The organism is Pseudohaemophilus parahaemolyticus, assembly GCF_938021905.1.
Lineage (GTDB): Bacteria > Pseudomonadota > Gammaproteobacteria > Enterobacterales > Pasteurellaceae > Haemophilus_A > Haemophilus_A parahaemolyticus_B.
On sequence record NZ_CALIFA010000070.1, the window covers coordinates 1 to 57,671 of the forward strand.

A 57,671-nucleotide genomic window follows, 5' to 3' on the forward strand; every position below is an offset into this window, starting at 1 on the left:
GAGCAGGCGACTCATAATCGCTTGGTCACTGGTTCAAGTCCGGTAGGGGGGACCAATTCAAATTTTTCTTCTCTTTTACACTCTTTCGTATTCCTACCTACCATAATTCCTTGTAGTTCGTTAGTGAATGTTATTCCATAACTATGCGAAAAGAGCATAATAGAAATATACGACTAATAGGCTAAAATATTATTTAAACAGCGAAATTATCAATTAAAGTTAGTCCAAAAAACCAACTCTTCTGCCTACTATTGCTATAAAAAAAATGCTTTTACCATTTAGTAAAAGCATTTTTCTTATCTATTCATACTCTTCAATCCACTTCAGCAAAATCGCCTCAAGGATTGATTCGTTAGAACCTTCAGGATCGTCATCAAACTCTTCTAATTCGCAGATCCATTGATGCATATCGGTAAAACGCACGGTTACTGGGTTTAAATCAGGATCGCGATCGTACAACGCCCACGCAATATCTTGTACATCAGTCCATTTCATTAGTGTGCAGCCTCATTTGCGTGGTTAAGGTTATATTTTGGAATCTCGACCACTAAGTCTTCATCACCAATCACACATTGGCAACTTAGACGGCTTTCCATTTCTAAGCCCCAAGCTTTGTCCAACATATCTTCTTCTTGATCTGAGCTTTCGTTTAAAGAATCAAACCCTTCACGAATTACTACGTGGCAAGTCGTGCAAGCACAAGAACCATCGCACGCATGGTGAATTTCCACGCCAGCATTGTGTGCCACTTCTAATAAATTATCGCCTTCATTGGCTTCAACAACCATACCCTCTGGGCAAAATTCTTCATGGGGAAGAAAAACTACTTTTGGCATATTATCCTCTTTTAAATAATCTCATCAACGGCTTTACCCGCTAATGCTTTTTGAATTGATAAATTCATTCGTTTTGCTGCGAATGCTTGGGTAGCATAGTCAAGCTCTTTAATCCCTTGGGCAATCGCTGCTCTATCTGAACCTTGTTTTAAATCAATCAACTTTTGAATTTCCGCTTCAATGGCTTTAAATTCTTCAATGGAAAGTACTTCCGCCCCATCTTCTTGGAGAGCTGAAATCACAGTATCAATCACACGATCAGCTTCTACACGCTGCTCTGCAAGCTGGCGGGCTTCCATATCTTCTTTGGCATTTGCCATTGAAGACTTGATCATCTGGGTCACTTCTTCATCGGTTAAGCCATAAGATGGTTTTATCTGAATCGAAGCCTGCACTTTGGTCGATTTTTCCATTGCTGTTACGCTCAACAAACCATCAGCATCGACTTGATAAGTCACGCGAATGGTTGCCGCACCTGCCACCATCGGCGGAATGCCGCGTAAGGTAAAGCGACCGAGTGAACGGCAATCTTCCACCAATTCACGCTCACCTTGTAGAACATGAACCGACATCGCTGTTTGCCCATCTTTAGCGGTAGTAAACTCTTGGGCTCGTGCCACAGGAATAGTGGTATTGCGTGGAATGATTTTTTCCACCAAACCGCCCATCGTTTCAATACCAAGCGAAAGCGGCACAACGTCTAACAATAACATATCCGCATCAGGCTTATTGCCGACCAAAATATCCGCCTGAATGGCTGCACCAAGGGCAACCACTTTATCTGGATCAATCGACGTTAATGGCGTTTTACCAAAGAACTCACCGACTTGCTCACGCACAAATGGTACGCGGGTTGAACCGCCAACCATCACGACTTCGCGGATCTCTTCACCTTCCACGCCTGCATCTTTCAACGCTCGGCGGCAGGTCATGAGCGAACGTTTGACAAGCGGTTGAATTAGCTCATTAAATTGTAAACGGCTGACTGTGCCTGCCCAATTTGCAAATTTCACTTCAGTTTCGACCGCTTGTGAAAGGGCAATTTTGGTTTGAGTGGCAAGGGTTAATAGTTCACGTTGTTCATTCGCATTTTGTGGTTGCACACCTGCTTGTTCAGCAATCCAATTTGCTAATAAGAGGTCGAAGTCATCGCCCCCGAGAGCCGTATCACCGCCCGTTGCCAACACTTCAAACACACCACGGCTTAAACGTAAAATCGAAATATCGAATGTGCCGCCACCTAAATCATAAACCGCAATAATGCCTTCTTGACCGCTATCTAAGCCGTAAGCAATCGCAGCGGCAGTTGGTTCATTTAATAAACGCAATACATTCAAACCTGCTAAACGTGCCGCATCTTTGGTGCTTTGACGTTGAGCATCATCAAAATAAGCAGGCACGGTAATGACTACGCCCGATAATTCGCCCGCTAAACGTTGTTCAGCAAAGCGGTTTAAGTGTGCCAAAATATCTGCTGATACTTCCACAGGGCTTTTATTACCTTGTTTAGTTTGGATTAACGGTAAGCCGTTATCGCTCGCCACAAATTGATAAGGTAAATCAGGGTAGCGTTTTTGCACATCGGCAAGCGAACGCCCAATTAAGCGTTTAGCTGAAATCACGGTGTTTTGCGGATCAACGGCTGAAAAGTCAAAGCCTTCTATGCCCACAGTTTTCTCATTTTCAGCATAATGCACCACCGACGGCACTAACGCCCTCTCTTTTTCATCTAACAACACGGTTGCAGTGCCACTTTGTACCGTTGCGACCAATGAATTCGTTGTTCCAAGATCAATCCCCACCGCCAAGCGTGCTTGGTGCGGTGCGGCAGTTTGCCCTGGTTCAGCGATTTGAAGTAATGCCATTATTATCTCTTCTCTATTTCTTGTTTTAATTTATTTTAGGCTACTGAATAACTCATATTTTCAGGAGCAAACACACCTTGATAGTGGCGTTCCACAGGAACAGCGATTTTGCTTTCAAGCTCTAACACTTGATGACCTTGCAGTTCTTTAATATCATTTTGCCAATTATCCCAACGTAAATCTTGGTAGAAATCGTTTAAATCGCCTGATAATGCCCAGCCTAAAAATTCAGAATAGCCTAAGTTCAACAGTTCCCATGTTTTCTTTTTCGGATGATGATAATACACTTGCCCAATTTTATCGCCTAAACTGCCTGCGTTAATAGCAAAGTAACCACCAATTGCATCATCTGCTACTAATAAGTAGCTGGGTTGCTCGCCCGATTGTTTGAAAGTTTTGCCGAAGTTCCAATCAAATAAACCGCGCGGTAATTTTTCGTTGCCTGAACCTAAAATACGTAACCAACCGTAATCAATTAACACACCCCCTGTCTCATACACAATCGCACCAAGCGGTGAACGGGTCGGTAGTTGCATTCCAACTAACGCAGCAGCCGCATCTTCAGGGTAGCTAGCTAAAATTTCGTAGTGATTTTTTGCTTGAGTAAACCAATCACGCAAAATCAACCACGCTGAATTTTTATCTAATAATTCTTCTAGGGTTTTCATCAGTAAAATATCTCTAAAAATCGATCGCTTGATAAGGCTAACCGTAGGGGCGGGATTTATCCCCGCCCTATAAATTCAATATCATACTGGCGGGGATAAACCCCGCCCCTACGCAAGATTACATTTCAAAAAACTGCTCTTCAACCTTCTCAATCTGAATAATCAGCTTTTTAAAATAACGCAAACGATCTGTTAATGCGTTTGCCTGCTGCCAATTTTTTTGATTTAACGTTTCTTCTAATTCAATTAAAACTTTTTTCTGCTCGGCTTTAATCTGTTTTAGAAAATGAGTTAAAGCCTCTTCATCTTTTTTATGTTCAATGCTTTCAAGGGTTTCATGCCATTCCATCTGTTGCATCAGGAATTCAACATCTCGCATACTTTTTTCTTCGAGGTTTTTCTCTACCCCCGTTTCAATCTTAATAATCTCTTCGGCACGCAAAATTGGATCTTTCAGCACATTTAATGCTTGGTTTACATCAGCCGATTTTTCAATTGCAAGACGTTGCTCGGCTGTAGAGCTACTTGCGTAATTATCTGGATGAAGCTCTTTTTGTAGCTCTAAATAACGTGCCGAAAGTGCGGTTTGATCTACCTGAAATTGCACAGGCAAACCGAAAAGGGAAAAGGCATTAATCATCATAGCCTCCTAAACATTAAAACTCTCACCACAACCGCATTCATTTTTTACATTTGGGTTGCTGTATTTAAAGCCTTCATTTAAGCCTTCCTTCACAAAATCTAACTCCGTGCCATCAAGGTAAGTGAGGCTTTTTTCGTCCACAATCACTTTTATGCCGTGTTGCTCGAATATTTGATCATCTTCATTTAATACATCAACGAATTCCAACACATACGCCAATCCTGAACAGCCCGAGGTTTTCACGCCTAAGCGTAAGCCAATGCCTTTACCACGATTTTCAAGGAAAGTGCGCACGCGGTTTGCGGCGGTTTCTGTTAATGTAATTGCCATAATATATTCCTAATATCTTAAATGAAGAAAATCATATTTTACGAAACATTGTAGTGTGTGAAACATCGTTTCACATATGAAAGGCGTGTGTCGACAAGCTGACACACCCTACAAAATACAAGCGGTCTTAATTCGCAAAATTTTTGCAAAATCAACCGCTTGTTAAATTATTTACCTTGTTTTTCTTTGTAATCTGCGATTGCTGCTTTGATTGCATCTTCTGCAAGAATTGAGCAGTGAACTTTCACAGGCGGTAATTCTAACTCCTCTGCGATGTCGCTGTTTTTAATTGCACCCGCTTCTTCTAAAGATTTACCTTTTACCCATTCGGTAATCAGTGAGCTTGAAGCGATTGCAGAACCACAACCGTAGGCTTTAAAGCGTGCATCTTCGATAATGCCAGCATCGTTTACTTTGATTTGTAAGCGTAAGATATCACCACACGCAGGTGCACCAACCATACCTGTACCGATGTCTGATGCTTCTTTGTCGAATGTACCTACGTTACGTGGATTTTCGTAGTGATCGATTACTTTTTCACTGTATGCCATTTTATATTTTCCTCTATTTAGTTCCCCTCTTTAGTAAAGAGGGAGTAGGGGAGATTTGTCCGATGTTGATATTTTTTTCAAATCTCCCTAAATCCCTCTTTAATAAAGAGGGAAATTGATCTTATTAGTGGTGATTCCACTCAATTTTACTTAAATCTACGCCTTCTTTGAACATTTCCCAAAGTGGAGAAAGATCACGTAATTTCACAATCGCTTTTTTCACTAATTCGATAGTGTAGTCAATTTCTTCTTCCGTTGTCCAACGACCTAATGTGAAGCGAATTGAGCTGTGAGCTAATTCATCATCACGACCGATAGCACGTAACACATAAGAAGGCTCTAAACTTGCAGAAGTACAAGCTGAACCAGATGAAACTGCAATATCGCGTAATGCCATCATTAATGACTCGCCTTCTACGAAGTTGAAGCTAATGTTTAAGTTTGAGCCTACACGTTTACCTGGTTCCATTGAGCCGTTTACATACACTTCTTCAATATCTTTGAAGCCGTTATATAGGCGGTCACGTAACTTAGTTAAGCGTGCCATTTCTTCGGTCATCTCTTCTTTTGCGATACGGTATGCTTCACCCATCCCCACGATTTGGTGAACTGGCAATGTACCTGAACGCATACCACGCTCATGACCACCACCGTGAATAATCGCTTCTAAACGCACTCGTGGTTTACGGCAAACGTATAAACCGCCGATACCTTTTGGTCCGTATAATTTGTGGCTTGAAAATGACATTAAATCTACTTTTAATTCATGAACATTTACTGGCACTTTACCCACAGATTGCGTTGCATCAACGTGGAAAATGATTTTGTTAGCACGGCAGATTTCACCGATTGCCGCGATGTCTTGAATCACACCCATTTCGTTATTCACGTGCATAACAGAAACCAAGATAGTATCTGGACGAATAGCTGCTTTGAATTTTTCTAAATCAAGCAAGCCATCTTCTTCTGGGTCTAAGTAAGTCACTTCAAAGCCTTCGCGTTCTAGCTGACGGCAAGTATCTAACACCGCTTTGTGTTCAGTTTTCACGGTGATGATGTGTTTACCTTTAGTTTGGTAGAAGTGTGCCGCACCTTTAATTGCAAGGTTATCTGACTCGGTTGCACCTGAAGTGAACACGATTTCGCGTGCATCAGCACCGATTAAGTCTGCGATTTGGTTACGTGCAACATCAACCGCTTCTTCTGCTTCCCAACCGAATTTGTGCGAACGTGAAGCAGGGTTACCAAAGATGCCATCTTTGGTCATATATTGCATCATTTTTTGGGCAACGCGTTCGTCCATTGGCGTAGTTGCCGCATAATCTAAGTAAATAGGTAATTTTACTGACATTTTTTAAGTTACTCCTAACTCGCTAAAAGCGGTTATTTTTAATGAAATCTTTGCTTATCTTTTAGTGCTGATGCTAGTGCTCGTGGCAATGAGATTTATCACAATCGTGATCCGCATTTTCTTGAACTAAATCGTCAAGCGATACGGTGTTTAAGAACTGCCCGATTTGATCTTCCAAACGCTCCCAAAGCGTATGAGTTAAACAACGAGAATCGTTACGGCAATTACCACTTCCCTTACATTTAGTCACGTCCACATTTTCGTTCACTGCTGCAATAATCATCCCAACGGTAATCTCTTTCGGCTCTTTTTCGAGCTTATAACCGCCACCTGGCCCACGTACGCTATATACAATACCTTCACGACGAAGCTGTGCAAAAAGCTGTTCTAAATAAGAAAGTGAGATAGCTTGACGATCTGCAATATCCGCAAGACTGACAGGCTCTTTTTTACCGTGAATAGCAATATCTAAAATTGCTGTCACCGCATAACGCCCTCTTGACGTTAATCTCATAAATTCGCCCTCATTTAATTAAAAATCCAATCAAAGATTGGAAGTGTCTGAATTTTGATGGAGTTGACTATTTTAGTCAAGTATATTGAACTGATTTAAACTTATCATTTTAAAAGGTTTCACCAAATGATAAGGAATTTCCCTACTATTATAGAGGTTTTGAAGGCAAATTTAAACTTAAAACGAAATAGAAAAGTAGGTAAAAGTTCCCTTACAACTGGTCGGAACACTTGCTTTATTTCCCTTTGGGAGTTGCAATCAATAATTTCACTTCGTAGAATTTCCCCGTTTTTTACTTATTCATCATTTCTTACTTAATTATTAAAGGATAGTTCATGTCTCGATTTTCTAAAACATTGCTTGCATCAGCATTAACATTAGTCGCAGGTGGTGCAAATGCGTCAGCATTCCAATTAGCAGAAGTTTCAACATCAGGCTTAGGTATGGCATATGCGGGTAATGCAGCCGTTGCTGATAATGCTTCTGTTATAGCAACTAACCCTGCATTAATGACGAGATTCCAAGGGGCTGAAATGTCTGTGGGGGGCATTTTAGTTGATACCGATTTACACATTCAAGGCAAAACTAAATTAGGTAATTCTGCAAACCAAAATAATGTTGTGCCAACATCATTAATCCCAAATACTTATTTTGTTGCACCAATTAACGATAAATTTGCTTTAGGTTTAGGCTATAACGTCAATTTTGGTTTAAGTACAGAATATAGTAATAGCTACAACGCAGGCACATTAGGCGGTCAAACCGAACTTCAAGCACACAACTTTAACCTAAGTGGTGCTTATAATATTGGCAACGGCTTCAGCTTTGGTGCGGGTGTAAACGCAATTTATTCTAAAGCAGAAGTTCGCCGTACATTAGGCGATCAAGTAGCTGTCGCTCAAGCAGGTGCTACACGTGCTCAAGCCGCTGCAACAGCATTACAAAGCCTTCCAACTGCATACCAATCATTATCCTTAACTACTTTAGCTGCTGCTCAACCTGCTAACAAGCAATTACAAGCAATTGCTGCACAATTTCCTGCTGGAACAACCGCTTCACAAGCAGCAAACAGCTTAAACGCTCTTGCAACATCGCTATCTTCATACACAAAAGAAACTGAAGTTACCCGTATCACTGGTGATAAATGGTCATTCGGTTGGAATGCTGGTCTTGCTTACGAGCCAAATGAAAACAACCGTTGGGGTTTAGCTTACCATTCTGCGGTAGATGTGAAATTTAACGGTAAATATCGCAATGCACTTTCAACCAACTTAGGTTCTGTGATTGCAACCAACGGCGAAGAGCGTGATGGTAAATTAACCCTTAACCTCCCTGCTTACTGGGAACTTTCAGGTTACCATAAATTAACGGATCGTTTTGCTGTACAATATAGTTGGAAACGCACCGAATGGTCTCGCTTAAAAACTTTAGATGCTTACAGTATGGATAACCAATTCCACTATATGCACAAAGATGAAGCCTTCCGCGATACTAACCGCTATGCAGTGGGTGTTTCATATGAGGCAACCCAAGATTTAACATTACGAGCAGGTCTTGCTTATGACCGCAGTGCAAGTGTAAACCACCCATCGATTTCTATACCAGATACAAACCGTATGTGGTACTCAGCGGGTGCAACCTATAAATTCACGCCGAATTTATCAACAGATGTTGGCTTCGCTTACTTACATGGTACCAAATTTGGCTTTGGTGAAGACGGAGCAACATTTAAAGTACGTGCAAGTGGTTACTTATACGGCTTAAATCTTAACTACAAATTCTAACCAGAATTTAGCATAGTATTTCAAAACAGGGGCGTGTAAACTGATTACACGCCTTTTCTATTGGAATTTTTATGACAATTTTCTACCAATATTACCCCTCTCCAGTGGGCAATTTATTACTTCTTGCTAAAGAACATGGACTGATTGCAATTGAGTTTGACGAAGAACAGCCTACCACTAAGCTTGAAAATTTCATTCCCGTAAGCAATACAAGCGGTACCGTTTTTGAAATTTTTTGCAAAACACGTGAGATTTTAGACCGCTATTTTCAAGGCGAAAAGCTCGATTTTCAGCATTTAGATTTTCTTACCCCACAAGGTACAGCATTCCAGCAATCAGTTTGGAAAATCCTCCGCCAAATTCCCTACGGCGAAATTACTAGCTACGGTGAAATTGCCAACCAGTTAGGTAAACCAAATGCGATGCGTGCTGTCGGTGGCGCTGTGGGACGAAATCCGATTTCAATCCTTATTCCTTGCCATCGAGTGTTAGGTAAAAATCAAAGTCTCACAGGCTTCGGCGGTGGCTTACCTAATAAACGCTATTTACTTCAACTAGAAGGCATTGGCTATAAAGATCAAGGCGTTGAATATGTAAACCCGAAAAACAAACATTGGGAACGTTAAAACAATAGTATAAAGAAATTTATACTATTTTTACTCGCACGCTTGACAAATCCCCTTTGCACTAGTTTAATAGTACAAAAATAAACACAGGAAGATAAAAATGAACGTGCAAATTCAACAAACCGCGTTGCCTTATTTTGCTGATACCACTGCGATGTATCACGCTCTTTGTAGCAACCAGCCTTATACCTTATTATTAGACTCCGCTGAAATTCAAAGCAAAAATAGCCTTAAAAGTTTACTCTTCGCCCAATCGGCGTTGCATATTTTTTGTGATGCTCAGCAAGTGACTTTTGAGCCTTTAACTAAAAATGGCAAAGCAGTCATTCCACATATTCAAGTTGCTTTAGCGAATTTAAATCCTGCACCTTCTTGCGAATTTTGTGCAGAATCACACCGCTTGGTTGCAGAGTTCCCAACTATTCCTACTCAATTAGATGAAGATAGCAAACTCAAAACTAGCACGGTGTTTGATGGCTTGCGTGTTGTAAACCAACTGTTTAAAGCAACAAGCTCACCCGTTTATTTAGGCGGATTGTTTAGCTACGATTTAGTCGCAAATTTTATCCCAATGGATAACATTACATTGCAAGACGATGGCTTGAATTGTCCAGACTACAGCTTCTATTTAGCCGAGCAATTGGTCTTTATCGATCACCAAGCTCAAACTGCAACGCTTAATACTTTCTGTTTCAATCCAGCTGAGCAAACAACATTAAGCCAACAAGCGGTCGAATTTGAAGAAAAACTTGCCAATGCACCAACCAATTTCAGCTTGCCAATTCAAACTGCAAATGCAGAAGCGGTGGCGAATTTAGAAGATGAGCCATTCAAAGAGATTATTTGCAAACTCAAACATCACATTCACGTGGGCGATGTGTTCCAAATCGTGCCTTCTCGCCGTTTTAGCTTGCCTTGTCCGAATACGTTAGCAAGTTATCGCCAGCTTAAAATCAACAATCCAAGCCCGTATATGTTCTTTATGCAAGGCGAAAATTTCACGCTTTTTGGTGCTTCACCTGAAAGTGCGTTGAAATATAGCGAACACGACCGCCAGCTTGAAATTTACCCAATCGCAGGCTCTCGCCCGCGTGGTTTTGATGAGCATGGCAACATTGATTTAGAGCTCGATTCTCGCCTTGAATTAGAATTGCGTTTAGATAAAAAAGAGCTTGCTGAACATTTAATGTTGGTCGATTTAGCCCGAAATGATGTGGCTCGCGTAAGCCAATCGGGCACGCGAAAAGTAGTGGAATTGATGCAAATTGACCGCTATTCGCAAATTATGCATCTTGTTTCTCGCGTGGTGGGTAAACTTCGCACCGATTTAGATGCATTACACGCTTACCAAGCTTGTATGAATATGGGGACGCTCACAGGTGCACCGAAAATCAAGGCAATGCAGTTGATTTACCAATTCGAACAGCAAAAACGCCATAGCTACGGCGGTGCGGTCGGTTATTTAACCTCCGAAGGCAATTTAGATACCTGTATCGTCATTCGTTCTGCTTTTGTGCAAAATGGAGTAGCTTATGTGCAAGCAGGCTGTGGCGAAGTGTTGGATTCTGATCCGCAATTAGAAGCGGATGAAACCCGACACAAAGCCCGTGCGGTATTAAAAGCGATTGGGCAGGTGAATCAAGGGCAGCAGCATTAAGGATTGGAGGAAAGCACGATGGCACATATTCTTTTTGTCGATAATTTCGACTCATTTACCTACAATTTAGTGGATCAATTTCGCGAGCTAGGACACCAGGTTACGATCTTCCGCAACGATTATCCTTTGGAAGATTTTATTCAAAAAGCTTTAACCACCGAAAACGCATTAGTTGCCCTCTCACCTGGACCTGGTAACCCTGCTGAGGCAGGTAACTTACTGCCGATTATTCAGCAACTTAAAGGCAAAGTACCGATGATTGGCATTTGTTTAGGGCATCAAGCCATTATTGAAGCATTAGGCGGAAAAGTAGTACATACAGGCACGGTATTACACGGTAAAGTGTCAAAAATCGAGCACGATAATCAAGCTATGTTCGCGGATATCAACAACCCAATGCCCGTCGCTCGTTACCACTCTTTAATGGGCGATAACTTACCCGAAGAGCTAGAAGTCAATGCACGTTACGGCACGATTGTAATGGCAATTCGCCATAAAACTTTACCGATTTGCGGCTTCCAATTCCACCCAGAATCAATTTTGACCGTAGAAGGAACGAAGTTATTGAAGCAGTCGGTGGAGTGGTTGTTGAGATAATTATGGATTAATTTCTCCGTTTTTTATTCTGCCAAATCTCCCCTCCCCCTCTTTGCTAAAGAGGGGAAATTCTTTAGTGAAAATAGAATAATTGACTCATAATATATTTATTTATATAAACAAATAATATAGAAATTTCCAGAGATCCCCCCTCTTTAGCAAAGAGGGGGAGGGGAGATTTGGCAGTCTTAATTACCGGAGAAAGTATTTATTAGTTTAGAAAGAATAAGGAACACACTATGCAAACAGAACAACTTTTAGAAAAATTATTTAATCATCAACCGCTTGATAAAGCTGAATCCACCTTCTTCTTCACTCAAGTTATGCAAGGCAAGGTGTCAAATGAGCAACTAGCAGGGGCGTTAATTGCGTTAAAAATGCGAAGCGAAACAATTGACGAAATTTCAGGTGCAGTGACGGCTGCACTTGAAAATGCCGCCTCTTTCCCAACACCAGATTACGCTTTTGCAGACATTGTAGGCACGGGCGGTGATGGACATAACACCATCAACATTTCAACAGCAAGTGCTATCGTTGCCGCCACAATGGGCTACAAAGTGGCAAAACACGGCAGCCGTAGTGTTTCCAGTAAAACAGGGGCAAGTGATGTACTCTCTCAACTTGGCATCAATATTCAAGTGCCCACAGAAACTGCTCGCAAAGCGTTAGATGAAATTGGCATCTGCTTTTTATTTGCCCCACTTTATCACTCAGGTTTCAAATACGCCATCCCCGTCCGCCAAGCGTTAAAAACCCGTACGCTGTTTAACATTTTAGGGCCTCTCGTCAATCCTGCTCACGCTAAACGCCAACTTTTAGGTGTTTACTCGCCAGAAATTTTAAAAATCTATGCAGAAACGGTAAAAGCGTTAAACCACGAGCATACTATTGTCGTCTATGGAGCGGGTTTAGATGAAGTCGCTGTTCACGGCGAAACACAGGTGGCAGAAATTGAAAATGGCGACATCCGTTATTACTCTGTGACGCCTGAAGATTTTGGCATTTCACGTCATCCAATCGAAGCCTTAAAAGGCGGAGAACCCGCTGAAAATGCTGAAAAAATCCGTGCTTTATTACAAGGAAAAGGCGAAGCAGCACATATTGATGCGGTCGCAGTGAATGTAGCAATGCTAATGCGAACCTTTGGCGAGCCTGACTTAAAAGCCAATGCAGCAAAAGTAAAAGCGGTGCTAGCCAGTGGAAAGGCGTTTGAGACGTTAAATAAGTTAGCGAGTTATTAGACAAATAAAAGCCAAATGTAAAAGGAGCTCATTTCGAGCTCCTTATTTATGCTGTATTACCCTTTATGTGAATCTTGGTACTCTTTCGCTGCTTTTACAAAACCTGCAAAAAGCGGGTGACCATCACGCGGTGTTGAGGTAAATTCTGGGTGGAATTGAGCTGCTACAAACCAAGGGTGATTTGGCACTTCAATGATTTCCACTAATTTACGGTCTTCTGATAAACCCGTTACTTTCAAGCCAGCGGCTTCAATTTGCGGAAGTAATGTATTGTTTACTTCGTAACGGTGACGGTGGCGTTCTTCGATGGTTTCTGCACCGTATAATGCACGGGCTTTTGAACCTTCAATTAAGTGGCATTTTTGTGCTCCCAAACGCATTGTGCCACCTAAATCTGAATCGTCAGAACGGGTTTCAACATTGCCATCTTTATCTTGCCATTCGGTAATTAAACCGATAACAGGTTGAGGGCAATCTTTGTCGAATTCACTTGAGTTCGCTTCGGTTAAACCTGCTACGTTACGAGCATATTCGATTAAGGCAATTTGCATCCCTAAGCAGATACCTAAATATGGGATTTTGTTTTCGCGAGCATATTGTGCGGTGCGAATTTTGCCTTCCACGCCACGATAGCCGAAACCACCAGGAACAAGGATCGCATCCACTCCTTCTAACACGCTTGTGCCTTTAGTTTCAACATCTTGCGAATCAATGTATTTAATGTTCACGGTTAAACGGTTAGTTAAGCCCGCGTGTTTTAAAGCTTCATTCACCGATTTATAGGCATCTGGCAATTCGACATATTTACCCACCATACCAATGGTCACTTCGCCCGTTGGATTCGCTTGGCGGTAAAGCACTTGTTCCCATTCAGATAAATCTGCTTCTGGGCAATCTAAGCGGAAACGCTCGCACACAAAGCTATCTAAACCTTGTGATTTTAATAATTCTGGAATGCGGTAGATTGAATCTACATCTTTTAATGAAATTACCGCACGCTCTGGCACGTTACAGAATAAGGCGATTTTTTTGCGTTCATTTGAAGGAATCGCACGATCTGAACGGCAGATCAACACATCTGGCTGAATACCAATTGAAAGCAATTCTTTCACAGAATGCTGCGTTGGTTTGGTTTTCACTTCGCCTGCAGTTGGAATATATGGCACTAAAGTTAAGTGCATAAATAAGGTTTTTTCACGACCTACATCTACCGCTAATTGGCGTAATGCTTCTAAGAATGGCAGTGATTCAATATCGCCTACCGTGCCGCCTACTTCCACGATTACTACATCACGACCTTTACCACCTTCGATTACACGTTCTTTGATTTCGTTAGTGATGTGTGGGATAACCTGAATAGTTGCACCTAAATAATCGCCACGACGCTCTTTGCGTAACACTTCAGAGTAAATTTTACCACTGGTGAAGTTGTTCGCTTTGCTCATTTTTGAGCGGATAAAACGCTCGTAGTGACCTAAGTCTAAGTCGGTTTCAGCACCGTCCGCTGTTACGAATACTTCGCCGTGTTGCGTTGGGCTCATTGTGCCTGGGTCTACGTTGATGTATGGATCAAGCTTCATAATGGTTACGTTCAAACCACGAGCTTCAAGAATAGAGGCTAAAGACGCTGCGGCAATGCCTTTCCCTAAAGAAGAAACAACACCGCCCGTCACAAAAATATAATTCGTTGCCATTTTATTTGCCTTTGTGATGAAAAATTGGGTTGGAAATGAATTGAAAAGTTGGCATTTTTACGAAATCCCAACTATCAGGACGGGATAACAGTTTACAGCAAAAAGCCGTTTTTTGCTATTAGAAAATAACAAAGCGGTAGATTTAAATCTGAAATTTACGATTAGTTACTTCGCTTTCAAGGCATCAAGCATTTCTCGCAAAAGTGCTAACTCACGTTTTTGGTTTTCGATGATTTCTTCTTTGTGAGCTAATAATTCATCTTTATGAGCAATGATTAACTTTAATTTTTCGGTCTCTTCATTGCTATTTCCACCTAAAGAAATAATTGAATTAGTGAGATTATTATCAGAATGGTTAATATAAATCTTAGCTTCCTCCCCATAAGATAATAACTCGCAAAGATCCATATTAAACACCTCCGCAATTTGCTCAAATCTTGGTAGGTTTGAAATAGTTTCCCCGAGTTCAATTTTGGCATAACCTTTTGTCGTCATACTCAATTTTTGAGCCATATCTTCCTGTGTCCATTGATGAGCTTCGCGAAGTTGTTTAATTTTTTCATTGATTTTCATATCACACCTACAAATTGTGGGAGTTAAGGATATTAGTCAGGGAATCTAGAGGTAAACTTTGTGGATTGTAGCATAAATCACTATCTATTTATAATATAAACTCATTTAATTCTATTTAGGAGCTTTTTATGTCACTTGAAAATAATTCAAATAACAGCCAATCAATTAAGATTAATAACGTTCTCATTTGGATCTTAGCACTTTCTCCAATTATTGGAGAGTTACTACGCGGTTTCATTATAGGTATGGTATACGGTAGTCGTTGGTCAGCAATGGAAGCCATTGCTGAAGGAAAACTTTGGTTTATTCCGTTAGTATTAAATGTCGCTTTAGGCATAGCAGATGAAAAACTTTTAGCAAAAAATGGAATTGATACCTCAAAATTCAAAATGTGGGCGGTTCTTATCCCAGTGTATTTATTCCAAAGAACTAAAATGCTAAACCATAACTATGCTTATTTTATCACTTGGTGTGTAGCATTCGCTCTTATGTTCTTTTTATAAGGGTATAACATGAGAAAACTAATTTTAACTATCACTTTAGGTTTTATTTCTACATTTTCATTTGCTGACTCTAGTCGTTCAATGTTTATGAATGAGCTACCTTCGCAATGTAAGGCTCAAGACATTATTCAAGAAATCCCTGTAACAATGTCAAATTTTGATGTCCTTGAAATATTAGACGTTACTAATGTAGAAACATTAGAAAAATCTAACTCAAGACTTACTTGCTCTGCTATTCTCGTTACAGAAAAAGGGCAAAAACGATACAGAATAACGTTTACTCAAAACTCTATGGGTGATATTATCGTGAATTATTAGTAAATAGGCTGATAGCAATTCATATTGTTATCAGTCTATTTTTATTTTCTAATAATCATTCAACGTTTCTAAAATCACTTCCAACATAAATTCTACAAATACTGTTGAGCTATTTTCTCGATCTGCCTGTGAAAGCATTTGATAATAATCTGGCTGATGAGCATAAACAATAGTTTCAACAGGAAGCCATGCAAAAATCGGATTCCATTTGCTCAAAATCACGCTTTGCCATAATCTCCCCATTCGCCCATTACCATCTGAGAAAGGATGTACCATCTCAATTTCATAGTGAACTACCGCACTTTTAATCAAGGCTGGTGTGTCATCTTGTTTCGCCCATGCAAACAAATCTGCAATTAAATATTCAACAAATTGTGATCTTGCCCCCATATGTACAAGCTGCCCTTGCGTATTATAAATACCGACATCTTTAGAACGAAATGCACCCGCTTCTTTAACCAAATCTTGCATTAAAAGGTGATGTGCTTTTAAAAAATCGCTCACGGAATAAGGATCGTAAGTCAAAATATCGTCGTAAGCATCATAGGCATTTTGCACTTCTCTGATTTCTTTTGGATGCCCTAAAACTCTTTTCCCATCAATAATATCCGTTACTTGCTCAATAGTTAAGCTATTATTTTCAATTGCAAGAGAGGCTTGAATAGAGCGTAAGCGGTTATTTTTTCTAAGATGTAAATGGCGTTCAAAATCAACTTGTAATGTGCCTAATTTATGTGAAATTTCTACGACTAAGTTGAGCATTTTTGAAGTAATAGAAAAAGGAGGCTTTTGTGGCATGCGTAAAATCCTTAGAAAATCTAATCGCTTAATGAAAGGAAATTTTATAGAAATTTTGTTGTTTAGAAAACGACAAAGCGGTCTATTTTGCAAAAAATTTTACAAAATAGACCGCTTGGAAAGCAAGGCGTTTAAACTAACTCGCTACCGTTAACTGCCCAGCATAGAGGATAAAGAAACGTAAGCAGAATACACCGATTAAGTCGAAGATAGAGACCAAAATGATGAATTTCGGACTATGTTTCACTTCGTGGCTGCCGAATAAGTTTGCCACGAGTGGAATTAAGATACCGATAAAGAATACCCCAATCCAGAACAGCATTCCCCAGAAACCTGTCATTGCATTGTGCAAGGCAAGTTGTTTATCTGCCCCACCAAAATGCAAGCCTACGAAGAATGCCACTAACAAACCTAATTCAGTAACCATAATCGGCACTTCGAATTTGTGGATAAAGTGAATTTCTCGGCTTTCACCTGAAAGTTTACCCGCAATTAAAATCATCAAGAAAGTCGCTGCGATACCTGATGAAGTACCCGATGCTAAGAATAAAGCTGGCAACACTGGGTTATTCAACATTGGGTAGCTGATTAACGCCGAAAGCAAGAAGCCCGTATAAGCACCAAGCACTGCAGCTAAGGTAAATAGCACAAATTCAATCGGTTTTAATAACTTGCGTTCTGCGAAATCAATCCAAGGTAAGACGAATTTAAACACAGGGAAGTAACGATTTACAAGTACTGCGATCCAGTCTTTAAACATAATCGCAATCCAGACTACCAATACAGCCATATAGGCTTGGAACATCATTACGCCCATTGACATCACAGAAGTGCCGTTGTAGTTAAACATCAGCTTCCAGAATGTCCACGGTTTAGTTAAGTGGAACACCAACAAAGTCAAACCAAGAATTGTTGGAATGGTGCCTAAAATTGCCGCACTACGAATAATCCAGTTCTCACTTGGCTTTTCTACTTTTACGCTATTACGGAATGCAATAGCAAGCTGCACCGCACCAGAGGAAATCCCTAATAAGAAAAGATAAACCGCAATGGTGCTGTCCCACACTAAATTGGGGGTATGAAAAGGAATATAGTCGTTCATTATCTATGCTCCCCTTTACCAAATGGAATGTGATATAAGTTTGGTTGCGTACCTAATGACACTTTAGTGCGATAAACTGGGTTTTCACGCACTTTTTTCGCCACGGCACTGTTTGGATCGTTCATATCGCCAAAGGTTAATGCTTTGGTTGGACAAGCTTCCACACAAGCAGGCTGCTTACCTTCTGCAAGATTGGTATCACGACAGAAGTTACATTTATCCGCTGATTTTTTCTCTGGATGGATAAAACGCACACGATACGGGCAAACAGCGATACAGTATTGACAGCCTACGCACAAATCAGAATGCACATCTACAATCCCTGTTTTAGGATCAACAAACGAAGCTCCTGTTGGACACACAGCAACACAAGGTGCGTTTGAGCAGTGTTGGCAAGATTGACGGAAGAACTCATATTCCACATTGGGAAATTCGCCATAAGGTTCGCTACGGATAATTTCTAAACGTGAAACCCCTTCTGGCACTTTGTTTGTGGTTCGACAAGCGTCCATACATGCGGTACAGCCGATACAAGATGTTTCATCGTGTACCATCGCATAGCGAATTTTTTTCGGTTCATTCTCAGTTGCAAGAGTAACCGAAGTAGCAAGCCCTGTGCTTGCTACCACAGCGATAGCACCTGCCCCTGAGACGAAATCTCTACGGGTACAAGTCATTATTGGTTTTCCTTAGCTTCCTGAGCTTTAACTTCTTCTTTATGGGCCTGAATTTTAGTGTGGCAATCTGTACAAAGTTTGATACGTTGTTTTTCAGGAATTGCCTTCATCGGATCTTTTTCTGGGTGAAGTTCGTGGCAGTTTGCACACGCAATTTTGTTTGCGTGAGTATCGTGAGCCCAGAATTTTTCACGTAATTTATCCGCTGTATGGCACGCCACACACACTTGATTTTGCTCGTGAACCGTACGTTCAAGTTCGGGTTTGCTTGCCTTTTGATCCATTTTGCTGAAACGCATTACATCACGCACACCTTTACGGTGGTTTTCAGACATATTGCCATGGCAGCTTACACAGTTCACTTGCTCACCGCTATTTGGGCTTTTCGTTCCATGTTGGAAGTGTTTACCCGCGTGGCTAAATGGTTTACCTGTCGCATTAGCGGTTTCGTGACATTGAGTACAATATTGGTTTGGATCGCGACGAGCTTCCTCAGCAACTTGAACATCCGATTTACCTTGCCACATTTGTTGTGGTAGTGGTGGCATTTCAGCATGAGCGGTTGAAATTGCAGAGAACATTGCAAAACAACTTGCTAAAGCGACCGCTTGGAGGGCGATTGCTCGCCCTGCTTTTGAGATTAAGTTTTTCATATCATCACCTCAAGCTTGATTATTTCGCTTCTGCTTTTGGTGTTGTGACTTCTTTTGGAGCTTCTACCGCTGGTAATAAGCCTTTTTCGCGAGCTGTAGCTTCCCATTGTGGCACCACTGTGCGTAAGAATTCATCTTTGGCAGCTTGGTCTTTAGGAATATCTAAGCCAATTGCTTTTTGCGCTTTTTCACGTGTAGAAATATCTGGAATTGCAACTGGGGTTGTAACACCGTGTTTCGCTAAAACTACACCTAATTGCGCACGCGCATCTGCTGCACGATCGATACCTGTTGCAATAACGTGTAACATCATATCTGGTGCGTGCATATGACCACCGTGGCTTGCTGAGGTGTAATCCCAACGCCATTGTGCGTGGCGAATTGCTTTTAAGATCTCTTTCATCTCTTCAGGTGTTGCACCCGCTTCCCAAGCGGCTTTCGCTTCGAAGTGTGCTTTTACAAGCTGATCTTCAAGTTTGATCATCGCATCTTTCACTTGTTTTTTATGCTCTGCAACACGTTTTTGAAGTGTCTCTTTACTTTGCTCGTGACAAGTCTTACAAGTGTTTTCGAATTGATCAAATGGATTGCCGATTTTGTGGTCGGTGTACACTTTGCCATCTTTGTCTTTCACTTTCGGCATATGGCAGTCGATACAAGTTACGCCATTTTTACCGTGTACACCTTGTGACCAAATTTCAAAGTCTGGGTGCTGTGCTTTTAACATTGGGGCTTTTGATAATGCGTGAGTCCAGTCAGCAAATTCAATATCATCGTAGTATTTTTCAATGCTACTCACATCTACGCCATTTTTCCAAGGGAAAGTTACGTCTTTTTTATCTTTGAAATAGTATTCCACGTGGCAGTTTGCACATATAGCAACACGTTTGCCTTGTTTATCTAAGTTTTCAAAAGTCCAACCTACACTTTCCAATGCACGTAATACGTGTGGACGAGCAACACGTAATGCAGGTTTACCTTCTTTAAAATCTTCTGATTTTGTATCGTGACAGTCGGCACAACCGATTGAGTTCACGATTTCAGAACCATATTTCGCCCATTTTGGATCGAAATAACCACGTTCACCTTTCTCTTCAATTAAACGAGGTACATCAGGGCCTTTACAGGTCCAGCACGCCATTGGTTGCGGGCCATCATTTTCGTCTTTCGGTGCCCCTGTACGCAAAATTTCACGCACATCCGTGATGGCATAATAGTGACCACGAGGCTTGTTATATTCTTTTGAGAAAGAATAACCAGCCCAAAGAATGACACTACGAGGATCAGCTTCTAACGCACTACCACGGTCAGTCGATTCAGAAGTTGCTTTCCAAGAATTGTATTGCAGTGGATATTTATCCGCAAAAAGATGATTTGCAGATTCAACAGTCACACCTAGCTTTTCGTGTTTGAGTGCTTTTTGAGTTAAAGTCTCAGTTTGCGCGTCTGAAGCCTTTTCTTCAGCCTGTGCTGAATGAAAGCAACCGAGCATTGCAATGGTCGCCATTGCTAAAGTTTTGGTTAAACGTTTCACGGTAAAGTCCCCCACAAGGATGGTTTATCAAAATATCTAAATGAGAATTTTTCTTATTAAAAACAATAAGATACTATTATCTTATATGCGTACGAGCATATAGAATTTATTAAATTTTCGCTATTGTAAAAATCGTTTTCTTTGAACTAAATCAATAAAAAGGGGTATAAATACCTCTTTATAGTTACCTATTCTACCTCTTAATAAATAGCTCTTTCTTTCCACAAAAGATTAGAAAAATTAACCACTTGTTTTCCTATTTCAATAAAATCTCATTTTTTTCATAAATTTAATTCAAAAGCTCTTGGTTTTATGTTATCTATTACCGCTACTACTCATTAAACAAAACAAAAGGACACAACATTTTAATGAACGGTGCAAATTTAGTGATTGAGTGTTTGAAAGCACATCAAGTAACGCATCTTTTTGGCTACCCTGGCGGGGCAATTATGCCAACTTATGATGCAATTTATGATTCAGGATTAGATCATCTTCTTTGCCGTAACGAACAAGGGGCAGCCATGGCAGCCATTGGTTATGCACGCTCAACAGGCAAAGTGGGGGTTTGTATCGCTACCTCTGGACCAGGAGCAACCAATTTAGTAACAGGTTTAGGTGATGCGTTTGCTGATTCTATTCCTGTGGTTGCTATTACAGGGCAAGTCGCTAATCCGCTTATCGGGACAGATGCTTTCCAAGAAGCAGATGTGTTAGGACTTTCGCTTGCTTGCACTAAACACAGCTTTATTGTGCAGAACATTGATGAACTGCCTGAAATCATCGCTCAAGCATTTAAAATTGCTCAAAGTGGCAGACCAGGCCCCGTGTTAATTGATATTCCAAAAGATGTACAAGTATCGGAAACTTCGCTTAAACCGATTGTTTACCCAAAAGATCCTGCTCCTCAGCAAGATCCAACTGCATTAACTGAAGCAAAAGCCATGCTCGCTAATGCGAAGAAACCCGTGCTTTATGTTGGCGGTGGGGTAGGGATGGCAACAGCTGTGCAAGCGGTCAGAAATTTCATTGAAATTGCAAATATTCCGTCTGTTTCAACCCTTAAAGGACTTGGCACGATCCCACCTCATCATCCACTTTATATGGGAATGATCGGAATGCACGGCACAAAAGCGGCAAACTATGCGGTACAAGAGTGCGATCTATTGATCGCTTGCGGTGCACGTTTTGACGACCGCGTAACAGGCAAATTAGACACCTTCGCCCCACATGCAAAAGTGATCCATATTGATATTGATGCAGCTGAAATCAACAAGCTTCGCCAAGCTCACGTGGCACTCAAAGGCGATATGGCAGAAGCGGTCAATATTTTAGCTCATCCACTTGATATTGATGAATGGCGTGGGCGAGTAAAAGCACTCAAATCTGCCCACGATTTTGACTACAACGACAACGCTGGCGAAGGCGATATTGATCCTTACGCATTATTGAACACCCTTTCTGAACGCAAATCAGAAAATGCCGTCATTACCACCGATGTAGGACAACACCAAATGTGGTCAGCTCAACATATCCGCCACTTTGCACCTGAAAATTACATCACTTCAGCAGGCTTTGGCACGATGGGCTTTGGTTTGCCTGCAGCAGTTGGTGTAGCAAAAGCTCGCCCGCAGGATCCTGTAATTTTAATCACCGGTGATGGCTCATTTATGATGAACATTCAAGAGCTTGGCTCAATTAAACGCGGTCAATTACCAATTAAAATGTTGTTGCTTGATAACCAACGTTTGGGCATGGTTCGACAATGGCAATCACTCTTCTTCAAAGCACGCCATAGCGAAACAATTTTAGATGACAACCCTGATTTCGTCATGCTTGCTAATGCTTTTGGTATTCCTGCTGAACGCATTGAAAAAGCCAGCGAAGTTTCTGGTGCATTAGACCGCTTGTTAAACGCTGAAGGCGCATATTTACTGCAAGTATGCATTCCAGAAGAAAGCAATGTTTGGCCGTTAGTGCCACCAGGTGCTTGCAACACCGATATGTTGGAGGGAGAATAAAATGCAGCAATATAATTTAACCATTGAAGCGAATGCTCGTCCTGAAACGTTAGAACGTCTGCTTCGTGTAGTACGTCACCGTGGCTTTGAAGTATTGGATTTAAACGCTCAAAAAAGTGAACAGATATTAACACTTAATCTTAAACTTCAAAGTACCCGAGCAATTTCATTGCTGACTACACAATTAGAAAAGTTGTTTGATGTAACAAAGATTACTAGCTAATCGCATTGTCGGGGTGTGTTCAACACGCCCAGACCACTCTTATTTCATAAACGCAAAATGAAACTCTGGCAAAAAACCTCAATTATCACTTGGCTACTCGCCCCATTTTCGTTGCTCTTTTGGTTGATTAGCCAAATCCGCATTGCCCTTTATCGCAAAAAAATCCTTAAATCCTACCGCTCGTCTGTGCCTGTTTTGGTGATTGGCAATATTTCTGTGGGAGGGAACGGCAAAACCCCGCTTGTGATTTGGCTGGTAGAGCAACTGCAGAAAAAAGGCGTGAAAGTGGGCGTGATTTCTCGTGGTTATGGTGGGGAAAATAAGGTTTATCCGCAGCTGGTTACGCCAGAAAGCAATCCAAAATTGATGGGCGATGAACCCGTGCTAATCGCACAACGCACCAACGCACCTGTGGCAATTTCACCAAACCGCCAACAAAGCATTGAACTGCTGTTAAGCCAGTTTGAGCTTGATTTGATCGTCACTGACGACGGTTTGCAACATTACGCTCTTGAGCGAGATATGGAATGGGTGGTAGTTGATGGAGAACGCCGATTTGGTAACGGTTTCGTGCTCCCAGCAGGCGGATTGCGTGAATTGCCAAGTCGATTAAAGCAGGTGCAAGCGGTCATTTGTAACGGGAAAAATGCAAATGCAGGTGAACACGCAATGCACCTCGAACCCGATTTTGCGATTAACCTTAAAACGGGTGAAAAACGCAAACTCAGCGAATTTACCCAACCTGTTTACGCTCTTGCTGGCATTGGCTACCCACCTCGTTTCTTTAATATGCTCAAAGGGCTTGGCATTCCACTTGCGGATACATTCAGTTTTGCCGATCACCAAGCCTTTACCGCTGAAATGATTGTGCCAAAGCTCAGTCAAAATCTCCCGCTTATGATGACCGAAAAAGATGCCGTAAAATGCAAAGCCTTCGCCCAAGAAAATTGGTGGTATGTGCCTGTTTCTGCAAGATTTTCCGAAAAATCGACCGCTTGTTTGGTGGGGATGGTTATGGATTTAATTAAAAATTGATAGCTTTTCCCTTTTAATCCAAAAACAGACGAAAAACCTTCCAAGTAAATTACCCTATAAAGCAGTGAAATTGCTAGATAACCCTCTGAGTCTGTTTTTAGTTCTAATATTTTATTCTGCTAAAAGCCTAAAATCCCTCGTTTTAGGCTTTTTTACTAGCATAAAAATCGTCTATTCTCATTAAATTAGCATTTTACTTTCATTTATCTAACCGTTATAGTTAAAGCGTTTTCAGACAAGCGGTTAAAAAAGCGAAATTTTTGCAATCGCTCTATTCGATTTTATTTTGAGTTGGAATTTATTATGGCAAAAACACTATACGAAAAACTTTTCGATGCACACGTTGTTTATGAAGCCGAAGGCGAAACGCCGATTCTTTATATCAACCGTCATCTTATTCACGAAGTAACCAGTCCACAGGCATTTGATGGCTTACGCGTAGCAGGGCGTCAAGTTCGCCAAGTAGGCAAAACATTTGGAACGATGGATCACAGTATTTCTACCCAAGTGCGTGATGTAAACAAACTTGAAGGTCAGGCGAAGATCCAAGTTCTGGAACTGGCAAAAAATACGAAAACAACAGGCATTCAATTGTTCGATATGAGCACAAAAGAACAAGGTATCGTGCATGTAATGGGACCAGAGCAAGGCTTAACCCTTCCAGGGATGACGATTGTGTGTGGTGACTCTCACACTGCAACTCACGGGGCATTTGGAGCATTGGCGTTCGGTATTGGTACCTCTGAAGTGGAACACGTGTTAGCCACTCAAACCTTAAAACAAGCCCGTGCGAAAAGTATGAAAATTGAAGTACGTGGTAAAGTAAACCCAGGCATTACGGCAAAAGATATTGTGCTTGCGATTATCGGTAAAACCTCGATGGCAGGCGGTACAGGGCACGTTGTAGAATTTTGCGGTGAAGCTATCCGCGATCTATCAATGGAAGGTCGTATGACAGTGTGCAATATGGCGATTGAGTTGGGTGCTAAAGCAGGCTTAATCGCACCAGATGAGACTACTTTTTCCTACTTAAAAAATCGTCCACATGCGCCACAAGGCAAAGATTGGGATGATGCAGTTGAATATTGGAAAACCTTAAAATCAGATGATGATGCACAATTTGACACTGTTGTTGTGTTGGAAGCAAAAGACATCGCTCCACAAGTAACTTGGGGAACAAACCCTGGTCAAGTCATTGGCATCGACCAAGTTGTACCAAATCCTGAAGAGATGGCAGATCCTGTCACAAAAGCCTCTGCAGAAAAAGCACTAGCCTATATCGGTCTTGAGCCAAATACCGATCTTAAAGAAATTCCTGTCGATCAAGTCTTTATCGGTTCTTGCACTAACTCTCGTATTGAAGATTTACGTGCAGCAGCTGCAGTGATGAAAGGGCGTAAAAAGGCGGATAATGTCAAACGTGTGCTTGTTGTGCCAGGTTCAGGCTTAGTAAAAGAGCAAGCGGAAAAAGAGGGATTAGACAAAATCTTTATCGAAGCAGGTGCAGAATGGCGTAACCCAGGTTGCTCGATGTGCTTAGGGATGAACGATGACCGCTTAGGTGAGTGGGAACGTTGTGCTTCAACTTCTAACCGTAACTTCGAGGGTCGCCAAGGTCGTAATGGTCGCACGCACTTAGTAAGCCCAGCAATGGCAGCCGCCGCCGCAATGTTCGGTAAATTTGTAGATATTCGCCAAGTGGCATTAAATTAATAAGGATAAAATAATGGCAGGTTTCAAACAACTTTCAGGCTTAGTCGTGCCTCTTGATGCAGCAAATGTGGATACCGATGCAATCATCCCAAAACAATTCTTACAAGCCATTACCCGAGTGGGCTTTGGGAAACATCTTTTCCATGAATGGCGTTATTTAGATGCAGAAGGCACAAAGCCAAATCCAGATTTTGTGTTGAACTATCCGCAATATCAAGGTGCAAAAATCTTACTTGCCCGTAAAAATTTAGGTTGCGGCTCATCACGTGAGCACGCACCTTGGGCGTTAGCAGATTACGGTTTTAAAGTAATGATTGCACCAAGTTTTGCAGATATTTTCTATAACAATAGCTTGAATAACCATATGCTACCGATTCGCTTAAGCGAAGAAGAAGTAGAAGAGATTTTCCAATGGGTATGGGCAAATGAAGGCAAACAAATTGATGTGGATTTAGAAGCAATGACCGTGACTACTGGCGATAAAGTTTACCACTTTGAGCTCGATGAATTCCGTCGCCACTGCTTGCTCGAAGGCTTAGACAATATCGGTTTAACTCTTCAGCATGAAGATAAAATCGCAGAATATGAGAAAAATATCCCCGCATTTTTGCGTTAATAAATATGCTAAAAAGCCACCAGAGGTGGCTTTGTTTTTAGCTTAAATACTTCCGCTCTCTTTAATATCCATTTCTAATTTATTTACAGCTAAACAGAGATTGTTCTCAAGCAACACATCATCATAACAAAACAAATGTTGCTCACCACAGAAATCTTTTAAGAAAGGTAAAATATTAACTTGATAATCTTTCCTATCATTTCCAGTAGATTTATAAGGCTCAACTAATAAATTAGCTTCATCTTCAATTAATCCCTGTTTCAAAATAAAATAATCAGGGAAAACACCTGGCTTAACTAATTTTTGACATTCAGGATACTCAAATAAAAACATTGGAAGCAGTTTCTGATTACGCTTTCATTCAACCCCAAAATAAGTTAATTATTACCAATACCTTTATCAATACAAATAATTTGGTTATTTCTCGGATTAATCAGCACATAAACATAATAACCATTACTCATCACTTTTCTCCATCAAATATGCCACCACAGCAGCCCAATCAGGAAAACGTTCCGTACCAAAATGAATATGTTCACCGCCAAATTTATCAGCTCCATTCTTCAGACGATCATCAACCAAATAATCTCCCGCATTCAGATTTTTGTGATGAGATAAAATCAACCGCTTATAAAGTGGCGAAGAGGCATCTTTACCAAAATAACGCTGAATCCACTCCAATTTATCTCGCCACGCCGAAGGATTATCCCAAGGCGAAGTGGAAAGCACATAGAGATCGTATTTTTTCGCTAATACATCTACCGCTTCCAACGCCCCTTCCATCGGCTTCATCAAGGCAAAAATCCCCTCCACCTCATCATAACGCCCCACATATTCTTGCAAAGTTTGCTCATCTAATTGAGCGATACCAGACGGAAAATCCACCAATACATTATCCATATCTAAATAAAGGATCTTTTTCATAAATACCTCGTGTTGTTTTCTTGATGTGAATAGAATAAGGGAAGAAGCGACAAATGGTGTCGCTATAAATAGGGGGAAATTTTTGACAGGTAAAAAAGAAGGTTAATCTTTCATCTCAACAAAATGCTCAACCAACTTAATCATCAATTCTTTCTGCTCAGGCAAACTTTCTGCCACTAACAAGGCAAGTGCAACCAATGTATTCTCATTGATTAACCGCTCAACAGGCTTTGCCAATAAATGCTGATTCAAATGCAAATACCATAAAAACAGGAAAGAACCTGTACGCTTATTGCCATCTGCAAGTGAGTGATTTTTGATCACAAAATACAAAAGATGTGCAGCACGGCTCGCTATATTCGGATAAAACAACTCATCACCAAAACCTTGCTCAATCGTCGCAATCGCAGAAGCCAGCCCATCGCTGCGTAATTGCCCAAATAATTCAGTGGCTTCGCCTTTTGCTATCAATTCTTGTTTTAGTTCTGTTATCGCCTTCAAAACATCATCAAAAATCAACGCCTGCATATTCTGTTGCTTCAACGCAATTTCTTTCAGGCTTTGTTCATCATACGCCTGCAATAAACTCCATGTTTTCGCATAATCTTGCACCACAGAAATAACCGCTCTGCCATCTTCTGAAATCAGGGATTGATTCACTAAAGTTTGACTTAACAAACTCAGTGCTTGGTTAAATTCTACGCCTTTTTCCTGCAAGCGGCGGTGATTCAAGGCATAGCCTTGCACTAAAAACTGCTTTAATACATTCGTTGCCCATTGGCGGAATTGTGTCGCACGTTTAGAACTAATGCGATAACCTACAGAAATAATAGCATCTAAATTGTAATGTTTAAGCGTACGCTTAACCTGGCGTTTTCCTTCTTGACGAACTACCGAGAAATCCTCGGTGGTTAGATTTTCATCAAGTTCACCATCTGAATAAATATTTCTTAAGTGTAAACTGATGTTATCCATGCTCGTATCAAATAGCATTGCCATTTGCGATTGATTAAGCCAAACCGTCTCATTTTCCAACGAAACCTGTAAAGAAACTTGCCCATCTTCTGATTGATAAATTTGAATTTGATTATCCATAAACTCACCTGTAAATAAAAACATATCTACCCTACTCAATTTTCAGAAGTTCGGCAAGTACAAGCGGTTAATTTTTCGAGCTAGATCGCAAAATTAACAAAATCTACGCCTAAATATTGTCATAATCAAAATCTAAAATATCTTCGCCCATCTGTCTTATATAATCTTCAAGCGAAAGAAAATAGCACTGAAAACGAGGATCAATAGATTGATCATTACCATCTTCCCAACGTTCAACAAATTTTGCTAAAGATTTATCATCAAACTCAATCCCGATTGCCCCCCGATATTCTCCCCTTAACAAGCCAGGTTAAGCATATTCCGCAACAGGGAAAATTGTTGTATTGGGTAAATTTTCTTTAAACCAATTCCATATCATTTCTCGCTCAGGTAAATTTCTCCAATTTGCTTGATCCGCATTCTTAAACGTAACCATATAGAAATCTTTTCTTTTCATCGCGAAATAATCGCCGATAGTGTAAATGAGTATTGGCATAGTGAGTTCCTTTATGTTTTTGATGTGGTAATTTTAAATGGTCATGCGACATTTTGTGTCATTATAAAAAGCCTTAAATATTTTATCTATTTTAGGCTGAAGATTAATGCTCTTTTCCTAAGAGCTTAAACATTTTTTCTCGATGTTCCCTAATCGTCTCTTTTGCGTTTTCAGACTTCCAACAATCATCATTATACATAAGCATAATGACCTGTTTTAAGCTAGCCGAACGCTTATCATTTTTCTCTAACAATTCAATGAGTTTTGCTCGCTTTAAGTTAATACTATTATCCGATAAAGATGAGTTAAACTCTGGTTCTATCAAACAAAGATTTCCAAATGTATCAATAATCTCTACATTATCAGCCCATTTTCCTAAATAATGCTCTTTATTCAAATTCTGTGGATAGCAATGCTCAATAGAACTTCTATATGAAAATTTGAAATTATCGAAATACTTACCTAATCGATTATCCTCTATGCGTTTGCCATCACAAGGCAAAGAATCATTTAAACCTTCTGTCTTAAATTTTGTATAAATCAAATAATCTAAATAGTTGAAAATAAAATGTTTAACACCTGTGCCTACATCAAGATTATCGTTTTTAGCGTCTGCATACTTTTCCGCTAAATTTTGTAATTCTTTGATATAACTACTTTCACTATCTAACGTCCAATCTTCATCTCTAAACCAACAAAGAATATCATATAACCAATTCTTATTGTTTCTTTGTGTATAAATAGTCTGAAACATAGAAAGTAGCAACACGATTTCATTTTGTTTTTCTTGATCATCAAATGTATTCACGTAATATATATAAGTAGAATTATTTCTTTTACCTATATTAGGCATCATTAAAGACCAGTCATCATAACTAGATTGTGTGTATTTAATGATGTGTTTATCAAAACAAATTCTTACTTTTAGTAAAAATACAATGAAATCTTTAATCTCATATAAACCTTTAATATTATCGTTGAAATACTTAATGATTTTCTTATCATCTAGACTGATTGATGTGTCTTTTTTATACAATCTAAGCGATTGCATTAAGAAATTAGAAAAATCAATAATACTACGAGTATTTACATCTTTATCATCTTTATCTTTTTCACTGTTAAGATAATCTTGTCGCTTAGATAAAATATCCAATAATTGATTTGTTCTTTCACCTGTTGAGGTTGAATCAGCCCCATCATTACCTAAATTCTGAAAATTTGCATCTCTATCTGATTTTTCCTTATAAACATTCTTAAAACTTGTCATTAAGCTAGTAAAATCCATGGAATAATTAAATTCCTCTCGTTTATCATCTGAGCTACTGAAAAATAGCTCTTTTCTAAGTGGCATATCAAAGCCCATTACGACACTGCGATCCATATCAGAACAAGCGTCCCAAATGATAGAAAATAGCTTTCTTTCTTCTTCTATTTGAAATTCACTCATAAATTGAGCCTTTAGAACCTCGTGCTTTTCAAGCTGCTCTCCACGACTATTCATAATCTCAAAATAATGATTAAGATCTGTGTTAGGAAGAACCTCGGTTCTCAAGATTTGTACTTTATTAAATAAAAAGTTCTTAAACTTATTCCAATCTAGTTCTTTAGAAGAACTCAACTTATCATTGATAATATGATAAGCCTCTGAAATTTTATCAACTTTATCAATATCAATTTCATTAGAAAATAACTTATCTAGTTGCTTCCTAGATTGATCACGATGTTCAAAAGAAAGATTTCCACCCAAATTAGGAAATTCCGAAGATAATCCAAGGTTTCTTCTCAAAACTGAATGTAATATAGTTAATGTTGTTAATCTCTGCTGACCATCAATAACCTCATAGTTACCATTTTTTCTTCTATAAACAACTAAACTTCCGATATAGTAATTTTTCTCATATTGTGTGATTGCTGCATTACAAATATCATCAATTAATTGCTCAATTTCTATTTTTCCCCAAGAGTAATTTCTCTGGTAAATTGGAATAATATAATGTCCATTTTTAGCATCCAATACATCTCTAATTGAAAAATACTCAATCTTATCTTCAACATTACTCATTTCTTACTCCTTTGTTATTCCAAATAGTTCACAAATATGACCAACTTCTTGTACTCTTTTTTTGCTCTTTAAATCTTCAACTTTGTAACTAAGCATTTCTTTAGAGTGAAGTATTTGATCAATATAATGCAATAAACCATTTTCATCTTTCGCTGTGTTCTCAATAGTTTCAACTCTTACACTATCTTGCTCAATTCTTATGCGATATGCCCATTTCAAAATTTGCCGTACCGCAATATTGAGATCGCAATCACCAAATTTGTCATAGTAATACAGCACGACAGCTTGAAATAAACGGCGAACATAAACATCTCCTGTTCTTCCGCTTTTAGCATAATTGAGTAGCTCTAAAACATTTTTATTTTCAATAATTATCTGTTTTAACTTTCCTGATGATTTATTAAAAAGTTCATCATAAAGATTGCAATAATGTTGAATATATTGGAAAAATAATCTCCCATTAACGATTGGCTGGCTAATAGAAAAAGGTATTTTGCTATATTCATCTCTATACATAAATGGATTCTGTTTACTTTGTTGATACAGTGCTTGCCCTGCCTTAATTGGTGTAAGATAAGGATAGTATTGACTTTCATCTACACCTTTGAACGTATCAAGTTGATCTGTGGTAAAAACAGATCCATCTTTGTATTTTTGCCAACGTCTTAATTTAAACAGCATTAAGTTAATGATAAAACCAAGATCTTTCTTTTCTTCATCTAATCCAGAAGCTGCCTCTTCCCAATTTTCTACATAAGTGAGCATTTCTGGCTCATCATTTGGTATCGCCCGCAAATGGTATGCCTTTAATAAATCATAAGGTTCTAAGCTCTTTCCTCTTGAATTTTGAGAATCAAAGAATTGAAATGCCTCATCTAAATCTTTCAATTCAATGTATACCATCTGACAAGTATTAAGAATATATTCGCTAAAATGTACATTATCCAAATTACTAACTTGACTTAGAAAACTATCAATAAATGAAAGATTATTAATAATATTATTATGACTAACTCTATGTTCATAAACTAAATTAGATGAAAAGCTATCAATAGATTTATCTAATTGTTTTAAAATAAGTAGCAACGATGTAATTCGCTGCTGACCATCAACTATATCAAAAGAACTTCCTTGATGATGAACAATCACAGTGCCAATACGGTAATCTTGTTTATTTTTATAATGAAATAACAGATCTTCAAGTAACTGTTGGACTTGTTTAGTCTGCCATTTATAAGGGCGTTGATAGTCAGGAATTGATAGTGATTTATCCAAAATACTTTTCACTGAAAGAGCTTCTGCTTTAACGTTTTCCATAAATTTTTCCACCTTGTAATTTCTCGAATATCTTACCCTAAATATGAGCAATAATCATAGACAAATCATCATAAAACAAAGGATTCTTCACTTCAATCTGATACAGTCTCAATTTATCTAACACATCACCTTTCCACTCCCAAATATCCTCTAATTTATAAAGACTTAAATCATCCGTTAAACCATCAGTACACAGTAAAAGCGTTTCCCCTTCTTTTATTTCAATCTCCTTAAAAAATATTTTATCTTTAAATTCGGAATTATCAGCAACCAAGCAAGAACAAACACCACCATAAATCGTAGCGTAATCATCAGGATTTTGATTTTCTTCTAATAGTTCAGAAAGCACTGAATGATCTTCGGTAATTTGTTGCCATTTGCCTTCTTTAGAAATTAAATAAGCACACTGTCTCCTACGCTTAATATTTTAGCTTTACGTTCCTGTTGATTTATTTCTGCGCCCACAAAAGTAGTTGCTGAGCCAAAATAATTATCTGCAAGTGCTTCTGATAATTTATCTTGTAAATAAATAATGGTTTCACGGCTTAATGAATCAATTTCTTTTAACGCTTCCATCACTACTTTACTCGCTTTGGCTGGGCGTGTGCTATTATAAACGCCATCCGCCACGCCAATAATAAAGTGCGGTCGGGTTTCGATACATTTTTCAGGCTTTTTAAACACATATTGAAAAACATCTTCGCCATTAAATAATACATCTTGATTATGTCTTTTATTTTTTCCCGCCTGTTGGCGGGAACTAATTTCGCAAAAATTTTCCATTTTTCGACCGCTATTTTATTGTTAAAGTAATTCATCAATCGCTTTTAATGCCGCAAATGCGGTCATTTCTAGGCTTAAAAAATGCATTTTCGGCACGCCTGCATCTTGAGGATTGATGCGAATAAAGCCGCCTTTTTTCATTTTTGCCGTGCGTTCGGAAAAATATCGCACCGTTGGAATGGCTTTGCCTGCCCCCAGTTCAATCACCACTAAATTTTGAACCTCTTTCAACCAGGCATCGAGTCGCAATTTTTTGAAATCTTGATAATTGCTGGAATACGTCCAATCGTTAAACATCAACACGTTTTGGCGCGCCAAACCGCCACAATAAGGGCAACGTGGTTTTTCACTGGTGAGATACAATTTTTCATTGTCCACTTCAGGGTGGAAATCGACCGCTTGCCAGCTTAATCCACGGCAATTTTCTACACATTGCTGCCGCTCCAATGTGCCGTGAACTTCATACACACGGCTTTCTTCAAACCCTGCTTTTTGGAAATGCCCATCCACATTGCTGGTAAAGACAAAATAGCCGTGTGGTTTTGCCTCCGCCCAACGTTTTAAAATTTGATACCCTTCGTGCGGCACTGCATTGCGATATTGCACCAGCCGATGCCCATAGAACCAATAAGCCAGATCGGGATTTCGCTGATAGGCAAGCGGTGTGGCAATGTCTTCAAAATTGATGTTATGCTCACGAAACATTGGGTAAGCATTCCAAAATCCGCCCACGCTACGGAAATCCGGCAAGCCAGAATCCACGCTCATGCCCGCCCCTGCGGTAATTAAGATGCCGTCGGCTTTTTGAATTAATTCTACGGCGTAATTAAGATCGTTTTTCATCTTTATTCCTCTTTCACAAATTGTGCCCAACCATCGCCAAAGATAATTTTCTTTTCATATTCTCCTTTGGTTAGATCTTGAATAATGGGTTTAAATAATTCATCGTAAATTAATTCTTCTACAGAATTAAAATATTTTTTATCTTCACATAACCGGCAATAATAACCTTTTTCACAATAAGCAACGGAACTATCAATATCAAACATAAAATCAATAATTTCCCCTTCTTTTTCAAAAGGCATATTAATACACCAATCCTCCCTATATTTAGAAAAGCAAAGTGTTAAATGTTTATCCCATAATGGAGAACGCATTTCAATATAATCTTTATGATAGATAATATTTAATTGATATTCTTCATCCAAACTAGAATAAACAAAATATTTCAAGACCATTTGGTGTAAAAGTGATCTTCCCATCATTTATCTCCTAATATTTCTCGTTTTAAATATTTATCCGCTTTAGAAACAAAGCCTTCTTTCTCCAGCTGTTCCATCATTCTTGTGGCACGCATAAAACCGATTCGTAAATGGCGTTGCAAAGCAGAAATTGATGTTTGTTTGGTTTCTAAAATAAATTTTTTTGCGTCAGGTAAAAGTGGATCTTTCACCATAAATATGCCTCTTGTTTATTATTGGTTTTTGAGTGATGTAAGAAGTAATTTCTTCGTTTTTTATTCTGCCAAATCTCCCCCACCCCTCTTTGCTAAAGAGGGGATTCTTTAATAAATTAATAACGGCTGGCTTATTTATTATTTGAGCGATATAACGATATAAAAGTAAATCACTAAAATTCAAAGTTCCCTCGATCCAATCTCCTCTTTAGCAAAAGAAAGGGAGGGAAAATTTATTCGCTTCGCTCATACTTCGTGCCGTTGCTAAAGCAACGTTCAAACTCAAGCGTTTGTGGCAGTCTTAATTTACGAAGAAATTATGGCAATTAAAGCGACAAATCACGTCGCTATAATTTCAAATAAAAAAATAGCGACATCTCTGTCGCTATTTGTAAATTGAATTTATTTTTTGACCGCTCTTATTCGTTTTTAGGCATTGCCTTATCCAACAACACCTTCACTATCTTCGGCACGCCCTCCCCTGCTTTTTCTTTAATAGCCGTCACCCGACGGCGGACGAAACCCGTATTGGGATTTGGATCAACTAGATAAACCAGTGAGTCATAAGGGGCTTCATTTACTAAACCATTGGCAGGGTAAACCTGCAACGATGTGCCAATTACGATCACAATATCTGCCTTTTTCACCAATTTTTCCGCTTTCGGTAACATTGGTACGTTTTCGCCGAAAAAGATAATATGCGGGCGCATTGGATGCCCGTGATTATCTTTGTCGTCCAATTGCTGATCGCCTAAACATGGCACGATGTAATCAGTATTGAAGCTGCTACGAGCTTTGTTCAATTCGCCGTGAAGGTGCAACACATTGGTGCTTCCTGCCCGCTCGTGCAAATCATCCACGTTTTGCGTGATGATATGTACTTCATAAGCTTTTTCTAGCTCCACCAACGCAAAATGTGCAGCATTCGGCTGTGCGGCTTGTGCATTACGGCGGCGTTCGTTATAAAATTCCAACACTTTCGCACGATTTTTCTTCAAGGCTTCAGGCGTGCAAACTTCCTCGATTTTATGCCCTGCCCACAATCCATCTTCGGCACGGAAAGTCGGAATTCCACTTTCGGCACTAATGCCCGCACCCGTGAGAACGACGCAAATTGGTTTTGTCATAGTTTTCTCCGTTTTTATTACTCGTTTTCTGATTGGTTCTAGTTCGTTATAAGCAGTCTAAAACCCAATTCTTCTTGTCTGATTATACTGCGGTTTGATTTCGCACTCTTCTTGTAGTGCGTTGAGCCAGCTTTTTGGCTCTTCAAATGGCACAAATTGATGACGGCGAGCAACCGCCGCAAAATCTCCTGGTGTAAGCAAATTCAACCGTTCGATGAAATGCAAGTCCCCTTCATTGAGCTCACCCAAGCCTAAACATTTTGCCTGATTTTTGGCGAAATCTTGTCGCTGAATTGCACTAAGATAATCAAATTTCAATTTAAGATCAAAACGGCGTAATGCTGCAGGATCAAGAATATCCATTAAGTTTGTAGAAACAATCAATAAACCCTCAAACCGCTCAATTTGGGTAAGCATTTCATTCACCTGCGAACGCTCCCAGCTCCGTTGTGCATTATCACGTGAGAACAGGAAACTATCGACTTCATCTAACACTAACACACCATTTTCCGATTTTGCTTGCTCAAAAGCCGCTGCAATTTTTTGTTCTGTCCCGCCCACATAAGGATCAAGTAAATCTGAGCCTTGTTTAAGCAACAAAGGCATATCCAACTGCTCAGCAAGCCACGAAGCCCAAGCCGTTTTGCCTGTTCCTGGTGGACCATAGCAACAAATCCTCCCTTTTTTGGTGCGTTTTAACCCTTCACTGAGCCGATGAATATCATCCTTGCAAGAAACCCAATCTAAATCATATGCCATTTTGCCCTTAATAAGCGGTTGAATTTTCGCTTTTCCTTGCGATTGTAATGTTTGATTAAACAAACTCAAAAGCACTTCCGCAAAGGTTTTATTTTGCAGATTAACTTGATTTGCCACTTTAATCGCACGATCCAAAATCGCAGGCGTTAATGACTGCTCTTTAGCAAAATGCTGGATATATTCTGCCGATAATTTATCGTTTGCTAAATTTCGAATGAGATCCGCTTTATTCCTACTCGGCAAATCAGGCATTTCTAAAATAAAGTCAAAACGGCGTAGGAATGCCTCATCAATTCCGCTTACTGAATTAGAAATCCAAATCATCGGCACACTATTATTTTCAAGTAATTGATTCATCCATGCTTTATTTCTCTGAGCAATCGAACGTTCGAAGAATGAACTTGCAAATACATCTTCAATTTCATCAAAAATTAATAGACTTTTGCTATTTCTACCTAATAACGTTTGTGCCATACGGCAATGATTTAAACGCTTTTCTGCCCGAATAACATCTCCATCCTCATCCATATAAGCAATATTGTATGCGGTTAAATTTAATGTTTTAGCCAATAATCCTGCTAATTCTGTTTTGCCTGTACCAGGTTTGCCATAAATTAAAAAATTAACACCTTTTTGTTGTTTTTCGACCGCTTGTTGCAGATAATTTTGCATCATTAAATGGGTATCAAAAATATGTTCAAATTGCGTCAAATTTAATCTAGGCGGATTACTTAAAATTACACTGTTTTTAAGTAATTTCTCTTCATCAAAAGGTAATAACGTAAATTCATCTGCATCAAGCGTATCACCCCATTCTACATAATCATCAACATCACTTGGACTATAACTACGTTGTAATAAACCATATTGAAATAATTTACTGCTTTTCTTCAAGACGGGGCGAAGTTCATCACGGCTAACATTCAGAAATTCCACTAAAAATTCGACCGCTTGAGGCAAACTTTTCGGAGAAAAAAAGTTAAATATATAGGAAAAATCACTTTCAATTTTTAAATGTAACGACAAACGTAACACGCTCATTTCAGCCTCATTAAGCGATAACAATGAGGCTAATTGAGCTAAATTTTCCTCTACTTGCTTTCCATTTTCATCAGAAAATGTAGGCATCTTCTGTAATATTTCGTAGCGTGGTTTTAATAACTCCGCCACGATTTCAGGTAATTTTTCTTCTTGCTCCAATTTATTGGGTAATCCCAATGCTTGTGCCACCTCATCACTTTTCCACCGAGCTTCTTCAAAAAGCGTTTCTAATCCTTTATGTTCAAATAACACTTTTAGCATCATTTTTTCGGTGTAATTTGATACTGTTGGCGAATTTAACTTATACTCTTTTTGCATTGTTTCTACGTTTGACATATTATCGCTCCATAAAAAATACCTTTCGTCTTTTGACGAAAGGTATTTTAGGGGAGAAAGCGACATTTTGTGTCGCATCAGAATACTATTAAATATCTTCAATCATAGAAATCAGTTTTTTAATTGCTTCTTTATGCGGTAACTCTTTTTTTCCCTGAGGGTGAACACTATGAATATAATAAACTCCGTTCACTTTATATAAAATAGATGATGTATTTTCCCATTTCTCTTCAGCAATTTTAGATTCTTTAGGTAAATCTAATATATTCCAATCTGATGTAAATAAAATAACAGCTTTAGGTTTTAAGATATCAATTTCTGTTAATAGTATTTCTTTACAAATATCTCGTTGTTTATAAAAATCATCATTACAAGGGTTACCCCCATTCGCTGGTGCAACTTTACATAAATTAGACCACGCAATATTTTTATACCAATTTTCAGAAAAATATAAATAAGTAATTTTTCTTATTACACGCCAAAAAGCAGATTTAGATGTATTATATTTATCTTTGCTACCAATTTGATCTTCAACCCATTTTATAGGTTCTTTATCTTCCACAAAATGAGCAAATAATTTATCTTGATCTTTTTCACTTTTCCAACCATTCGTTGCCTTACCAACAAAGAGAATACCTTTTCTTTGCTTCCATTCGCTACCTACATGAACATAAAAAGCTGATAATTCACTATCAAAGGATTCATTTCCAAACTTTTGGTATAATTTTTCATACAATGGTTTAAGTTTATTTTTGAGAGTTTCCTTCATATTTCCTCCTAAATAAAATCCTAGAAAATCTTAACTAACTATCCGACAAATTCTGTTGCATTAAAGATACTCTCGACTAATTTCCTCAATCTCCTCCCCAAACTTCGCAATCCACCAATTCAGCATCTCACTTTCCACCACTGTTGCACGAACTAAATAAGTATCGCCTTCGTCTGTGATTTCTTGATCTGTAGACAACGGCGTTTCGGTTAAATGGAAACCATAAGGCTTACCAATGCGGAAAGTCAGACGAATTTTCTTGCCGTTACCAAAGCCAAAATGTTGTTCAGCAAGATAATGTTTTAGGTTGAATTTTGGGCGTTCAAAAGTGAACGTGGTTGCAGTAGCATTGAGAAAACGGTGCAAGGCAAGATGGAAAATATTGCCATCTTCATATTGCACCACTAAATAATGGGCTGCGCCTTGTTGCACAAGTGCGAGAGGTTTAACGTCTGCTTTGTGTTCTTTGCCCGTTTGATTGCGATAATGCACATTTAATAGGCGGTTGCTATAAAGTGCGGTGCTAATTTCTGTGAAAATCTTCGGTTCAATTTTAGCAGGCAAAAGGGGTTGGCTGGTTGGTGCAATGGCGACTTTATCCAGCCATTCTGCTCCCGATTTTTTGTGACTGTCGTAAACCAGATTATATTCCGCTTGTTGGAAGAATCCCTCCATTGAGCTCATAATGCTAGCGGGGAGAATACCATTGAGATACTGCTTAGCAAGCATTAAAACAAGAGATTGCTGCTCGTTTAAAATCGGCAAATCAATCCCTTTTGCATTTGGTTTCCAGCGGTATCCATAAGGCTTATCACGTTCATCGCATTCAATGTCAAATTGCTCGCAGAGCTTTTTCATTTGGCGTTGAATGGTTCGAAGTTCACGTTTTATCCCGAGTTCAGAGAGTTTTTGATGAACTTGCTCGGCAGTGATTGCCCCTTTTTTAGGAATGAAACGCAAGATTTCGAGAGGTAACTGAATAGTAGAATGAGGTTGTGGCATAATCTCGCCCTTTTTCGCATAAAATCAATAAACGTATTATAGCGAGATTACGCCATAGATGCCCTAGTCAAATTTTACGAAACAATGTTATTTTTTTACCGCTTTAACAAATAAAAGTGGTGGGCGATGTTGTAAATCTTTAAACTCGTTATGCCATTCTGGTTTATCCGCAAGCATAGGTTCTTCTACTTGAGCGATGTCAAAGCTGGCTTGAATGAGCTGGTTAAAGATGGTTGCCATTGTACGATGATAAGTTTTAAAAGATTGTTGAAACCAGTTTCGGCTACGCTCTCCCTCATCACGATAATAATTTAGGCGATATGCAACCTGTTGTTTTTGTGCATTTTTCTCCCAACGATAACCCTCTCGATAGCAAGTTACAATAGGGTGCTCTTGTGAAAAAAGAAGTGTGCCGTAAGCGGCCATTTTTGCTGAGATTTTTGCAAGTAAATCCGAAAAATCATGGATATAGTGAAATGCAAAAGAGCTCACAACGAGGTCAAACTGATTTTCAGTTATTTGATCGAGAGATTCCATCGGCGAACAATAGAGCTTAAAATTATGCCCCTCTTGCCAATTCTTAGACAGCGTTTCTTTCGCTTTGTGAAGCATTAACTCAGATAAATCTAATCCAACAACCTGACTTGCACCTTGCTCTAAATAATAAGCAAGGTGCTCCCCCATTCCACAACCAAGATCAAGAACCTTTTTGCCTTTCAATTCAGGTAACATTCCAAACATCGTAGGTTTTTCAACAACTTCATTCATACTGATAGGGTTATGGCGTAACTGCTGATAGCGTTCAAAAAAGATGGGGGTATCGTAAATACTTTTTTTCAAATTTGCCTCCGTAAATATGCTCAATACATATTGGAAAATGAGCAACAAAAAACACCGCTTGCATTTGCTTACGGTGTTTAATTGATTAAGAATTACAGCTGATCTGCATGATGAATCAACACAAACTTCTCCCAAAGCTCTTCTTGGGTTTCTTGATGATTGCTATCAGTAATAATGCAGTTGGTGATCGGACAGACTTTCTGGCAAGTAGGCTTTTCATAATGCCCAACGCATTCTGTACAAAGCAACGGATCGATAACATAAATCTCATCGCCCACCGAAATTGCCTCATTCGGGCATTCAGGTAAACACATATCACAGTTGGTACATTTTGCGGTAATCAACAACGCCATTGTCTGCCATCCTTTCGTTCAAAAAAGAGGCGAATATTAGCCTTTTTGTTGAGCTAAGTAAAGCACTGTTGCAGCAACGCGTGAATGTACATTTAATTTCCGAAGTAAATTACGGATATGCACTTTCACCGTTTCTTCAGAAATAAAAAGCTGAGCGGCAATTTGTTTGTTCGACATTCCTGTTGCAATCCATTGTAAAACATCCAATTCACGATCGGTAAGTTGTGCAAGCGGATCGCTTTCTGGTTGACGAAGCAAATGCTGACGCACGGTTTCGCTTAATGCCATTTCACCACGTGCGGCTTTTTGGATATTTTCAATCAGTTCTGCCGTATCACTATCTTTCAACAAATAGCCATCCACGCCCGCATCCATTAACGCTAAAATATCAGATTGCTCGTCCGACACAGTAAGCACTACCACACGGGCATTCACATCATGAGCACGTAATGAACGCAAAGTATCCAAGCCTGAGATACCTTTCATATTCAGGTCTAACATAATTAAATCAGGTTGAAGTTTTAATGCTTGAGCAACGCCCTCTGAGCCATTGCTGGCTTCCCCAACTACTACAAAATCCGTTTCGAGCTCAAGAATTTGACGCATTCCTTTACGCATTAAAGGATGATCATCAATTAAAAGAATTTTATAAGGTTCAGTCATTTCTTGCCTCATACTTATTATACACTAATTAAGATGACTATTTTCTCACTCTGATTACCTAAAACAAGCTACCCATTTTGGGTAGATTGCACTCTTTTTGATCTAAGCTAAAAAAATCGCCATCTTCTTGCCCAATAAAAATTGCAAAACTTTGTAAGTTTTTAACCGCTTGTTCCGCTATAATAGCCTCAATTTTGATAAAAAGAATGAATTTATGACCACTCAAATAACCTATTTTGCCACTGCTGCACGTGGCTTTGAAGAGATGCTCAAAACTGAGCTAGAACAAATTTGTAGAGCAAGCTGTAAAGTCACTCAAGGCGGCGTGCATTTTACTACCACGCAAAAAGGCGTATATCAAGCCTTGCTTCATAGCCGTTTAGCTTCTCGCATTTTACTGCCGTTGGTCACCACCAAAATCTTTAGTGATTTAGATTTATATGCATCCGTCGTTGGCTACAACTGGGCGGAACTCTTCGATCCTCGCGATACATTTTTCATTGATTTCAACGGCACAAACCGTGAAATTCGCAACACTCAATTCGGTGCGATGCGTGTGAAAGATGGCATCGTAGACTACTTCGAACGCAAAGGCTTTGAACGCCCTACTGTGGATAAAATTGCTCCAGATGTGCGTATTCACGTCTATTTAAACCGTGATGATATGGTGATTTCGCTTGATTTAAGTGGCGAAGCCTTGCATATGCGTGGTTATCGTTCAGACACAGGCAAAGCGCCATTGCGTGAAACTTTAGCTGCAGCAATTGTATTACGCTCTGGCTGGCAACAAGATACTCCATTGGTTGATCCGATGTGTGGTTCAGGCACGTTACTGATTGAAGCGGCTCAAATGCAGGCAAATATTGCCCCGCAGATTCAGCGTAAGCATTGGGGTTTCCACGCGTGGAAGGGGCACGATATAGCACTTTGGGGCGAAGTTTGGAAAGAAGCAAAATCAGCTGAAAAAGCACTGACAAGCGGTCAATTTTTTGGTTTTGATCTCGATCATCGTGTACTGCAAAAAGCTAAACAAAATGCGATCAATGCAGGCGTTGGCGAGGCAATTCGCTGGCAACAAGGCGATATTGCAGCACTTAAAAATCCTTGCCCAGAGCAAACAGGTACGGTGATTTGTAACCCGCCTTATGGTGAGCGTTTAGGCACAACACCTACATTAATCGCCCTTTATTCAGTGTTTGGTCAGCGTTTAAAACAGCAATTTACAGGCTGGAATGCTTCGATTTTCAGCGGCGAACCTGAATTGCTTAACTGCTTGCGTTTGCGTTCAGCTCGTCAATTTAAAGCGAAAAATGGACCGCTTGATTGCGTGCAAAAAAACTACTCCATCACGCAACGTCTTGAAAACACAGAGCAAAACGAACTGGCATTTAAACCAGAGCAGCAAGTAGCGACAGATTTCGCAAATCGCCTTGCCAAAAACATCAAGAAAATTGAAAAATGGGCGAAGCAACAAGGCTTAGATGCTTATCGCTTATATGATGCCGACTTACCAGAATATAATTTAGCAGTAGACAGATATGGCGATCACATTGTGGTGCAAGAATATGCTGCCCCCAAAAATATTGATGAACAAAAAGCTCGACAACGCTTGTTGGATGCGGTTTCCGCAACGCTTTATGTAACAGGTGTAGAAACCAATAAATTGGTGCTCAAAGTGCGCCAAAAACAGAAAGGCACGAACCAATACGAAAAATTGGCAAATAAAGGCGACTATTTCTACGTAAATGAATATGGGGCAAAATTGTGGGTGAATCTTACCGATTACCTTGATACAGGCTTGTTCTTAGATCACCGCTTAACGCGTAAAATGGTGGGTGAAATGGCAAAGGGCAAAACCTTCCTTAATCTATTTGCTTACACTGGCTCAGCAACCGTTCACGCCGCATTACAAGGAGCAAAAGCGACCACAACAGTGGATATGTCAAACACTTATCTTAATTGGGCAGAACAGAATTTAGAACTTAACGAAATTCCATTAAGAAATCATCGCTTATTCCAAGCCGATTGCTTGCAATGGTTGACTGAATGTCGTGAACGTTTTGAAGTGATTTTTGTTGATCCGCCAACATTCTCTAACTCAAAACGAATGAATGAAAGCTGGGATGTGCAACGCGACCATATCAAACTAATGAGCCAACTCAAACGCATTCTTACCCAAGACGGCACGATTATTTTCTCAAACAATAAACGTGGCTTTAAAATGGATATGGAAGGCTTAGCCGAGTTAGGCTTAAAAGCAGAAAATATCTCGAAAAAAACGCTTCCGCTAGATTTTGAACGCAACCCACATATTCATAATTGTTGGGTGCTGGAGCATATTTAATGGAAATAGAATATGTTTCTATTAAAATAAGATAATATACAAAGTAATCCTCAATATTTATATATGCATACTAATTACATTATCAGTTTACCTACGGCTATTCAACGTAGAGAACATATAAAACAAGAATTTGGCAAACAGGATATTCCTTTTGAATTTTATGATGCTCTCATGCCTTCTGAGCAACTAAATCAGCTAATCCAGAAATACCTTCCAAATCTATCTCAAGCATCTCTTTCAGAAGGTGAGAAAGCTTGCTTTATGGGCCATTATATATTGTGGCAAAAATGTATTGATGAAAATTTACCTTATATTTTCATTTTTGAAGATGATATTTTTCTGGGTAAAAATGCTAACGACTTTTTATCTTCGGGTAATAATTGGATATCTAATTTATTTTTAGACAATAAAAATTCTATTATTAGACTTGAAACTTACCTTATGCCGATAAAACCTGATGAAACAAGAAAAAGTTATAAAAAAGAGTATAAAAATAGAGAAATTAGGTTGCTTGAAAACGTACATTTTGGTACAGCAGGATATGTAATTACAAATAATGCAGCAAAAGTACTTACCCAGCTATTTTTAACGCTTTCTCCTGAAGATATAAAACCATTAGATGTGCTTATGTTTGATACTTTTTTAAAAGGATCCAACTTAGACATTTACCAATTAACTCCCGCATTGTGTATACAAGACACTACATTAAATAAAAAATCGCCTTCTTTCAATAGTGAAATTGCACATAGTGCATACAATAAAAAGAAGAAAGAAAATATCTTTGATAAGCTAATCAAGCTTATTACAAAACCGAAAAGAATGAAAGAAAAAAGAATTGCAAAACAAACCATCATCCCATTCTTATAATATATAAATAATTTGTACATTCTTTCATTTTCGTTTAAAACCAGTAATAAATACAGTTAGAAAAGGATAACATGAATACTAAAATCAAAATATATATAATAAACCTAGAAAAATCCAAAGAAAGACGAGATTTTATATATAACCAATTTGATAACTTACCTCAAAAGATAGGTTATCAATTCTTTAAAGCGGTGTATGGCAAAGAAGAACCTAACCACCCTTTATTCTCAAAATATAATGAGAAGAAAAGATTTGCAAGAAAAGGACACTATATGAGTTTATCTCAGTTAGGTTGTTTTGCAAGTCATTATCTATTATGGCAGAAATGTATTGAATTAAATCAAGGAATTATAGTTTTAGAGGATGATGCTATTATTTATTCTAATTTTCCTGATGTATTGAATTTTATTGAATCAAATGAAAATACTTTTGAGTTTTTCTGGCTAAGTCCTCCTGCACCTGCGAGACGAAATCAGAAAGGAAAAGTAGTTTACTCTTCAGAAAAACTCCAAGTCGCTCGATATAAAAAAGGATGGGGAAATGCGACAGGATATTTTATTAATCCTAATGCAGCAAGAAAATTACTAGACTACTGTAACGAGTGGATCTTAGATGTCGATATTATGATGGAGAGATACTGGGAAAATAAATTAGACCATCTTGCAATTATTCCTGCATGTGTTGAGCCAGATTTTTCAAAAGAAAGTAATATTCCAGTAGATAAACAACAAGGAAAACGTAGCTTAAAAACAAAGATATTAAGAGAAATATATAAAACAAAAGATAATGTAAACAAATTTATTTATGATTTATTTTCGGTGAATAAATGAAAATTCTTATTATACATAAATGGTTAGTAGCAGGTGGGGTAGAGAGAATACTTACTAACTACGCTAAAATTTTATACACCTTAAATCATAAGGTAGATATTATAATAAAATATAATCTAGAAAATGATTTTTTTAAGCAAGATTTAAAATTTTATAATTTAGATTATATTTTCAAAGAAAGTGATTATGATTCATTTTTATTAGCAAACAACCTAAGAAAGAAAAGTTTGCTTAGAAAATTACACTATGAATTCTTAAAGCTTTTTTATAAAATCAAATTTTCTAGAAAGGTAAAGAGTGTTATTGCTGAATATGATGTTATTATTAACTTTTCTGATTGCTTAGATTTTTTAATAAAAGATGGTAAGATTAATAAAAAAACTATTAGATGGATTCACAGTCAACTAGACCCAAATCCTAAGAATATTATTAAATCAAAGCTAGTCTTTTCTAAACATGATCTTGTTATTGCAATCTGTCACGATATGAAAGAAAAGATTATTAATCTATTATCATATAATGAGAAAAATATAGAGGTATTATTTAATCCAATAAATATAAATGAGTTAGAGGAAAAAAGTAAATTAATAGATGAAAAAGCTATTAATTTATTAGAAAGTCCTTTCTTATTACAAGTTTCTAGACTTTGTCATGATAAAGGACACTTCGAACTCCTTGATATATATAAGAAATTAAAAGATTTAGGCATCACACATAAACTTTATTTTATTGGAGATGGAGAAAACAAAGCTCTTTTAGAAGAAAAAATCAAGAAGCTTGGTCTAGAAAATGATTGCTTATTATTAGGAGAAATTAAAAACCCATATCCTTATTTTAAGCACGCAGATCTTTTTGTTCATACTTCGGAGTCCGAAGGGTTACCAACTGTATTATTAGAAAGTATGGCATTAGGAACGCCTGTTGTTGCAATGGATTGCCCGACTGGCCCTGCAGAAATTCTTGGAAGAAATCATGAATATGGCTATTTAATTGATATGCATGATAAAGAGAACTTTGTAAATACAGTTTATCATTTATTAAATAATAAAGATATTCTAGACTCTTATTCTAAAAAAGCTATTCAACGTAGTTTAGACTTTTCGGAAGAAAAGATAGCTATTCAATTAGAATCTTTATTAAATAAAATGGTAAATAATGGACTTCCAATCCCTAAAACTCTTTCTTGACCTCGCCCAAAGCCGCAGTTTTATCCGCACTGCGGAAAAAAACTATATGAGTGCTTCAACTCTTACACGCCATATTCAGCGAATGGAAGAGGAGATAGAACAACCGCTTTTAGTCAGAGATAACCGCCAAGTGCATCTTACAGAAGCTGGTGAAAAATTCTTGGAATTTGCAAAACAGAGTTGGGCAGATTGGCAAGCGATGAAAAATGCACTTTCTCCCCATCAAGGAGAATTAGAAGGCGAGTTGCAACTTTTCTGTTCAGTAACAGCAGCTTATAGCCATTTGCCTGCAATGTTAGAGAAGTTTCGTCAGCGTTATCCAAAGGTTGAAATCAAATTGATTACGGGCGACCCAGCTCATGCAGTCAGTGCGGTGCATTCCTTACAAGCTGACATTTCCCTTGCGGGTAAGCCAAACAATTTGCCAAATAATATCGAATTTCAGCATATTGACGATATTACGCTTTCATTGATTATTCCTCGCGTGGCTTGCTCTGCAACACAATTGCTTCAGCAAGATCCGATTGATTGGCAAAATATGCCGTTTATCTTACCGCTTGAAGGCTCCGCACGCCAGCGTATTGAAGCGTGGTTTAAATCGCAAAAAATTAAAGAACCTAAAATTTATGCCACCGTTGCAGGACACGAAGCGATAGTCCCGATGGTGGCATTAGGTTGTGGTGTAGCATTATTGCCCGATGTAGTGATTAAGCATAGCCCCGTAGCAAATCAAGTTTCTTACCTTAACTTAAAAAAGCCCATTGAACCTTTCGAATTAGGCATTTGTGTGCAAAAAAAACGCTTACAAGAGCCGATTATTAAGGCATTTTGGGAGCTATTTGCTTGCTAAAGTTATTTAGCGTTCTTTTTTGCCCATTCTAAGAAACGTTGTTGTGTTTCTTTATCTGCTTTAGAGAAGAGTAATTGCAATTGCTCTTCTTTTACATTTTTGGTTTCTACCACAATTTGCCCTTTTGCTTCAAAAGTCGCATTCACAAATGCAGGAACAGCCGCCACGCCTTTACTTGCGTTATACTTGACAAGGTTGTCTTCAATTCGGCTATTCGGTGCAAAGCCTTCGCCTTTTAACATATCTTGTTTAAACGGGATTTCTTTGCCTGATGCGGTTTGAATTTTAAAGGTTGGATTTGCTTGGAATTTATTGACATCGTGAGATGAGCGGAATTGAGGCACAACGAGTGTCATTTCTTCATTTGTTCCCTCAAAAGTTAATACTATTGGATTCATTGAAAAATATTTCCCATCCACAATATCACCCACACTCACCACCACTTGGTGCGTTTTAGTATCGTTAATTTGGACATTTTCCCAGCGTTTTACGGATTGACCATCTAACGCTAACATTTCCACTGAGTTAGGGGTTTTTAATGTGCCCGCAGTCGCAAACGTTGCCACCAAACAAGCGGTCGTTGTCATCATCAATTTTGCTAATTTCATCATATTTCCTTAAATTGTAATGGATTTAAAAAAAGTGATGTCTATGCTATGCTAAATTAAACAAAATAGAAATAATTTTATTATCAAGGCGTTATTTTTGTGGGAAAATCACGCTAATTTTTTAACAGGAATGATTATGAGTGATGAACATCAGAGCCTCGGCTCAACAGAAAAAACAGAGAAAAAGAATTTAATTCAGTCGTTTTTAGGTATCTTCCAAACAGAACCTAAAAACCGTGAAGATTTGGTAGAAGTGATCCGTGATTCGGTCGAAAATGAGTTGATCGATAGCGATACCAAAGAGATGATTGAAGGAGTGATGGAAATTTCCGAACTTCGTGTGCGTGATATTATGATCCCTCGTCCTCAAATTATTTCGATTGATTCAAAACTGCCGCTTGAAGCTTGCGTGGATATTATTATTGAATCTGCCCATTCTCGTTTCCCTGTGATTTTAGATGATAGCAAAGATAGCATTCAAGGCATTTTGCTTGCTAAAGATCTACTCAAATATCTCCGTTCTGATGCAGAAGAATTTAATATGGAAGCCATTCTTCGCCCTGCAGTAATTGTGCCAGAGAGTAAACGCGTGGATCGAATGCTCAAAGAGTTTCGCTCTGAACGCTTCCATATGGCATTGGTGGTCGATGAGTTCGGTGCGATGTCTGGCTTGGTCACCATCGAAGATATTTTAGAGCAAATTGTGGGCGATATTGAAGATGAGTTTGATGAAGAAGAAGTCGAACCAATCCGCCAACTTTCTCGCCATACTTATGCCGTTTCCGCTTTAACGGATATTGAAAAATTCAATGCCTTTTTCACCACCGAATTTACCGATGAAGAAGTAGATACCTTTGGTGGTTTGGTAATGCAAGCTTTCGGACACTTGCCACAACGTGGTGAGCAGATTGAGCTTGAACAAATGAATGTGAAAGTGACTTCTGCAGACAATCGCCGTTTGATTCAATTACGTGTAACCGTTTCAGACGAGCAATTAGAACGAATGGAAAGCCGTCAGGTAGAATCGGAAGAATAGTACTATCAATTAATTTAAACGCAGGGGCGGGGGTTATCCCCGCCTATTTTCATATATGATTTTCGAGTAGCCCTACGTGAAGAGCACGTACAATTACCATACATTTTTCAATTTGCATACCCATTTGAGTTCTTCATTATGTTAAATTCTATAAAAAATCCCCCTCGTTTAATCGCTTGCATCATCAGTTTTCTCTTTGGCGCAATCGGTACACTCGCCTTTTCGCCTTTTAATTACTGGATTATCGCCTTTGTTTCCGCCTTTGGCTTAATCTGGTCAGCCACTTTATCACAACGAAAAACCGCATTGTGGGCAACTTTTGCTTGGTCGATTGGTTATTTTGGCATTGGTGTAAATTGGATTCACGTCAGTATGATTCAATTCGGCGGTGTACCTGTTGTGATTAGCTATCTTGCAGTTCTGCTGCTTGCTTGCTACCTCGCACTCTACAACCTGCTCTTTACTTGGGGTGTGCATAAATTTAAGCTGAAAAATCCGTTTGTGCTTGCAAGCCTTTTCACTGGAACGGAATATCTCCGTGGCGTCGTTCTTACTGGTTTCCCGTGGCTTCAGCTCGGTTATAGTCAAGTTGATAGCCCTTTTGCCCATATCGCCCCGATTTTTGGCGTAGAAGGTGTTACTTTCTTCATTATTGTGATTGCTACTTATCTTGTTCAATTTATTTTGCAAGAAAATCGAAAAATTAAACCGCTTGCGACTTTTGCATTGCTCATAGCGGTCGGCTTTGCCACACGTTTTGCCAATTTCTGGCAAATTGATGCTGAAAAACAACCGCTTACCGTGAGCCTTGTGCAAGGCAATATTGAACAAAAAATGAAATGGGATCCTGCTCATTTCGACTATTCAGTGCAAACCTATGTGGATCTTATTCGTCCATTGCTTGGAAAAAGTGAGGTGATTATTCTGCCTGAATCGGCAATTCCCGCATTGGAAAATCAGATTTCCCCATTGCTTAGCTCAATGCAAAATGCGTCTGCGGAAAGCCAAAGCGATATTATTATCGGCACGCTTTATCAAGATAATCAAAATCAACTCTTTAACAGTGCGTTATTACTGAATGAACAACCTTATGATGCGGAACAAGCACCTCGCTATAAAAAGCATCACCTCGTGCCTTTTGGCGAATACGTGCCTTTTGGCTCAGTGTTAGATTGGATGCGTGAGGTCTTTATTCTGCCAATCAATTTATCGCAAGGGGAATTTGTTCAACCTGCATTACAGACGAAAAATACCCGTTTTAATTTAGCGATTTGCTATGAGATTATCTTTGGCGATCAAGTGCAACAAAACCAAAAAAACCACAATAGCGATTATCTCTTAACTATTACTAATGATGCATGGTTTGGAACTTCTATTGGCCCTTGGCAACATTTCCAAATGGCAAGAATGCGAGCTTTAGAACTTGGCAAGCCACTTCTTCGCTCTGCCAATACAGGAATCACTGCAATAGTGGATGCAAACGGCAAAGTGGTTCATCAATTGCCGCAATTTGAGAAAGGAGTACTTACCGCTCAGGTTTCTCCTGTAATAAGCAAAACACCATTTAGTTTATGGGGCAATACGGTACTTTATAGCTTAAGTGCTTTGATTGTGGCGTTGGCAGTGATGAGACGGAAACCATAAATCTTATCCTTTAGCAGCTGTATTTTTTTCTTTTTTAGATAGATGCAGTTGCTAAATTTTTTCGATCACGCTCGAAAATTTGAAAGAAAATTCTGCACACTTTTCCCTTTCTTGGCATACTGTCTAGCAAAAACAGATTGCTATGACATTAGACCGCTTTTTCATTCTTCTTTGTCTCTCTTTTTTGCCTGTTTTATGGCTGCCACAACAGGCTTTATTGCCTACGATGTTATTCGCTACACTCTTGATGCTTTATTTTGGCTTTAAGCAGCAGCTTTTGCCGTTTATGTTGAGCTTGATAATGTTGCTAAGTTATGGGCAAGTGTTAAAAATTGCAAATCAGGCAGAAAATTTTACCGCTTATAAAAGCACGCAACAGATTGAAATCATTAAAATTTTAAAGCAACAAGAATACCAAACCGCTGTTGGGCAACTGACGAGCGGTCAAAAAATTTATCTAAATTGGCAAGCCAAAACGCCTTTGCAATTAAATGCCACTTATCAAGCAGAGCTCAATCTTCGCCCAATTTCTGGACGTAGCAATATCGGTAATTTCGACCGTCAACGTTGGTATTTCGCTAATGATATTGATGGGCTGGCGACTGTTCGCAAGGCAGAATTTGCTCACGCCAATCACTTGCCCCTGCGAACCAGATGGATAAATCGCACTTATCAACAAACCGAAACGCTTGAAACCCAAGGGCTATTACTAGCTCTTGCCTTTGGGGAACGTGCTTGGTTGAAATCAGATCATTGGCAAATTTTCCAACAAACCACCACCGCGCATTTGATTGCCATTTCAGGGCTGCATATCGTGCTTGCCTTTGGTTTCGGCTTTTGGTTCGCCAAGCTAGGGCAATGGCTTATGCTCCGTGCAAAATGTTGTTATAATTTTGTACAGCGAATGGGATTTTCTTATCTATTTCCTCGCTTAATGGGCTTTGCTTTTGCTTTAAGTTACAGCTATTTGGCTGGTTTTGCTATTCCAACCATTCGAGCGATTTTTGCGATTAGTTTGATTTTGCTTTGCCAATTTGCACGCAAGCATTACACGCCTAGCCAATTTTGGTGGCGTATTGTTGCGATCTTGCTGATTTTAGATCCGATTACGATATTATCTGACAGCTTTTGGCTTTCAATTTTAGCTGTAGCAAGCCTGATTTTGTGGTATCGCTATTTCCCGCTTAAACAGTTTGAATGGCTCATTCCGAATTGGCTAAACCGCCCCTTTTTCAAGCCTGTGTTATCATTATTGCATTTACAAATGGGCATTTTTTTCCTTTTTTCGCCCGTACAATTTTTCTTTTTTGAAGGTTATTCTCCGCTTGGTTTTACAGCCAATTTATTAATCGTCCCTCTTTACAGCCTTGTGCTTGTGCCGGTGATTCTATTTACTCTCTTAACAGATAACCTGACCTACACTTGGCAATTGGCAGACTGGTTAGCACAATTTAGCTTATGGCTAATTAAACCACTTTCTCATTCGTGGATAACCTTATCTCAACAAAATCAATGGCATTTGCTCGCATTTTATACACTGATTCTGATCGGTATTTATACGAAAAATTGGCTGAAATCTTGGCAGTTTTTTGCCAAATTAAGCACCGTTTTAGCTTCAATTTATCTTGCTGGGCTTGGCTATCTGAAAAAAGATCATTACATCGAATGGATTACATTTGATATTGGTCAGGGCTTGGCTCAAGCCTTGGTTTACCAAGACGCAAGCGGTCAAAAACAGGCAATTTTTTACGATACGGGAGCAAGTTGGGGAGAAGGATCGCAACGCAATTCAATGGCAAATTTAGAGGTGCTGCCTTATTTAAAACGCAATAATATTCAGATTAAAGCGATTTTTATCAGCCACGATGATAACGATCACTCAGGGGGCATTGCCGATCTGCTGGTGGCATACCCTCATGCTCAGCTCTTTTCAAGTGGACAAACAGCTTATGCTCAGCGTATTCCAAAACCTTGTGTTGCAGGCAAAGAATGGCAATTTGACAGCATAAAGCTGACTGCAATTTTCCCCGAACAAATCACAAAGCGGGCAGAAAACCAACATTCTTGCACTTTATTAGTCGAAATAGACCGCTTGAAATTGCTTTTTACGGGCGATGCAGGCGTAGAGCAAGAGCGAATTTTTTCTCCGATAATTGGAAAAATCGATTTCTTACAAGTCGGGCATCATGGTAGTAAAACAAGCACAGGCGAGATTTTAGTGGCAACAACCAAACCTAATATTGCGGTGATTTCAGTTGGGCGTTGGAATGCGTGGAAAATGCCGAATAAAAATGTCGTCGAACGACTGGAAAAGCATGGCGTGCAGATTTTAGATACATCCAAGGTGGGTATGGTGAAAGTGATTTTTGAGGAGGGAAAATATCAAATAAAAACAAGCCGAACACGAAGTTCGGCTTGGCATCAAGCTTATTTTAATCACAATCCTAAGAAGGATTAGTTCATTATAAAACGCCTTGCTCTAACATCGCGGTTGCCACTTTTTTGAAGCCTGCGATGTTTGCACCGTTTACATAGTTCACATAGCCGTCTGCTTCTGTGCCGTTTTCCACACAGTTTTCGTGGATTGCGGTCATAATGCCGAATAAGCGTTGGTCAACTTCTTCTCGTGTCCAAGATAAACGGATTGCGTTTTGGCTCATTTCTAAGCCTGAAGTTGCCACACCACCTGCGTTTGCTGCTTTACCTGGTGCGTAAAGGATTTTCGCTGCGATGAACACTTCCACACCTTCTAATGTGGTTGGCATATTCGCGCCTTCAGCCACACAGATACAGCCGTTTTTCACTAATTCTTTTGCCGCTTCGCCATCTAATTCGTTTTGAGTTGCACACGGAAGGGCGATGTCACATTTTACACCCCAAGGTTTTTGACTTTCGAAGTATTGAATGCCTTGCTCTTGCGCATATACAGATAAACGTTCGCGACGTTCATTTTTAAGCACTAATAAATCCGCTAATTGTTGTTCAGTCATACCAGAATCTGGGAATAACACATAGCCGTTTGAATCTGAAACGGTTAACACTTTCGCGCCTTTTTGGATTGCTTTTTCAGCCGCATATTGCGCTACGTTACCTGAACCAGAAATCACCACGCGTTTGCCTTCAAAGCCTTGACCTTTGGTTGCAAGCATTGCATCTGCAAAGTACACCGCACCGTAACCTGTTGCTTCAGGACGAATTAAGCTACCGCCCCAAGTTAAGCCTTTACCTGTTAATACAGAAGCAAATTCGTTGCGTAATTTTTTGTATTGACCATACATATAACCGATTTCACGACCGCCTACACCGATGTCGCCTGCTGGTACGTCTGTATCTGCACCGATGTGGCGAGATAATTCAGTCATAAACGCTTGGCAGAAACGCATAACTTCTGCATCAGATTTGCCTTTCGGATCGAAGTCTGAACCACCTTTACCGCCCCCCATTGGCAATGTCGTTAATGCGTTTTTGAAAACTTGTTCGAACGCTAAGAATTTTAATACGCCTAAATCCACAGTTGGGTGGAAACGGATACCACCTTTATAAGGACCAATCGCAGAGTTCATTTGTACGCGATAACCACGGTTCACTTGTACATTACCCTTGTCATCCACCCACGTTACTCGGAAAGTAATTACACGCTCAGGCTCAACAATACGCTCTAAAATACTATGTTTAGTGTATTGTGGATTTTTTGCAAGGAACGGTGCTAAAGAGCCGAAAACTTCTTCAACAGCTTGATGGAATGGTGCTTGATTAGGATCACGTTGTTTGATTTTTTGGAACAGTGCGTTTAAGTCGCTCATAGTTTTCTCCTGTAAGATTTTAAATTTTTAAGAAATGCTGTGTTTTGGAATGGCTTGCAATGTATCAAAACTTTTTTTATTTGAAAAGATAGATTATAAAAAATAATGCAATAAATTAGAAAAACTATGCTTGAATGATTATTTTTTAAACTTTAAGTATGTTAAAAGAGAACTTTTTCAGTAAAAAAGAAAGAGAAAAGTAATTTTATGAATAGAATTTTTATCATTAGAAATTTTAATTATGGTTCCAACAAAAAATAAGCGGTTATTTTCTTGCAAAATTTTGCAGAAATCTAACCGCTTAGACCTAATCACTATTCATCCCTATTCCAAGGATAAACACCGCCATTAATTTCCATCACTTGACGCATTTTCATTCTAAACATTTCTTTAAATATCTGTGCCATTACTGGTTTTGGCATATTTGGTGCTATAGTTTGTATGGTAGGATAGAAGCCCGGATCGAATTTCTCAGGTTCCATCACATAGTTGACTGTAAAACTTTTAGAGCATTTTCCGATTGCTTTTATTTTTTTCAAGATTGCATAAAAATTGGTATCGTTGTTTTGTCCGCTATACCAAAAGTGAGAAACCTGTAAGGCTAATGCACGTTTAATTAAATAGCAGTTAGTATCAATATGCCCTTCTTTTTTATGTACTTCAGTTTGGCATTTGAAGGTTTGTTCATTGATGTTGAGATAATACGGAAAAGGATTTGGTAAATTATTATCATAATGCCCTATGGATTCTAACAAATCTTGGCAAATAAATTCTTCCTGATCATCATACAAATTACGCAATGAGAAAACATAATCTGCATTTGTTTCATTGAGTACTTTTAAGCTATTTTCAACATGATTTGCTTCATACCAATTATCATCGTCTAAGTAGCAAATTACGTCTTCTTTTACTAAAAAGGGGGCGATAGCATTGATACTGCTGTTTGTCCAACCATTTGCTCCAGTATTCATCGGCAAATAAGTTGCTATAACATGGGGATATTTATCTAAAATTTGTTTTGCATCTTTCGCAAATTGTTCTCCATCAACAAACACGTAATGTTTGCAAGGATAAGTTTGTTGTTGAACACTTAAAATCGCTCTTTCAAGATGAGGGCGCCCAATTGTTGAGGTAATGACTGCAACTGTTTTCATAATTTTTCCTAAAAAATAAATTTGCGTTATTATTTCATATCCGCAATTAAATTCAAAATTCGTTTATCTGAAATCGGATATTTTGTACCAATTTGTTGAGCGAATAAACTTACCCTGAGTTCTTCGATCATATAGCGAATTTCTAGCACTTCTGTTGGAATTGCTTTCGATTTTGGCAGTTTAGCAAGCAGCTGTTTGTAGGCTTCTTGAACCTGCTCAACACGTAGCATTTTAGCACGATCAGTGTTGGTATCTGTACCGAGTTTGTCTAAACGCTTGTCAATAGCGGTCAAATATCGGTAAAGATCGGCAAGCCGTTGATAGCCAGTTTGAGTCACGAAATTCGGATACACCAAGCCTGCCAATTGGGCTTTAATATCCGACAACGCAAACGCCATCGTGAAGTCCATTTTGCCTTTCATTCGTTTGTTGAGTTCAAATGCTAAAGTTAAGCATTTTTCCACTTGCAAGGCGATTTCTGCGGTAGTGTCGTTCAGATTGACACGCACAAACTCTTGAAGTTCACGGAATTTTTCTTCCGTCCAGACAAAACCGCCGAACTCATCAATCAACTTATCCACCGCACAAGCGATGCAGTCGTCAATCAGTTCCAACACCTTGCCAAACGGGGCGAAATATAAGCCGAGTTTCGCTTTGTTTGGTAGTTTTTCGTGTAAATATTTGATGGGCGAAGGCACATTTAGCAATAACAAACGGCGTAAACCTGCTTGCATCGCTTGCGTTTGTTCTGCTTCAGTTTCAAACAATTTCACGCCCACGGCGGTTTGTTCATCAACAATCGCAGGGTACGCCTTCACACTGAAATGCTGTTTTTTCTGCTCGTAGCATTGCGGTAAATCAGCGAAGCTCCAGAGATGCAAACCACTTTGCTCAATGCCATCGTCGGCAATGTTGGAAAGCATACTTTGCACCTGATCTTTGAGCTGGAATTTTAGTGCATCTAAATCACCGCTTTCGGTGATTTTTTTGCCTTTTTCATCTACCACGCGGAAAGTCATTTTTAAGTGTGCGGGCAATTGCGAATAATCCCACAATTCAGTCTCAACCGCTACGCCGGTCATTCTGCGAAGCTCGTAAGTCAGGCTTTCTAGCAACGGTTTAGCTAACGGTTCGGCACGCCCTAAAAAAGCATCGGCATAGTTCGGTGCAGGCACAAAATTACGACGTACCGCTTTCGGCAATGATTTAATCAAACTTACCACTAACTCGTGGCGTAGCCCTGGTATTTGCCAGTCAAAGCCTTCAGGCTCTACTTGGTTGAGCAATGGCAGCGGAATATGCACCGTCACCCCATCAGCCTCTGAACCTATTTCAAATTGATAAGTTAGCTTCAATTTTAGCTTCCCTTGATACCAGAAATTCGGGAAGTCTCGCTCGGAAACCTTGTTCGCTCCCTCGTTCATCAGGAATGACTTTTCAAAATTGAGTAATTCAGGATCGACTTTGCTTGCCTTTTTCCACCAGCTGTCGAAATGGCGGCTAGAGACCACTTCCGTGCCTACACGCTGATCGTAGAAGTCAAACAATACTTGCTCGTCCACCAAAATGTCGCGACGACGAGATTTGTGTTCAAGATCTTCCACTTCCTTGATCAAGCGGTTATTTTCTTTGAAGAATTTGTAATTATTCAGCCATTCACCTTCCACCATTGCCGAGCGAATAAAAATTTCGCGACTCACCGTTGGGTCAATGCTGCCATAATTAACCAAGCGTTTTTGCACAATCGGAATGCCATAGAGGGCGACTTTTTCATACGCCATTACCGCCCCTTTGGATTTCGCCCAATGTGGCTCGCTGTAACTGCTTTTCACCAAATGCTGTGCTAACGGCTCGACCCATTCAGGTTCGATTTTTGCTACCGTTCTTGCCCAGAGTTTGGTGGTTTCAACCAGCTCGGAAGCGATAACCCACTTAGGCTGTTTTTTGAAAAGCACAGAAGTTGGAAAGATGAAAAACTGTGTGTTTCTCGCCCCCTGATAGTGCATTTTCTCACTGTCTTTTAAGCCAATATAAGATAACAAGCCCGCCAATAAAGCGGTGTGAATTTGCTGATAATTTGCTTCAATCGTGTTAATCGGCAAGCCCATTTCACGTACCGACAAACGGAGTTGATGATAAATGTCTTGCCATTCCCGCACGCGTAAATAGTTGAGGTAATCTTTCTGACACTGCTTGCGGAACTGG

The 57,671-nt window shown here is 39.2% G+C and carries 56 protein-coding genes and 2 pseudogenes (1 of these 58 running past the window's edge); 20 read left to right on the forward strand and 38 right to left on the reverse strand.

Annotated elements, in window-relative coordinates:
• Positions 1 to 300 precede the first annotated feature (300 nt).
• From iscX to QMF79_RS07370, 9 genes are all read right to left on the reverse strand, one after another.
• The gene (gene iscX / locus QMF79_RS07330; RefSeq protein ID WP_005706580.1) at positions 301 to 495 is read right to left on the reverse strand and encodes a Fe-S cluster assembly protein IscX; all 195 of its coding nucleotides are present in this window, start codon (positions 493 to 495) and stop codon (positions 301 to 303) included.
• On the reverse strand, positions 495 to 836 hold the full coding sequence (gene fdx, locus QMF79_RS07335) for an ISC system 2Fe-2S type ferredoxin (RefSeq protein ID WP_005706571.1): 342 nt from the start codon (positions 834 to 836) through the stop codon (positions 495 to 497). Before fdx ends, iscX begins: the two co-directional genes overlap by 1 nt.
• Positions 837 to 847: 11 nt before the next feature.
• The gene (gene hscA, locus QMF79_RS07340) at positions 848 to 2,701 is read right to left on the reverse strand and encodes a Fe-S protein assembly chaperone HscA (protein ID WP_281773321.1); all 1,854 of its coding nucleotides are present in this window, start codon (positions 2,699 to 2,701) and stop codon (positions 848 to 850) included.
• Between the two features lie 35 nt (positions 2,702 to 2,736).
• Positions 2,737 to 3,369 (reverse strand): DUF2625 family protein, encoded by a 633-nt coding sequence (locus tag QMF79_RS07345; protein WP_281773322.1) that lies wholly within the window; start codon positions 3,367 to 3,369, stop codon positions 2,737 to 2,739.
• Between the two features lie 118 nt (positions 3,370 to 3,487).
• A complete protein-coding gene (hscB, locus tag QMF79_RS07350; RefSeq protein ID WP_281773400.1) occupies positions 3,488 to 4,009 on the reverse strand; it encodes a Fe-S protein assembly co-chaperone HscB in 522 nt (173 codons plus the stop codon).
• 9 nt (positions 4,010 to 4,018) lie between these two features.
• Positions 4,019 to 4,342 (reverse strand): iron-sulfur cluster assembly protein IscA, encoded by a 324-nt coding sequence (gene iscA / locus QMF79_RS07355; protein WP_040217163.1) that lies wholly within the window; start codon positions 4,340 to 4,342, stop codon positions 4,019 to 4,021.
• Positions 4,343 to 4,509: 167 nt separating this feature from the next.
• Positions 4,510 to 4,893 (reverse strand): Fe-S cluster assembly scaffold IscU, encoded by a 384-nt coding sequence (gene iscU / locus QMF79_RS07360; protein WP_005706518.1) that lies wholly within the window; start codon positions 4,891 to 4,893, stop codon positions 4,510 to 4,512.
• Positions 4,894 to 5,017: 124 nt separating this feature from the next.
• Complete coding sequence (locus tag QMF79_RS07365) at positions 5,018 to 6,244, reverse strand: IscS subfamily cysteine desulfurase (RefSeq protein ID WP_005706550.1); 1,227 nt, start codon at positions 6,242 to 6,244, stop codon at positions 5,018 to 5,020.
• 73 nt (positions 6,245 to 6,317) lie between these two features.
• On the reverse strand, positions 6,318 to 6,758 hold the full coding sequence (locus QMF79_RS07370; RefSeq protein ID WP_040217161.1) for an Rrf2 family transcriptional regulator: 441 nt from the start codon (positions 6,756 to 6,758) through the stop codon (positions 6,318 to 6,320).
• A gap of 335 nt (positions 6,759 to 7,093) precedes the next feature.
• On the opposite strand from QMF79_RS07370, the gene QMF79_RS07375 reads away from it, so the two are divergent.
• The 5 genes from QMF79_RS07375 to trpD all read left to right on the forward strand — a co-directional run bounded on the left by QMF79_RS07375 (position 7,094) and on the right by trpD (position 12,663).
• Entirely contained in the window at positions 7,094 to 8,542 is a 1,449-nt protein-coding gene (locus tag QMF79_RS07375; protein ID WP_281773323.1) for an outer membrane protein transport protein, read from the forward strand.
• A gap of 71 nt (positions 8,543 to 8,613) precedes the next feature.
• Positions 8,614 to 9,168: a methylated-DNA--[protein]-cysteine S-methyltransferase gene (locus QMF79_RS07380; RefSeq protein WP_425591889.1), complete on the forward strand. Its 555-nt coding sequence runs from the start codon at positions 8,614 to 8,616 to the stop codon at positions 9,166 to 9,168.
• Between the two features lie 100 nt (positions 9,169 to 9,268).
• Positions 9,269 to 10,825 (forward strand): anthranilate synthase component I, encoded by a 1,557-nt coding sequence (gene trpE, locus QMF79_RS07385; protein WP_281773324.1) that lies wholly within the window; start codon positions 9,269 to 9,271, stop codon positions 10,823 to 10,825.
• A gap of 18 nt (positions 10,826 to 10,843) precedes the next feature.
• A complete protein-coding gene (locus tag QMF79_RS07390; RefSeq protein WP_281773325.1) occupies positions 10,844 to 11,422 on the forward strand; it encodes an aminodeoxychorismate/anthranilate synthase component II in 579 nt (192 codons plus the stop codon).
• Between the two features lie 239 nt (positions 11,423 to 11,661).
• A complete protein-coding gene (gene trpD, locus QMF79_RS07395) occupies positions 11,662 to 12,663 on the forward strand; it encodes an anthranilate phosphoribosyltransferase (RefSeq protein WP_281773326.1) in 1,002 nt (333 codons plus the stop codon).
• 56 nt (positions 12,664 to 12,719) lie between these two features.
• Here the strand turns inward: trpD and pyrG are convergent, their stop codons facing one another.
• Complete coding sequence (pyrG, locus tag QMF79_RS07400; protein ID WP_281773327.1) at positions 12,720 to 14,357, reverse strand: glutamine hydrolyzing CTP synthase; 1,638 nt, start codon at positions 14,355 to 14,357, stop codon at positions 12,720 to 12,722.
• Positions 14,358 to 14,522: 165 nt separating this feature from the next.
• The gene (locus tag QMF79_RS07405; protein ID WP_281773328.1) at positions 14,523 to 14,930 is read right to left on the reverse strand and encodes a helix-turn-helix transcriptional regulator; all 408 of its coding nucleotides are present in this window, start codon (positions 14,928 to 14,930) and stop codon (positions 14,523 to 14,525) included.
• A gap of 128 nt (positions 14,931 to 15,058) precedes the next feature.
• Here QMF79_RS07405 and QMF79_RS07410 point away from each other — a divergent pair, with 128 nt between their 5' ends.
• Together QMF79_RS07410 and QMF79_RS07415 are read left to right on the forward strand one after the other, a co-directional pair.
• Positions 15,059 to 15,433 (forward strand): hypothetical protein, encoded by a 375-nt coding sequence (locus QMF79_RS07410; protein ID WP_281773329.1) that lies wholly within the window; start codon positions 15,059 to 15,061, stop codon positions 15,431 to 15,433.
• 9 nt (positions 15,434 to 15,442) lie between these two features.
• A complete protein-coding gene (locus QMF79_RS07415) occupies positions 15,443 to 15,751 on the forward strand; it encodes a hypothetical protein (protein ID WP_281773330.1) in 309 nt (102 codons plus the stop codon).
• Positions 15,752 to 15,799: 48 nt separating this feature from the next.
• Here QMF79_RS07415 and QMF79_RS07420 read toward each other — a convergent pair whose 3' ends face one another.
• The 5 genes from QMF79_RS07420 to nrfA all read right to left on the reverse strand — a co-directional run bounded on the left by QMF79_RS07420 (position 15,800) and on the right by nrfA (position 20,515).
• On the reverse strand, positions 15,800 to 16,549 hold the full coding sequence (locus QMF79_RS07420; protein ID WP_281773331.1) for a Fic family protein: 750 nt from the start codon (positions 16,547 to 16,549) through the stop codon (positions 15,800 to 15,802).
• A 136-nt stretch (positions 16,550 to 16,685) separates the two neighbouring features.
• Entirely contained in the window at positions 16,686 to 17,651 is a 966-nt protein-coding gene (gene nrfD / locus QMF79_RS07425) for a cytochrome c nitrite reductase subunit NrfD (protein WP_281773332.1), read from the reverse strand.
• Positions 17,651 to 18,328 carry a cytochrome c nitrite reductase Fe-S protein gene (nrfC, locus tag QMF79_RS07430; protein WP_005706551.1) on the reverse strand — a complete coding sequence of 226 codons (678 nt, stop codon included), beginning with the start codon at positions 18,326 to 18,328 and terminating at the stop codon, positions 17,651 to 17,653. The genes nrfD and nrfC overlap by 1 nt, the downstream gene beginning before the upstream one ends.
• Positions 18,328 to 18,981: a cytochrome c nitrite reductase pentaheme subunit gene (gene nrfB, locus QMF79_RS07435; protein ID WP_281773333.1), complete on the reverse strand. Its 654-nt coding sequence runs from the start codon at positions 18,979 to 18,981 to the stop codon at positions 18,328 to 18,330. Before nrfB ends, nrfC begins: the two co-directional genes overlap by 1 nt.
• Before the next feature lie 19 nt (positions 18,982 to 19,000).
• On the reverse strand, positions 19,001 to 20,515 hold the full coding sequence (gene nrfA, locus QMF79_RS07440; protein ID WP_281773334.1) for an ammonia-forming nitrite reductase cytochrome c552 subunit: 1,515 nt from the start codon (positions 20,513 to 20,515) through the stop codon (positions 19,001 to 19,003).
• 368 nt (positions 20,516 to 20,883) lie between these two features.
• On the opposite strand from nrfA, the gene ilvG reads away from it, so the two are divergent.
• The 5 genes from ilvG (at position 20,884) to leuD (ending at position 26,120) form a co-directional block, all read left to right on the forward strand.
• A complete protein-coding gene (gene ilvG, locus QMF79_RS07445) occupies positions 20,884 to 22,533 on the forward strand; it encodes an acetolactate synthase 2 catalytic subunit (RefSeq protein ID WP_281773335.1) in 1,650 nt (549 codons plus the stop codon).
• 1 nt (position 22,534) lies between these two features.
• Positions 22,535 to 22,756, forward strand: a complete 222-nt coding sequence (gene ilvM / locus QMF79_RS07450) for an acetolactate synthase 2 small subunit (RefSeq protein WP_119223272.1) — start codon at positions 22,535 to 22,537, stop codon at positions 22,754 to 22,756.
• Positions 22,757 to 22,813: 57 nt separating this feature from the next.
• Complete coding sequence (lpxK, locus tag QMF79_RS07455; RefSeq protein ID WP_281773336.1) at positions 22,814 to 23,791, forward strand: tetraacyldisaccharide 4'-kinase; 978 nt, start codon at positions 22,814 to 22,816, stop codon at positions 23,789 to 23,791.
• A gap of 303 nt (positions 23,792 to 24,094) precedes the next feature.
• Entirely contained in the window at positions 24,095 to 25,504 is a 1,410-nt protein-coding gene (gene leuC / locus QMF79_RS07460) for a 3-isopropylmalate dehydratase large subunit (RefSeq protein WP_281773337.1), read from the forward strand.
• Positions 25,505 to 25,517: 13 nt separating this feature from the next.
• Entirely contained in the window at positions 25,518 to 26,120 is a 603-nt protein-coding gene (leuD, locus tag QMF79_RS07465; RefSeq protein WP_005706526.1) for a 3-isopropylmalate dehydratase small subunit, read from the forward strand.
• Positions 26,121 to 26,162: 42 nt separating this feature from the next.
• On the opposite strand, the gene QMF79_RS07470 is transcribed toward leuD, so the two are convergent.
• The 18 genes and pseudogenes from QMF79_RS07470 to QMF79_RS07555 all read right to left on the reverse strand — a co-directional run bounded on the left by QMF79_RS07470 (position 26,163) and on the right by QMF79_RS07555 (position 41,143).
• Positions 26,163 to 26,453 carry a hypothetical protein gene (locus QMF79_RS07470; protein ID WP_111312416.1) on the reverse strand — a complete coding sequence of 97 codons (291 nt, stop codon included), beginning with the start codon at positions 26,451 to 26,453 and terminating at the stop codon, positions 26,163 to 26,165.
• Between the two features lie 144 nt (positions 26,454 to 26,597).
• Positions 26,598 to 27,044 (reverse strand): annotated as a pseudogene (locus tag QMF79_RS07475) (5' nucleotidase, NT5C type); the annotation flags it as partial.
• Positions 27,045 to 27,146: 102 nt separating this feature from the next.
• Positions 27,147 to 28,139, reverse strand: coding sequence for a virulence protein RhuM/Fic/DOC family protein (gene rhuM / locus QMF79_RS07480; protein WP_281773402.1), 993 nt, complete (start codon positions 28,137 to 28,139; stop codon positions 27,147 to 27,149).
• A gap of 109 nt (positions 28,140 to 28,248) precedes the next feature.
• Entirely contained in the window at positions 28,249 to 28,443 is a 195-nt protein-coding gene (locus QMF79_RS07485; RefSeq protein WP_281773339.1) for a hypothetical protein, read from the reverse strand.
• Between the two features lie 6 nt (positions 28,444 to 28,449).
• Positions 28,450 to 28,635, reverse strand: a complete 186-nt coding sequence (locus tag QMF79_RS07490; RefSeq protein WP_281773340.1) for a hypothetical protein — start codon at positions 28,633 to 28,635, stop codon at positions 28,450 to 28,452.
• A 103-nt stretch (positions 28,636 to 28,738) separates the two neighbouring features.
• Positions 28,739 to 30,697 (reverse strand): DUF262 domain-containing protein, encoded by a 1,959-nt coding sequence (locus QMF79_RS07495; protein ID WP_281773341.1) that lies wholly within the window; start codon positions 30,695 to 30,697, stop codon positions 28,739 to 28,741.
• Positions 30,698 to 30,700: 3 nt separating this feature from the next.
• Complete coding sequence (locus QMF79_RS07500; protein ID WP_281773342.1) at positions 30,701 to 32,014, reverse strand: DUF262 domain-containing protein; 1,314 nt, start codon at positions 32,012 to 32,014, stop codon at positions 30,701 to 30,703.
• Between the two features lie 37 nt (positions 32,015 to 32,051).
• A pseudogene (locus tag QMF79_RS07505) lies at positions 32,052 to 32,797 on the reverse strand (PP2C family protein-serine/threonine phosphatase).
• A 21-nt stretch (positions 32,798 to 32,818) separates the two neighbouring features.
• Positions 32,819 to 33,640, reverse strand: coding sequence for an SIR2 family NAD-dependent protein deacylase (locus tag QMF79_RS07510; protein WP_281773343.1), 822 nt, complete (start codon positions 33,638 to 33,640; stop codon positions 32,819 to 32,821).
• A gap of 2 nt (positions 33,641 to 33,642) precedes the next feature.
• On the reverse strand, positions 33,643 to 34,062 hold the full coding sequence (locus tag QMF79_RS07515; protein WP_281773344.1) for a hypothetical protein: 420 nt from the start codon (positions 34,060 to 34,062) through the stop codon (positions 33,643 to 33,645).
• Positions 34,059 to 34,253: a DNA translocase FtsK gene (locus tag QMF79_RS07520; RefSeq protein WP_281773345.1), complete on the reverse strand. Its 195-nt coding sequence runs from the start codon at positions 34,251 to 34,253 to the stop codon at positions 34,059 to 34,061. Before QMF79_RS07520 ends, QMF79_RS07515 begins: the two co-directional genes overlap by 4 nt.
• 419 nt (positions 34,254 to 34,672) lie before the next feature.
• Positions 34,673 to 35,380: a Sir2 family NAD-dependent protein deacetylase gene (locus tag QMF79_RS07525; protein WP_281773346.1), complete on the reverse strand. Its 708-nt coding sequence runs from the start codon at positions 35,378 to 35,380 to the stop codon at positions 34,673 to 34,675.
• Positions 35,381 to 35,437: 57 nt separating this feature from the next.
• Complete coding sequence (locus QMF79_RS07530; RefSeq protein WP_281773347.1) at positions 35,438 to 37,516, reverse strand: AAA family ATPase; 2,079 nt, start codon at positions 37,514 to 37,516, stop codon at positions 35,438 to 35,440.
• Positions 37,517 to 37,604: 88 nt separating this feature from the next.
• A complete protein-coding gene (locus QMF79_RS07535) occupies positions 37,605 to 38,285 on the reverse strand; it encodes a hypothetical protein (protein ID WP_281773348.1) in 681 nt (226 codons plus the stop codon).
• A gap of 60 nt (positions 38,286 to 38,345) precedes the next feature.
• Positions 38,346 to 39,287 carry a helix-turn-helix transcriptional regulator gene (locus tag QMF79_RS07540; protein WP_281773349.1) on the reverse strand — a complete coding sequence of 314 codons (942 nt, stop codon included), beginning with the start codon at positions 39,285 to 39,287 and terminating at the stop codon, positions 38,346 to 38,348.
• Positions 39,288 to 39,374: 87 nt separating this feature from the next.
• Positions 39,375 to 40,127 (reverse strand): class I SAM-dependent methyltransferase, encoded by a 753-nt coding sequence (locus QMF79_RS07545; RefSeq protein ID WP_281773350.1) that lies wholly within the window; start codon positions 40,125 to 40,127, stop codon positions 39,375 to 39,377.
• Between the two features lie 92 nt (positions 40,128 to 40,219).
• Entirely contained in the window at positions 40,220 to 40,480 is a 261-nt protein-coding gene (locus tag QMF79_RS07550) for a YfhL family 4Fe-4S dicluster ferredoxin (protein ID WP_005707554.1), read from the reverse strand.
• A gap of 36 nt (positions 40,481 to 40,516) precedes the next feature.
• Positions 40,517 to 41,143, reverse strand: coding sequence for a response regulator (locus QMF79_RS07555; RefSeq protein WP_281773351.1), 627 nt, complete (start codon positions 41,141 to 41,143; stop codon positions 40,517 to 40,519).
• A 214-nt stretch (positions 41,144 to 41,357) separates the two neighbouring features.
• Between QMF79_RS07555 and rlmKL the strand changes: the two genes are divergently transcribed.
• The 5 genes from rlmKL to ilvY all read left to right on the forward strand — a co-directional run bounded on the left by rlmKL (position 41,358) and on the right by ilvY (position 47,221).
• On the forward strand, positions 41,358 to 43,487 hold the full coding sequence (gene rlmKL, locus QMF79_RS07560) for a bifunctional 23S rRNA (guanine(2069)-N(7))-methyltransferase RlmK/23S rRNA (guanine(2445)-N(2))-methyltransferase RlmL (RefSeq protein ID WP_281773352.1): 2,130 nt from the start codon (positions 41,358 to 41,360) through the stop codon (positions 43,485 to 43,487).
• 63 nt (positions 43,488 to 43,550) lie between these two features.
• On the forward strand, positions 43,551 to 44,354 hold the full coding sequence (locus QMF79_RS07565; RefSeq protein ID WP_281773353.1) for a glycosyltransferase family 25 protein: 804 nt from the start codon (positions 43,551 to 43,553) through the stop codon (positions 44,352 to 44,354).
• A gap of 71 nt (positions 44,355 to 44,425) precedes the next feature.
• A complete protein-coding gene (locus tag QMF79_RS07570; protein ID WP_281773354.1) occupies positions 44,426 to 45,184 on the forward strand; it encodes a glycosyltransferase family 25 protein in 759 nt (252 codons plus the stop codon).
• Complete coding sequence (locus tag QMF79_RS07575) at positions 45,181 to 46,371, forward strand: glycosyltransferase (RefSeq protein ID WP_281773355.1); 1,191 nt, start codon at positions 45,181 to 45,183, stop codon at positions 46,369 to 46,371. The genes QMF79_RS07570 and QMF79_RS07575 overlap by 4 nt, the downstream gene beginning before the upstream one ends.
• Complete coding sequence (gene ilvY / locus QMF79_RS07580; protein ID WP_281773356.1) at positions 46,340 to 47,221, forward strand: HTH-type transcriptional activator IlvY; 882 nt, start codon at positions 46,340 to 46,342, stop codon at positions 47,219 to 47,221. Before QMF79_RS07575 ends, ilvY begins: the two co-directional genes overlap by 32 nt.
• A gap of 2 nt (positions 47,222 to 47,223) precedes the next feature.
• On the opposite strand, the gene QMF79_RS07585 is transcribed toward ilvY, so the two are convergent.
• Entirely contained in the window at positions 47,224 to 47,829 is a 606-nt protein-coding gene (locus QMF79_RS07585; RefSeq protein ID WP_005707585.1) for a DUF2057 family protein, read from the reverse strand.
• A gap of 136 nt (positions 47,830 to 47,965) precedes the next feature.
• On the opposite strand from QMF79_RS07585, the gene corC reads away from it, so the two are divergent.
• The 3 genes from corC (at position 47,966) to QMF79_RS07600 (ending at position 52,967) form a co-directional block, all read left to right on the forward strand.
• Positions 47,966 to 48,865 carry a CNNM family magnesium/cobalt transport protein CorC gene (gene corC, locus QMF79_RS07590; RefSeq protein ID WP_281773357.1) on the forward strand — a complete coding sequence of 300 codons (900 nt, stop codon included), beginning with the start codon at positions 47,966 to 47,968 and terminating at the stop codon, positions 48,863 to 48,865.
• A 138-nt stretch (positions 48,866 to 49,003) separates the two neighbouring features.
• Positions 49,004 to 50,509: an apolipoprotein N-acyltransferase gene (lnt, locus tag QMF79_RS07595; RefSeq protein ID WP_281773358.1), complete on the forward strand. Its 1,506-nt coding sequence runs from the start codon at positions 49,004 to 49,006 to the stop codon at positions 50,507 to 50,509.
• A gap of 142 nt (positions 50,510 to 50,651) precedes the next feature.
• On the forward strand, positions 50,652 to 52,967 hold the full coding sequence (locus tag QMF79_RS07600; RefSeq protein ID WP_281773359.1) for a DNA internalization-related competence protein ComEC/Rec2: 2,316 nt from the start codon (positions 50,652 to 50,654) through the stop codon (positions 52,965 to 52,967).
• 4 nt (positions 52,968 to 52,971) lie between these two features.
• Here QMF79_RS07600 and gdhA read toward each other — a convergent pair whose 3' ends face one another.
• From gdhA to hrpA, 3 genes are all read right to left on the reverse strand, one after another.
• Positions 52,972 to 54,312 (reverse strand): NADP-specific glutamate dehydrogenase, encoded by a 1,341-nt coding sequence (gdhA, locus tag QMF79_RS07605; protein WP_281773360.1) that lies wholly within the window; start codon positions 54,310 to 54,312, stop codon positions 52,972 to 52,974.
• A 314-nt stretch (positions 54,313 to 54,626) separates the two neighbouring features.
• The gene (locus QMF79_RS07610; RefSeq protein WP_281773361.1) at positions 54,627 to 55,466 is read right to left on the reverse strand and encodes a glycosyltransferase family A protein; all 840 of its coding nucleotides are present in this window, start codon (positions 55,464 to 55,466) and stop codon (positions 54,627 to 54,629) included.
• 29 nt (positions 55,467 to 55,495) lie between these two features.
• Positions 55,496 to 57,671, reverse strand: partial view of an ATP-dependent RNA helicase HrpA gene (gene hrpA, locus QMF79_RS07615; RefSeq protein ID WP_281773362.1) — the 3' portion only. Its footprint extends 1,763 nt past the window's final position; 2,176 of the gene's 3,939 nt are visible here — the last part of the coding sequence; its start codon lies off the right edge, out of view — the gene reads right to left on this strand; its stop codon occupies positions 55,496 to 55,498.

Excerpts from the sequence above, each read along its gene's own strand:
- iscX (WP_005706580.1), bottom strand. The coding sequence starts at position 495 with ATGAAATGGACTGATGTACAAGATATTGCGTGGGCGTTGTACGATCGC.
- fdx (WP_005706571.1), bottom strand. The coding sequence starts at position 836 with ATGCCAAAAGTAGTTTTTCTTCCCCATGAAGAATTTTGCCCAGAGGGT.
- hscA (WP_281773321.1), bottom strand. The coding sequence starts at position 2,701 with ATGGCATTACTTCAAATCGCTGAACCAGGGCAAACTGCCGCACCGCAC.
- QMF79_RS07345 (WP_281773322.1), bottom strand. The coding sequence starts at position 3,369 with ATGAAAACCCTAGAAGAATTATTAGATAAAAATTCAGCGTGGTTGATT.
- hscB (WP_281773400.1), bottom strand. The coding sequence starts at position 4,009 with ATGATTAATGCCTTTTCCCTTTTCGGTTTGCCTGTGCAATTTCAGGTA.
- iscA (WP_040217163.1), bottom strand. The coding sequence starts at position 4,342 with ATGGCAATTACATTAACAGAAACCGCCGCAAACCGCGTGCGCACTTTC.
- iscU (WP_005706518.1), bottom strand. The coding sequence starts at position 4,893 with ATGGCATACAGTGAAAAAGTAATCGATCACTACGAAAATCCACGTAAC.
- QMF79_RS07365 (WP_005706550.1), bottom strand. The coding sequence starts at position 6,244 with ATGTCAGTAAAATTACCTATTTACTTAGATTATGCGGCAACTACGCCA.
- QMF79_RS07370 (WP_040217161.1), bottom strand. The coding sequence starts at position 6,758 with ATGAGATTAACGTCAAGAGGGCGTTATGCGGTGACAGCAATTTTAGAT.
- QMF79_RS07375 (WP_281773323.1), top strand. The coding sequence starts at position 7,094 with ATGTCTCGATTTTCTAAAACATTGCTTGCATCAGCATTAACATTAGTC.
- QMF79_RS07380 (WP_425591889.1), top strand. The coding sequence starts at position 8,614 with ATGACAATTTTCTACCAATATTACCCCTCTCCAGTGGGCAATTTATTA.
- trpE (WP_281773324.1), top strand. The coding sequence starts at position 9,269 with ATGAACGTGCAAATTCAACAAACCGCGTTGCCTTATTTTGCTGATACC.
- QMF79_RS07390 (WP_281773325.1), top strand. The coding sequence starts at position 10,844 with ATGGCACATATTCTTTTTGTCGATAATTTCGACTCATTTACCTACAAT.
- trpD (WP_281773326.1), top strand. The coding sequence starts at position 11,662 with ATGCAAACAGAACAACTTTTAGAAAAATTATTTAATCATCAACCGCTT.
- pyrG (WP_281773327.1), bottom strand. The coding sequence starts at position 14,357 with ATGGCAACGAATTATATTTTTGTGACGGGCGGTGTTGTTTCTTCTTTA.
- QMF79_RS07405 (WP_281773328.1), bottom strand. The coding sequence starts at position 14,930 with ATGAAAATCAATGAAAAAATTAAACAACTTCGCGAAGCTCATCAATGG.
- QMF79_RS07410 (WP_281773329.1), top strand. The coding sequence starts at position 15,059 with ATGTCACTTGAAAATAATTCAAATAACAGCCAATCAATTAAGATTAAT.
- QMF79_RS07415 (WP_281773330.1), top strand. The coding sequence starts at position 15,443 with ATGAGAAAACTAATTTTAACTATCACTTTAGGTTTTATTTCTACATTT.
- QMF79_RS07420 (WP_281773331.1), bottom strand. The coding sequence starts at position 16,549 with ATGCCACAAAAGCCTCCTTTTTCTATTACTTCAAAAATGCTCAACTTA.
- nrfD (WP_281773332.1), bottom strand. The coding sequence starts at position 17,651 with ATGAACGACTATATTCCTTTTCATACCCCCAATTTAGTGTGGGACAGC.
- nrfC (WP_005706551.1), bottom strand. The coding sequence starts at position 18,328 with ATGACTTGTACCCGTAGAGATTTCGTCTCAGGGGCAGGTGCTATCGCT.
- nrfB (WP_281773333.1), bottom strand. The coding sequence starts at position 18,981 with ATGAAAAACTTAATCTCAAAAGCAGGGCGAGCAATCGCCCTCCAAGCG.
- ilvG (WP_281773335.1), top strand. The coding sequence starts at position 20,884 with ATGAACGGTGCAAATTTAGTGATTGAGTGTTTGAAAGCACATCAAGTA.
- ilvM (WP_119223272.1), top strand. The coding sequence starts at position 22,535 with ATGCAGCAATATAATTTAACCATTGAAGCGAATGCTCGTCCTGAAACG.
- lpxK (WP_281773336.1), top strand. The coding sequence starts at position 22,814 with ATGAAACTCTGGCAAAAAACCTCAATTATCACTTGGCTACTCGCCCCA.
- leuC (WP_281773337.1), top strand. The coding sequence starts at position 24,095 with ATGGCAAAAACACTATACGAAAAACTTTTCGATGCACACGTTGTTTAT.
- leuD (WP_005706526.1), top strand. The coding sequence starts at position 25,518 with ATGGCAGGTTTCAAACAACTTTCAGGCTTAGTCGTGCCTCTTGATGCA.
- QMF79_RS07470 (WP_111312416.1), bottom strand. The coding sequence starts at position 26,453 with ATGTTTTTATTTGAGTATCCTGAATGTCAAAAATTAGTTAAGCCAGGT.
- rhuM (WP_281773402.1), bottom strand. The coding sequence starts at position 28,139 with ATGGATAATCAAATTCAAATTTATCAATCAGAAGATGGGCAAGTTTCT.
- QMF79_RS07490 (WP_281773340.1), bottom strand. The coding sequence starts at position 28,635 with ATGCCAATACTCATTTACACTATCGGCGATTATTTCGCGATGAAAAGA.
- QMF79_RS07495 (WP_281773341.1), bottom strand. The coding sequence starts at position 30,697 with ATGAGTAATGTTGAAGATAAGATTGAGTATTTTTCAATTAGAGATGTA.
- QMF79_RS07500 (WP_281773342.1), bottom strand. The coding sequence starts at position 32,014 with ATGGAAAACGTTAAAGCAGAAGCTCTTTCAGTGAAAAGTATTTTGGAT.
- QMF79_RS07510 (WP_281773343.1), bottom strand. The coding sequence starts at position 33,640 with ATGAAAAACGATCTTAATTACGCCGTAGAATTAATTCAAAAAGCCGAC.
- QMF79_RS07515 (WP_281773344.1), bottom strand. The coding sequence starts at position 34,062 with ATGATGGGAAGATCACTTTTACACCAAATGGTCTTGAAATATTTTGTT.
- QMF79_RS07520 (WP_281773345.1), bottom strand. The coding sequence starts at position 34,253 with ATGGTGAAAGATCCACTTTTACCTGACGCAAAAAAATTTATTTTAGAA.
- QMF79_RS07525 (WP_281773346.1), bottom strand. The coding sequence starts at position 35,380 with ATGACAAAACCAATTTGCGTCGTTCTCACGGGTGCGGGCATTAGTGCC.
- QMF79_RS07530 (WP_281773347.1), bottom strand. The coding sequence starts at position 37,516 with ATGTCAAACGTAGAAACAATGCAAAAAGAGTATAAGTTAAATTCGCCA.
- QMF79_RS07535 (WP_281773348.1), bottom strand. The coding sequence starts at position 38,285 with ATGAAGGAAACTCTCAAAAATAAACTTAAACCATTGTATGAAAAATTA.
- QMF79_RS07540 (WP_281773349.1), bottom strand. The coding sequence starts at position 39,287 with ATGCCACAACCTCATTCTACTATTCAGTTACCTCTCGAAATCTTGCGT.
- QMF79_RS07550 (WP_005707554.1), bottom strand. The coding sequence starts at position 40,480 with ATGGCGTTGTTGATTACCGCAAAATGTACCAACTGTGATATGTGTTTA.
- QMF79_RS07555 (WP_281773351.1), bottom strand. The coding sequence starts at position 41,143 with ATGACTGAACCTTATAAAATTCTTTTAATTGATGATCATCCTTTAATG.
- rlmKL (WP_281773352.1), top strand. The coding sequence starts at position 41,358 with ATGACCACTCAAATAACCTATTTTGCCACTGCTGCACGTGGCTTTGAA.
- QMF79_RS07565 (WP_281773353.1), top strand. The coding sequence starts at position 43,551 with ATGCATACTAATTACATTATCAGTTTACCTACGGCTATTCAACGTAGA.
- QMF79_RS07570 (WP_281773354.1), top strand. The coding sequence starts at position 44,426 with ATGAATACTAAAATCAAAATATATATAATAAACCTAGAAAAATCCAAA.
- QMF79_RS07575 (WP_281773355.1), top strand. The coding sequence starts at position 45,181 with ATGAAAATTCTTATTATACATAAATGGTTAGTAGCAGGTGGGGTAGAG.
- ilvY (WP_281773356.1), top strand. The coding sequence starts at position 46,340 with ATGGACTTCCAATCCCTAAAACTCTTTCTTGACCTCGCCCAAAGCCGC.
- QMF79_RS07585 (WP_005707585.1), bottom strand. The coding sequence starts at position 47,829 with ATGAAATTAGCAAAATTGATGATGACAACGACCGCTTGTTTGGTGGCA.
- corC (WP_281773357.1), top strand. The coding sequence starts at position 47,966 with ATGAGTGATGAACATCAGAGCCTCGGCTCAACAGAAAAAACAGAGAAA.
- lnt (WP_281773358.1), top strand. The coding sequence starts at position 49,004 with ATGTTAAATTCTATAAAAAATCCCCCTCGTTTAATCGCTTGCATCATC.
- QMF79_RS07600 (WP_281773359.1), top strand. The coding sequence starts at position 50,652 with ATGACATTAGACCGCTTTTTCATTCTTCTTTGTCTCTCTTTTTTGCCT.
- gdhA (WP_281773360.1), bottom strand. The coding sequence starts at position 54,312 with ATGAGCGACTTAAACGCACTGTTCCAAAAAATCAAACAACGTGATCCT.
- QMF79_RS07610 (WP_281773361.1), bottom strand. The coding sequence starts at position 55,466 with ATGAAAACAGTTGCAGTCATTACCTCAACAATTGGGCGCCCTCATCTT.